Genomic DNA, 57,671 nt, shown 5'->3' with positions numbered 1-57,671 from the left:
TCTGGCTTTTGGCTTTCAGCAATTGGGATTGCCATTGGCCTGGATTATTTCACCGTTCCTCCTCAGTGCAAACCAGTGGGATGTGATTTATACCTTTGAGCTGGGTCTAGCCATTTGCTGTTTTGCCATGGTGGTATCGCTCAAATTGCCACGCAGCTTGCGTCTGGAAGTGTTTGAGAAGCAGGACTTCTTTACCTTTGCCCTGTTGGCACCCGGCTTTGCCTGTCTGTGTATCGTGCTCACCCAAGGACCAATTCTATGGTGGTTCGATAGTCCGTGGCTGGCTTATACCTTGATCGTTGGCTTCTGTCTGATTGTGTTGGGTCTCACCTACGAACATTACCGGACCAATCCTCTAATCATGACCCGTTGGCTGGCGGCGGGTGATTTACTCAGTTTTGTGGTCAGTGCTTTTGCATTACGCCTGCTGATGTCAGAGCAAAGTTATGCGGCCGTGAATTTCCTGAAGACCATGGGCATGGGGCCAGACCAGTTCGTGCCGTTATATGTGGTGATCTTTTGCGGAACCATTGCTGGTTCGGTTTTTAGTGCCCTGACCTTCCACCGTGAACGATTAATTTTAAATTTATTCCTTGCTGAAATCCTGATTCTGATTGCCTGTGCACTGGATTATCACCTGACCAGTGATGTACGCCCGGCCAATTTCTATCGTAGTCAGTTTTTAGTGAGCTTTGCCGGTGGCGTCTTTATTGGGCCACTGCTGCTGATGGGCTTTATGCGGACCTTGCAACGTGGGCCGCAATATGTGGTGACCTTTATTGTCCTGTTCTCAGCGACGCAAAACTTTGGTGGTCTGGTCGGTTCATCATTTTTTAATACCTACCAGCAACACCATACCTATGATTATAAAGTCGAGATCAACAGCAATCTTGACCCGACCGACCCATTGGTGGCCCAACGCCTACAGGCTTATCAGCGCAGTGCCATGGCGAGTACCAATGATCCGGTCATGCAAAATAATCAGGCCTTGCAAAACCTGAACAAAGTGGTAACCCGCGAAGCACAGGTTCGCGCCTATAACGATGTGATTGTCTTAAATGGCATTTTTGCTGTGGTTTTACTGCTATGGGGCTTATTTAAATATGTGCGTAACAAGTACATGACCCGAAAAAATCTGCAAGCAGCCAGTTAACCCTGATGGTATTTGATTGAGAAAACATTATGTCTGAACAAGATAAACCAGAAAACACCAATGCTCAGAACAACGGGCAAAACCAGACGGTTCCAGCTGAAAAGGCGCCAGAAGCGGTAGCTCAAATGCCACCGCCTCCTCCACCGCCAACCAGTAAGCTGATCAAGACCAAGCGTTCAACCTTATGGTGGATGCTGCTGGTGCTTATTGTCGGGATCACGATTATTTTATGGGCATGGCGAATCGGGCCATTTCACACGGCGATTGAACAGACCGACAACAGCTATGTGAAAGGTAAAACCACCATTCTTTCCTCACAGATTAATGGTTACATCAAGGATGTGCTGGTCAAGGACTTTGATCATGTCAAACAGGGTCAGGTACTCATGCATATTGATGCAACCACCTATGACCAGAAAGTGACTCAAGCTGTCTCTGGTGTAGAGCAGGCGCAAAATAGCCTGGCCAACCAGACGCAGGCCATTGCCCAGCGTCAGGCCGATGTGGTTGCGGCGCAGGCCAAAATGGATCAGGTCAAGGCACAATACGATTTATCCGTTGCGCAACTCAAACGCTACCAACAACTTGGCGATAGTGGTGCGGCATCAAAATCAGAGCAGGATAAAGCAGCAGCCGATGCACAAAATAACCTTGCCTTGCTGAAACAGGCCCAAGCCAACATTCAGGTCGCGCAAGAAGCCTTAAAAACAGCGCAAGTGGCCCAAGCCGGCTTAAAGGCTCAGGTCAATAGTGCACAGGCACAATTGGATCAGGCCAATACCACCAAGGATTACAGTACCATTGTGGCACCGCTGGATGGTCAACTCGGCGAAGTCAATCCTCGCGTGGGCCAGTACGTTGCTGCGGGTACACAATTGCTGTATTTAATTCCGCAACAAACCTGGGTGATTGCCAACTTTAAAGAAACCCAAATTGCCAATATGAAAATTGGTCAAAAAGCCTCTTTCACGGTAGACGCCCTGAATCATCAGAAGTTTACTGGGCAAGTCGAACAGATCTCGCCTGCAGCTGGCTCAGAATTCAGTGTGTTGAAGCCTGACAATGCGACAGGTAATTTCACCAAGGTGGTACAACGTATTGCGGTGCGGATCACCGTAGATCCGAATCAGCAAGGCATAGAAAATTTACGTCCCGGGATGTCGGTGATTACTTCGGTAGATACCAGTTCCTAAACGATACTGACATTCTCAATCAAATCCATTTACAATGTGGTCAAATTTATTTCTCTTGTTCGAAAATGTTTGATCACATCGCTTTCCCCACTCCCTATCAAACATTAGTGCTTCCCGGTACGGTCCAACTGACCATTAAGCGTCTGGACCAGATTCATCCCTACATTTCAGGCAATAAGTTTTTTAAGCTCAAATACAACCTGCTTGCCGCACGGCAACAAGGTTTGACACAAGTACTGACCTTTGGCGGTGCATTCTCCAACCACATTGCAGCAACCGCTTATGCTGCCCAGCACTTCGGTTTGCAAAGTATTGGCATGATTCGGGGTGAAGAGTTGGCTTCGCAAGCCTTAAACCCTACCTTACAAACCGCACAAGATTTGGGTATGCATCTGCATTTTGTGAGTCGGGCCGAATATCGGCTGCGCCATGAAGCCGCGTATTTACATCAATTACAACAGCGCTATCCGCAAGCATTGATTATTCCTGAAGGAGGCAGCAATGCACTGGCGCTACAAGGAACACAGGAAATCTTAACTGAAGATGACCGCGAAAATTATGATGTGATTTGCTGTGCAGTCGGCACCGGTGGAACCATTGCCGGGCTGATCGAAAGCAGTTCCGATCGACAGCATGTGCTGGGCTTTTCTGCCTTAAAAGGGGATTTTCTGAAACAAGACATTCAACAATGGACCAATAAACAGAACTGGTCTTTAACTGATGCCTATAGTTGTGGTGGCTATGCCAAAACCAGTCCAGCACTCCTGCACTTTATGCAACAGTTTGAACAGCAATACCGAATTCCTTTGGAACAGGTCTATACCGCCAAAATGATGATGGGTCTGTTTGACCTGATTCAAAGGCAGCATTTCCCAGAACATACCCGTATTCTGGCGATTCACACAGGGGGGTTACAAGGAAAGTTGAAAACATACTAAAAGCTGCATAAATCTTTTATAATTGCCCGCTTTTCCGCTCTTGAGTATTTCTCCCATGATTCATCAAGTTGATGTTGTTGTTTTAGGTGCAGGTGCATCAGGCTTGATGTTGGCTGCAGAAGCAGGCAAACGTGGGCGCTCGGTTGCTGTGCTGGAAAAAGCCAATAAAGTCGGTAAGAAGATTTTGATGTCTGGTGGCGGTAAATGCAACTTTACCAATCTGGAGGTCGAACCTGCGAACTATCTTTCTGAAAATCCGCATTTCGTCATTTCTGCCCTGACCCGTTATACCAACTGGGATTTTATTGGTCTGGTATGCGAATACGGGATTGAATATGAAGAACGCAAACACGGTCAGCTGTTTACCTTGAAAGGATCAAAAGAAATCCTGGAACTGTTACTGGCAGAATGTGCGAAAGCCAAGCGTGTACAGATTCAGACACATTGCGAAGTCCTGCAAGTCAAGGCTCAAGCAGTGTCTGGTTTTAGCATTGAAACCAGTCAAGGGACTTATCAGTGTGAATCGCTAGTGGTTGCCACAGGCGGCTTGTCTATCCCAACTTTAGGCGGTTCAGGCTTTGGCTATGAGCTGGCACAGCAGTTCGGGCATCATGTTTACCCGACCCGTGCAGGTCTGGTTCCGTTTACCTTTTCTGACCAGTTTAAAGAAGTAACGACACGTCTAAGTGGTAATGCGCTGGATGCAACGCTAATGAATGAACGTCATCAATTCACCGAAGCCTTACTGTTTACCCATCGCGGACTTAGCGGCCCAAGTTCCTTGCAACTTTCCAACTACTGGCATGTCGGTGAAAGCTTTAAAATTGATTTCTTCCCAAGTCAGGACTTTGCTGAATTTTTCAAGGACAAGAAAAAATCTCAACCGAAGGTGCTGCTACGGACCCTACTTAGTGAATTTACCGCCAAAAGTATCGTACTTGAATTGCAGCAATTGATCTGGGCAGAGCAAAGTGAAACTGCGATTGGCAATATCAGCGACCTGCAACTGGAACAGATTGCAGCACAACTCCATGCCTTCTCGGTTAAACCTTCTGGAACCGAAGGTTATCGCACCGCAGAGGTAACGCTTGGTGGTGTCGACACCAGCGAAGTTTCATCCAAAACCATGGAAAGTAAAAAACAAAAAGGTCTCTATTTTATTGGCGAAGTACTGGATGTGACCGGACACTTGGGCGGTTATAACTTCCAGTGGGCATGGTCATCTGCACAGGCAGCAGCCCAATTCGTTTAAATAGGGTTTTGACGCAAACCACCTGCTTTTTCAGATGAAACCATACTTAATGTTGTTCATCTGAAGAATTAGCGGCTTCTGACGAAGGCATTTTCTGTGTTTTTTGCATTGACTTGTCTTTGCTTGGGCTTGATTTCGCCACCACAAATTTGTAGGCACTCGCCAAAAAACCGACAGTAATACCTGCAATAATAACTGGTGCAAATACACGATTTGGCCTCTTCATTCTGTTCTCCTATCGACTTTTTATTGAGAGACTAGGGCGACTTGCTCTATAAATGAATTGCTTTTTAGGCCAAATTTTACTTCGACCACCTCAAATGCCCCATCCATACTTTCGACATCACTCAGGATTTAGGTCATTTCCCGTTCGGCGATATTAAGAAGCTTATGTCTTAATATTGCTGATCTGGTTATAACCAAAGGCCTTCCTACTCATAAAAAACAAAACGACCACCCTGCTTAGAGTGGTCGAATTGCTAAAAAAAATCAAAGATTATTTTTTACGACTCATCCGAATATGGTGGAGTCGGTGGAGTTGAGTTATCTGGAGTATTTGGTGACACTGGTGTTGGGCTCACTGGATTCGTTGGTGAGGTAGGTGTCGGACTCACAGGATTCGTTGATGAAGCAGGTGTTGGACTCACAGGATTAACTGGAGACACTGGCGTTGGAGTCATAACATTGTTTGATCCAGCATCATCTTTGTGCAATGGGTTCGGTTGCTTCCCTTCTGTTTTTGCCTTGTCTAATAAATCACTTAACAGACGCTCTGCTGGCTGGCGACCACCTAAACCGAACGCCAGAGCAAATGCGACAGCAACTGCACCCAGGGTTAAACCAAATGCAAGATTGACGATAGAATCGGCAATACCCATTGCTCTTAAGCCCATCGCAATCACAAGGCCCATAATTAAGACACGGACCAGATTACCTAACCAGCGTGAACTATTATATTCGCCGCGCTGAACCACATTGGCAACCACATTCGCCAGCCAGAAGCCAATCACCAGAATTACCGCACCCAGCAGGATACTTGCACCGAACTGGATGAACATGGCAATCAGCACACTCACCTGTTCCAGACCCAAACGGTCCGCCGCTTCTGACACCGCAAACAGCATGGTGAAGAAAACGATCAGATAACCGACAATGTCAGAAACACGTGTTTGACCTAGAAAACGCTGTAGATCGAGTTTCGCCGGGATTTCATCAACGCCTGCACCTGAAATCAGTTCAGCCACCAAGCGTCCAACAAAACGTGAAACGATATAAGCCACGATTAGAATCAGGCCTGCTGCAATAATTTGTGGAATTGCATGCATGATTTCATTCAGCATCGAGGTTGCCGGTTGCGAAATCGCCTCAATACCCAATGCTTCAAATGCCACAATTAAAGTGGTAATAATAATGACCGCAAAAACAAACGATCCTAAAAATTTCGAGACATTTGAATTTTTAAATAGACCGACTTTTTCAGCCTGAGCCTGTAAACCGAAGCTATTACTGAGACCTTCCACAATGCCACGGACAATCTTCGCAAGAATATATCCGACAAAGATAATCACACCTGTAATAAACAGATTCGGTAAATAAGCCACTGCTTCATTGACCATGTTCTGTACAGGAATCAGTAGACCTGTTAAACCCAGAATTGACAGTACAATCGGCAAGAACAGTAATAAAACCAACCAGTAGAAAATTTCGGCAATATTGCTGCTCAGTGAACTGACACCCACCTCGCCACTAAGTTTCTCATCCAGCTGGGTTCTTGCCAGAACATTGGTCAAGCCTGCACGTACCAGACGGGCAACGATCCAGCCGATAAAGCCGACTGCAACTGCAGCAAACAGATTCGGGATAAAGGCCAGAATACGCCCGACCATATTGCTGAATGGATCACTTACACCACTAATATTTAAAACATTTAATGCACCCACGACCGCCAGAATCATGATAAACCAGAACACCAGCTTGGAAATAAGATTCTCAATATTTGGGGTACGGCCAGTTGCAGACGACAATTTATGATTGGTATCAAGTTTTTGCAGTAATTTTTTCACGCCGGCAGCAATCAGCAAGGCGATAATCCAGCCCACCAGCAGAATCACGATTGCAGCTAAAATAGGGTGAAATTGATCCCAATAATACATTGCGTCAAATCCTCCACGGTTGGAGGGGTCATTAAAAAAATCATTCATGTTGTTATCCTTATGTTGTGTTTTTCAGTTTTGGTCTAAACCACCCATGCTTGCTCTATGAACTAAGAACATGATTTATGGATGCTTCCACCTTAATTTTTGTCTATTTTCCAATCAATAAATGGCAGCACTAATACAACAAAAAGTGCGCAAAATATTGCAAAAAAGCTCATTGATTCACACCAATGAGCTTTTTGAAGAATTAATTCTCGGTCTTAAAATATGCTTGTCTAAGCATTCAGAACTGCCGACTGCATTTGTGACAAGATCACTTGCGCAGTTGGATTGGCCGAATGGTCAGCAACCATATAAACAAGTAATGCAACCAGAAAGATTCCCACTAGAATCAAAATATAAACGGGTAATCTTCTCTTTTTGGTAACTTCTTCTTTGCTCGCCACATGGGGTTGTGGCTTACTAAAATCATGCATGATAGCAGCCCTCTTCCTTATTACTTTTCAATATTTATATTAGCAATCCCCTATGTAGCATTGTGTGAAGAAGCTTCGGACTATCGTTGCGCCAGTTGCAGAACTCTACTTTTTTTATTTTATTTTTTGTTTAAAATATAGTCGGCTTTAGCGGGCAACAAAAATAAGCTATACTATCCAGTCCCGTTTTTTAAATGTTTTGCTTTATGTTCTATAGCCAACAAAGCGTTTCTCTTGATTTGGACACTGATGTTACGCATCAATGTTTTTTACATCACACGCGCGATGAACATTTGATTGGCATTATTGAATTTAATAAGCCAAGCTATATCCTGAAATGGGGAGATCTGGAATATTTTCGTCGCCGTACAGAAGAGTTTTCGGTGATGCCCCTGCCTGACTGTATCAATGCCATGATCATTGATATTCGTAATGTACAGCCTTTCCTCGACAATGAAGTACCCATTTTACCCTGGCGCCTGCTTGAAGAAGATTGTCCAGTCCGTCTGGTCGTTCCCCAAGAACGCCTGGAGCACTATATCGGGTTATTTGAACCGACTTGGCTAACCACCGATGTAGACACCGCAATTCAGGAAATTCGTGAATTTATGGATATGTTTGTCCATTAATTTGGTATTTAATTTATGCTCTTATGGCTTTAGCTGCCTGCAAAAAACAATAATATCAACCCCACTGCCAAGCCATGTAGTCCCATAGCCCAATTTGTGAGAGATAAATCCAAGTTGGGCTGTTTCTGATAAACAACCCAAAGATACAGTGAACAAATAAAAAAGAATAAGCAATAAACAGCAAAAGCCAATAAAGTTAGCCCTAGCATGATATTCCGGCTTAAATCGCCCCAGCCTCCTGCATAAACCGTCGTGTAGCTATAAATGAGCAGCACAAGCATCAACAGCAGACCCACAAAAAAGCCATATAAGGTACTTTGCCTATTCTCTTTTTTTTATCTTGTTCTTCCATGCCATTGTTTTTCCTTATTATTGAGTAAGCTGGAATCACTCAATCCTTACTTTACCAATAATTCTCCACGGCAATATTGCCTTCACCACGGCGGTTCATAATCAGACCACGTTGCTTCAAGGCTTCCTTGGTATCTTCCACCATCTGCGGATTACCACATAACATCACATGACTACTTTCCCGGTTAAAAGAGAGTCCTGCTGCTTTTTCCAGTTCACCATTGCCAATCAAAACTGGTAAGCGATCATGTAAGGCTGCATTTGGATCACGGGTAATAATCGGAATAAACTTAAAGCCGGTATGCCCTTCACCAAAGAGTGCTGCAATCTCCTGAATACGCTCAACATAAGCCAACTCAGATTCAGTACGAACGCTGTAAACCAGATTGATCTGCTGATATTTATTCCATGTTTCAAAGTCTTGTAACATCGATAAGAACGGCGCTAGCCCCGTCCCGGTCCCCAACAACCATAAATCCTGTGGCAAAGGTTGCTGATAACGAGCCAGGGTTAAATAACCATAGGAGATCTTTTCCAGATACAGCTCATCACCCACTTTCAGATGTTGCAGATTTGAGGTAAATGCCCCATCAGGGACCACAATCGAAAAGAATTCTAGCGTTTCATCAAAGGGGGAAGACACCACAGAATAAGCACGGACCACCAATTCTTCATTCACCATTAAGCCAATCCGGGCAAACTGCCCTGCGGTGAACTTAAAATGAGCTGGACGGGTCATGGTAAAACTAAACAGATTGTCAGTCCAACGCTGTACAGATAAAACCTTTTCTACGCTAAATTTTTCAATTGACATGATTTGAACGTGGCACGAAACAGTAGGCTCATGTTAGCATGATCGAATAAATGATGGATACTCAAAACATTAAGGCTATTTAACATGCGCATGACTTTACGCCAGTTGGCTGTTTTCGTGGCGGTCGCTCAAGAGGGAACTGTAACCAAAGCGAGTGATGCTGTTCGTCTCACACAAAGTGCGGCAAGTATGGCCTTAGCAGATTTAGAAGATGGTCTGGGTGCACCACTGTTTGACCGTCTCGGGAAACGCCTACAACTCAATGATTTAGGCCGCTTTCTACTTCCTCAAGCCCTTGAAATTTTAGGTCGTTGCGATGCTTTTGAGCAGGCAGCCAAAGGTGAGTTGCAAAGCATTGATTTACGTCTCGGGGCGACACTCACCATCAGTGACTATTTAATGCCTGATTTGATGGCCGATTTCCTGCAACGTCATCCACAAGCACATCTGCAATTGCAAGTGGGTAATACCCGTCAAATGATCGAAGCGGTGAATCAGTTCCAGCTTGATCTGGCCTTAATTGAAGGTTCCTGTCATTTACCGCAACTGCAATGTATTCATTGGCGTAATGATGAACTGGCCGTGTGCTGTGCGCCGGAGCATCCGTTGGCACAACTCAACCGCCCGATTACACCGGCAGATTTTCATGAAGTGGAATGGATCTTGCGTGAAGAAGGTTCAGGCACACGTGAAGTATTTGATAATGCCATTTTACAAGATTTACCCGATGCCAATATCCGTTTAACCCTGGGCCATAACGAAGCAATTTTAAAAATCGTCGCCGGTGGTTTAGGCATGTCCTGTATCTCCAAACTGGCAATTGAACCGCTTCAGGAAAAAGGCCAGTTGGTGATTCTGGATACCCCTTATTGGGAATTAACCCGTCCGCTGTATATGCTGGTACATCGTCAGAAATATCAAGGTCCTGGCTTAAAAGCCTTTTTGCAATTCTGTGAAGCTCAGGTTTAGCTTTTTAAAAGAAAAAATGCTTCCAGTTGGAAGCATTTTTTATACAGTTCAATTTAGAAATCGAAGCTCACACCGAGTTTATAAGTACGGCCTGCGCCAACTGTAGTAAAGCCACTGGTAAACACACCATCCCAATATTTCTTATCAGCGACATTATCTACATTGGCACGGAAAGTTGTATTTACTCCACCCAGTTTAGTTGCGTACTTCGCACCTAAATCAACCAAGGTATAATCAGGTAATTTTAAATTATTGTTCGCAGTTAAATATTGGTCATCCACATAAGTCACAAATGCATTCACGCTTAAACCTTCCACATAGGGCAAGGTGTAATCTACACCAACGCCTGCGGTAATCTCTGGTGTACCCTCAATGGTATTGCCAGATATATCGACTCCGCCCGTTAAAAGTCCTTTCTTATATTCAGTATCAATATAGGCCAGATTACCGTAAACGATTAAGTCTTCCGTCACTTTACCAGAGAAACCGTACTCAACACCTTTTGATTCAGTCTTTGCACCATCCGTTGTGATTTGCTTAATATTGGCATTGTTCAGATCACGATAGCTTGTATCCGTCATCGTGCTCGGTTTTTTAATTTGATACAGCGCTAAAGTATGTAACCAATGGTCCCCTTGATATTTCGCACCAATTTCATATTGCTTACTTTCAAATGGAGCAAATGTTTTATTGTAATTTGCATCTGCCTCATTAGATACCGTTGCACCTCGAACCAGACCTTCCACATAACTCGCATAGAATGAAGTTTCTTCACCAAAAGGTTTGATAACAATGGCAGCACTTGGAGATAACTTATCATCTTTCAATTTGGTATTGGTGGTGAGCGCTTTTAAATTCATATCTTGATAACGCACACCTAAAATAAACTGTAATTTGTCATCTAGCATGGAAATCTGGTCACTCAGACTATAGCTGACATAAACATCATCTGCTGTCGGAACAATTTCTGGCCATGTATCAGGCATATGCCCTTCGCTACTTGGATTATAGATATTGGTCGGGAAATAAACTTCTTTTGCGCCACGACCTTTATGCTGGCTATATTTACGTTTCAGGTAATCAGTGCGAAATGCCAGCGTATGAGAAATATCACCGGTAAAAATCTGACCTTCCAAACCTGCATTAAAGGTGGTGTTATGTTCTTTTGAGCCTACACGATAATATTGTGCCAGTGCATCACCATTCGCGCCAACCAATGGACTGGTATTGCCCATACCCTGATGATTCATAGGATAGTCACCCACAATCATACGGGTACCAAATAAATGCCCACGGTATTCACGCTCATTGAATCCAGCGCCAGCAAATACTTTTAAATTCGGTAGTAGCTTATATTCTCCTGATAAGCCCAAATAATTAGCACTTTGCATACCTTCTAAATGTGGGAAATAATTCAGTTTTCCATCTGGTGCGGGTAAAACACGCCCTAAAGTCGCAAAAGAGATCATTGCTGGTGAACCACCATCACGCTTATCTCTTACCGAATAAGCATCAAAGTTAATTTTGGCCTGATCGGTCGTATAGTCGAGTGCCAGTACCGCAGCCGTATTTTCATCTTCTAGCCCGTCAACAATATGTTCACCTTGTCCATAAGTCGCACTGACACGCGCACCAAATTTGTTGTCTTCACCAAAACGGCGAGATACATCAAAACCTGATTTGTAATAACCACCATCTTCGTACATCGCAGAGACTTGGGTCAGATCCCGATCCGCACGTTTGGTTGTTGCCATCACGACTCCACCAATACTCCCGCCTGGTGCCATGCCTGCGATTAACGCATTGGGACCTTTCAATACACTGGCAGAACTTAAAATATCAGTCGGTGTACGACCACTTGGTGACATACCATAAGCACCATTAATGTTGGCATCTTCCCATGTCACCGCAAAGCCGCGAATCATAAAGTTTTCGTTTAAATGCCCACTGTTAGTCGTGGTACGAATACTTGGATCATTTTTAAGAATACCTGCGATCGAATCCGCCTGCTTATCCTTGATTGCCTGCTCGGTATAGGACTGGATACTGAATGGTGTATCCAATACAGCTTTCTCACCAAGGATGCCTAAACTGGCATCTTTTTTAAGCTTACCTGTTGCATCTGTTGCTTGTGAATCAGCCTTCACGACAATGGTGGGTAAAACCGTATTGTCTTCAGCAACGGCAAACATCGGTAATGCAATGAGAGATAAAAATAATAAATTCTTTTTCATGTAATCAGTCCCCGATAAAAATTTGATCACATTATATAAGAATAATTAACAAATGATAATAAAAACCATTAATAAAGTAATAACTATTTATCACTTTAACATTAAGAACCAATCTCTGAAATTTATCTCAGAGTCTAAAGAGCTACCTTAACAACTCTATGTTTATTATCATAATTTTAGTCTATTCAACAACATATGTTATTTAAACAGTACTCTCCATCACTGCCTATGCTCCGTATTTAACGTCCGAATTGACGTTCACAAGGAATACCGTCCCCATCACCATCCATTTTTGTATTAGGACAATTTCTTAAAAAGAACAGTGCTTCCTCATAAGAACCCATTTGGGAACAGTGCTCTCGTCCATCACACTGGAATTGGTTATTTGCTTTAGTGAATGATTCGTTCTGAACAGATTGGACATGACTAGGTTCGAGTGCCCTCGTGGTTTTTTCCGACAGCTTTACTTGCGGTAACTCACCAATTGCTTTGCGCTGTTGTTCTATAATTCTGCTTTGTTCCTCTGCCAATCGTGCGGCTTTAAGTTGTTTTGATTGCTGGTAGGACTGATATTTTTGAAAAACCAAAGCACTTAAGATTGCAATTATAATCAAGCCTGCAATGGTAAAGGTTAGCCCTTTGTTCGGCTGAGATCGACTACGGCCAGATAATGCGGATACGGACAATTTTTCATTTGCCGTGACTTCAGAAATAGAACGTGCTTCTTTTAAGTCCAGCCTGACAATATTGACTGCTTTAAATTTTCCACGTTCTTCAACCACTAGAAATTTAAGTCTTTCCCCAAGTTTCGGCTCACCCGTCTTCTTCGGAAAATCAGAAATATGAAAGAAAATATCGGATGTTCTTCCTTCTACCTGTATAAAACCGAAACCACGCTCAGCATTATATTTTTTAATTTTCCCCTCAAGGATCATGCTCTATACTCTATTTTTATATAAGCTCTATTTTAATAAAAAAGAGGCGCTAAAGCCTCTTTTCTCATCATATTTAAATGGATAACTGAACAAAGAAATAATAAATAAAGCGCAGTTAACGGCGGAAGTTTGACAATAATGCCGATGTAATCGAATTATTATGCTCTGCAATTTTTGTCTTCTTGGTTTTGGCAGGATTCGGATCAAGACGTTCAATCTTGGTCGCTTTGTACTTCCCGTCATTTTCAACCACGATAAATTTTACTTTTTCATTTCTTTTCGGCTCAGCATCCGCTGGATATTCGGAAATATGAAAAAATACATCCCCTTCAGAAGTCCCAATAAAACCAAAGCCTTTGTCTGGATTATATTGTTTAATTTTGCCTTGATAGAATTCTTGCTTCATGACATTTATCCTATTTTCTCAATGCGATGATGACAGTATATAAAAATAAAAAAGAGACTTTCAATCGATCCCCAAAACAGCTTCAGGTTGAGATCAAGTCTCTTTTTATGAATGTGTCAAAAATTAGTCTTTTTGAACACTACCAAAGATTTTATCGCCTGCATCACCCAGACCAGGAACGATATAACCTTCTTCATTTAAACCTTGGTCAATCGAGGCGGTATAAATGCGAACATCCGGATGTGCCGCTTCAACTTTAGCTACACCCTCTGGCGCAGCCACCAGCACCATAACACGAATATCTTTACAGCCACTGGCTTTCAATACATCAATCGCAGCGATGAGTGAATTACCCGTCGCCAGCATTGGATCAATAATCATGGCCAGGCGATTGGCAACATCTGGTACTAACTTTTTATAGTAAGTACGAACTTCTAAAGTTGCTTCATCACGCTCTAAACCCAAAACACTCACTTTGGCACTTGGGATCAGGCTCAGTACGCCTTCCAGCATCCCAATACCCGCACGCAAGATCGGTACAATAGTGATTTTCTTCCCTGCGATACGCTGAGTTGAGACTTTCCCTGCCCACCCATCAATTTCATGCTCAACAACAGGAAGATCCTTTGTTGCTTCATAAGTCAGTAACATCGTGACTTCTTGCGCTAATTCACGAAAGTTCTTGGTACTGATGTCAGAACGACGTAGTAAACCAAGTTTATGGCGAATTAGCGGATGACGAATTTCTTGAATCGACACGAGTGAGTACCTAGGTAATGTTAATCTTTGTCTATTATAAAGCGTTTTTTTACTCGGCAATAAAAAAGCCCCCAATTTTGGAGGCTTTTTTGTACAAATCAGACGATTACTGTTGTTGAGACAACATAAAGTGCAATGGAGACAAGATCTCAGCCTTCAAAGCCAGATTAATCATCGGATCTGGGTAGACACCCATCACGAACACCAGTAATGCAGCAGCAAGCACCATCAAACCACCCACTTTAGTTCCCCAGTGTGCATCGGCATCAATACGTGGTACATCTGGTGGTGTCATATACATCACCACCATCACACGCAAGTAGTAATACAAACCGATACCACTACCTACCACGATCATGGCAGCCAGGAACCAGTGCTGAGTGGTGACCGCAGCCATCACTACAAGGAACTTACCAATAAAGCCCGCAGTTAATGGAATACCCGCTAAAGACAGCATCATTACCGTTAATGTTGCAGTCAAGATCGGACGGCGCCAGAACAAACCACGGTAGTCGGCAAGACTTTGTGCTTCATCCACGTTGTTGTACGGGCTCGACATCAATGCAACTGCACCGAACGCACCGATGGTAGTAAGTACATAGGTAATCACGTAAACCGTTACGCTACCTAGGCTTGCATAAGTCATGCTGATCAAAGCAATCAGCAAATAACCAAAGTGTGCAATTGATGAATAACCGAGGATACGCTTCAAGTTGACTTGACGTACTGCAAGTAAGTTACCCACCACAATCGACAAGACTGCAATGATGGTAATCACTGTCACAATTGACTCAATCAGGATCGCGCCCGAAGTGAGTAAGTAACGCACAAATAAACCGATCGTTGCCACTTTCGCAGCCGTAGCCAAAAAGGTAGCCATTGGCGCTGGTGCACCGGCATACACATCTGGCGTCCATTTATGGAATGGCGCAAGTGAAAGTTTGAATGCCACAGCAAAGATAATTAAGCCTAAGCCCAATAACACCATTGGTTGTTTGATAGCAGTAAACAATGCCTGAACAGAGTCATAGAATGACAATGAACCGGTATAAGCATAGATATAAGCCATACCCATCAACAACATTGCAGACGCAGTCGCTGAAAGTACCAGGTATTTAATCCCCGCTTCCAAAGACTGGCTACGTTGATAGGTATATGCCAACATGCCGTACACAGGAATCGACATCAACTCCAGGCTGATGAAGAATGCTGCATAGTGCGAACTTGCCACCAATAACATTGCACCGGCCACTGAAGATAGCAGCAAGATGTAAAGTTCTTCGCGGTTTTCCTTATAGGTCTCGATATACGCATGAGACAAAGTACAGCACGCCAAGGCAGCAATCAGAATCAGGAATTGATAGAGCATGGTAAATGGATCAACCATAAACATGCCCATCACGTTGACTGGGGCAAAGTGCCCAGTAAACATGGTGTATGCAATAAAGATTGCAGCAAGGTTTAAACCGACAACCGAAGTGGTCGCAATGAGGTTGTGATTACGTTTAATCGCAGTCAACAACATCACGACGATTGCGGTCAGTGCCACAATCATCACGGGAGCTAAAGGCATCAGCTCAGAAAAAGAAATTGTGAAGTTCATGGTTTATTGCATCTCCACATGTTCAAGTTGAGTTGCAGCCTGTTGAACAGTTTCAACAACTTCTTGTACTGGCATATAACTATTTACTAACCACTGCATACTTGAATGTGACATATCCAGGAATGTTTGTGGGTAAATACCTAACCAAACCAGACCGATCACACAGATCATCAAAATGCTAACTTCACGCACTGATAAATCTTTCAGAGGAGTTTTGTAATGTTGCTTTTGCTCTGGGTTTGGCTCACCAAACAATGCTTTGTGAATCAGGATCAGACCGTAAAGACCAGCAAATACCAAACTCACTGCTGCAATGATGGTGAAAGCTGGATAAGCTTTGAATGAACCCATCAAGATCAGGAACTCACCAATAAAGTTACCTAGACCTGGTACACCAACCAATGCTGCTACAAAGAACATCAGGAAGAATGGCAAGTATTGCAGCTGACCACGCAGACCGCCCATTAAGCGTAAATCACGTGTGTGTAAACGCTCATACACCTGACCAGACATAATGAACAACGCAGCAGATGACAAGCCATGTGCCAACATCATGATCATGAGGCCCTGGAATGTCAGGATATTACCTGCGTAGATTGCAAGTAAGATGAAACCCATGTGCGAAATAGACGTATACGCAAGTAAGCGCTTCATATCGGTTTGCTGGTAAGCAAGGAATGCACCGTAGAAAATACCAATCAAGCCCAGAATAATGGCGATATCAGCGAATTGTGCTGACGCTGCCGGGAAGAATGGAATAACGAAACGAAGCAAACCGTAGGCAGCTGTCTTAATCAAGATACCCGCTAAATCCACAGAACCTGCTGTTGGTGCTTGCGCATGCGCATCAGGCAACCAGCCGTGTAATGGGAATACCGGTAATTTTACCGCAAAGCCGATGAAGAAACACAGCATGAATGCATAAGCAACTTCAGGTGGTAAGTGGTTCGCAACCGCCAAGAGGTAGTTGTAATCGAAACCGATCATGCCTGTCATCATATAGCCATAGACCACGAGGCCCAAGATACCGATCAACATGATCAAACCAGCGATTTGGGTATAGAGGAAGAATTTGGTTGCAGCGTAAACACGTGAACGACCATTCGAACCTTTATGACCCCATAACGCGATCAGGAAGTAGATTGGTACCAGCATCATCTCCCAGAAGAAGAAGAACAGGAACAAGTCAATCGCCAGGAATACACCGATGACCCCACCTAAACTCCAAAGCAAGTTTAAATGGAAGAAACCAACATTCTTCTGAATCTCACCCCATGAACAGCCAACTGCAAGTACACCGAGTAATGCGGTTAACAACACCATAAGAAGAGATAAACCATCCACCGCCAAGTGAATGCTAATACCTAAAGTCTGAATCCATGGAAGATGGAATTCAGCTGCCCAAGTCGGGACTTTACCGCCCAACTCGTAGCTATATGTACCACTTTGCCAAAGTGCAATGCCCAAACCAAAAGTAATGAGCATACCAATTAAGGCAATCCAGCGCGGTAAGTGCTGGTCGAATTTATCAACCAACCAGCAAATAAAACCAGCAATGAAAGGAACTAAAATCAGTGCGGGTAAAATTAAATTGTTTTCCATTTTATTTCCCCACAACCTGAATCACGATCAAGATCATCAATAACACCACTACACCGAGTGACATGCTTGATGCGTATTCACGTAATGAACCTGTTTGACGCGAACTTGTAAAGCTATTACCGCCCTTCACAATAGCAGGGAGCACTAACCATAAACCGTCAACCGGATCACGACCTAAAATTTTCGCAATCAATAAATAAGGTTTTACAAAGACGATGTCATACAAGGCATCGAAACCGAATGCAGTACGGCAGATATGTGCTAAACCTGAACCTAAAGAACTTTGAGCAAATGATTTAACTGCACCATACGCAAAGGCAAACAAGAAGATACCCACAGCCAGACCCACAAGTGCAACACCACTTGCTAAGTGTTCGGCATGAGAAACAGCAGCTTCTAAGCTTTCAGGAATCACAAAACTTGGAATATTTGCAGTCGTTAATAACTTGGCAACTGGTGCTTGTAGAAAGTAACCAATCCCTGTTGACAATGCAGCAAGAATCGCAAGCGGACCCCAGTAAGTGACACCATGAATGGCATGTGCATGGGTTTTCTCTTCGCCGAAGAACACCACCCAGATTAAGCGGAAGGTATAGATCGACGTTAAGAATGCGCCCGCAACACCTACCCAGTACAAGGTATTGTAAAGCGGAAGGTTGGCAATGGTCGATTGAGCATATACCGCGCCCAAGATCGCATCTTTAGAGAAGAAGCCCACGGTTACGATTGGAAGTGCTGCCAATGCGCCACCACCGATCACGAAACACCAGAATACGAATGGGATCTTGTGACGCAAGCCACCCATTTTGAAAATGTTCTGTTCGTGATGACATGCAAGAATCACTGCACCTGAAGAAAGGAACAATAATGCTTTAAAGAAGGCGTGAGCCAGCATGTGGAATAAACCTGCCTGGTACGCTTCAGCACCCACCGCCATAAACATATAACCGAGCTGACTCATGGTTGAGTAAGCCAGAATACGTTTGATATCGGTTTGAACCAATGCGGCAAAACCAGCCACAAGCAAAGTCACTGCACCCGTAATCGAGATGAACTGCATTACTTCTGGTGCCATTTCCATCACAGAGAACATACGGCAGCATAAGTACACACCCGCTGTTACCATGGTCGCAGCGTGGATCAATGCAGATACGGGTGTAGGACCCGCCATCGCATCGGCTAACCAGGTTTGTAATGGGATTTGCGCAGATTTACCTGCTGCACCCAAGAACAACATCAATGCGGTCCAGATCGACAATGATGAGCTTTGCGTCATCACGGTCGCTGCATTTTCAACAATGTACTGTGTATTCAAAGTACCAAACTGTTGATAAAGCAAGAACAATGCAATCAGTAAGAAAACGTCACCCACACGTGTTACGGTGAATGCCTTGATTGCTGCCCAGCCATTTGCAGGATTTGAGTAGTAGAAACCAATCAACAGGTATGAACACAGACCTACGCCTTCCCAACCCAGGAATAATAACGCCAGGTTATCACCGAGTACCAACAACAACATGCTGGCAACGAACAGGTTGAAATAAGAGAAGAAACGCGCATAACCTTCTTCACCACGCATATACCATGATGCGAAGATGTGAATCAGGAAACCAACACCTGTGATCATGCCGGTCATCAATAATGACAAGCCGTCTAAATGTAAGCTAATGCCTGGCTCAAAACCGCCAACACTGAACCAGGTCCATAAATGCTGAACAAAAACGGTTTGATCGCTGCTGGTAAATGCAAGACCGGCAATTAAAGCAAATAACGCAGATAAACCAACTGAACCGACACCAATAATAGCAGCGACATTTTCAGAAAGTTTGTCACGCCCTGCCGCTAAAAGGATAAAACCAATGAGCGGGAATAAAACGGTTAAATATAATGTACTCATCCGCGCATCTCACTAGCAGCATCCACATCCAGATGATGGAAGCGATGATAAAACTGAAGGACGATCGCAAGACCGATACATGCCTCTGCTGCAGCAAGGGTCAGAATCAGGATGAACATGACTTGTCCATCTGGCTGTGCCCAAACACTACCTGCCAAAACGAATGCCAACGCAGCAGCATTCATCATGATTTCAAGGCTCATTAGCATAAATAATAGGTTGCGTCGCACCATCACACCGTAAAAACCCAGTGCAAAAAGGATGGTTGCAACGATCAAACCATGTTCTAAAGGGATGTGTCCCATTATTCTTTATCCTCTTCTGCACCTGGTTCACGTTTGCCTAAGTGGAATGCTGCAACCAGTGCTGCAAGCAATAACATCGCGGCAACTTCTACCAATAATAGATAGTGAGTAAATAGGGCTTGACCGACTGCTTTCGGGCCAACAACTTCTGTACCCATTGGCGCAGAAATTGTGGTGTATTCACCGCCTAACATCCATACCAGAATCAAACCTAACAAGAAGCTCATCAGTGCAGGATAGGCCCAGGCATCTGAGGTCAACCATTTGCTTTCCTGTTCAATCGTATCCTGGCCAAGATTCAGCATCATGACAACGAAGACGAACAAGACCATGATGGCACCTGCATACACGATGATCTCAAGCGCACCAGCAAACGGCGCGCCTACGATCATGAAAATGCCTGCAACAGCAAGAAGAGAAACGATCAAACTTAATAATGCATGCACAGGATTGGTGTTGGTCACAACACGTACTGTCGAAACAATGGCCACGAGTGCCATCAAATAAAATGGCCACATCATGGTAATAAGCTCCGTACATCAACTGGTGCACTTTCTTTTTGTGCCTGACCTTTGTCTTTACCGCTCACAGCCATACCGGTAACACGGTAGAAGTTGTAGTCAGGATATTTACCCGGTCCAGAGATGAGTAAGTTTTCTTTCTCATAGACCAAGTCTTGACGTACATATTCACCGAGTTCGAAATCTGGTGTCATCTGAATGGCAGTCGTTGGGCATGCTTCTTCACACATACCGCAGAAAATGCAGCGTGAGAAGTTAATACGGAAAAATTCCGGATACCAACGTCCATCTTCTTTTTCCGCTTTCTGCAATGAAATACAGCCAACTGGGCAAGCAACCGCACAAAGGTTACATGCCACACAACGCTCTTCACCATCCGGGTCACGTGTTAACACGATACGACCACGATAGCGTGGAGGTGCAATTTGTTCACCTGGTACTTCTGGATACAAGATCGTGTCACGTTTACGCGTTACATGGCTGAACACCATCCATAACGAACGTACAATCGATCCGAAGCCAGCTAGAATTTTATACATTTTGTACTCCCTGCTGTCCTAGGCCTGATTCATCAGAATCACAGCACCAGTCACTAACAAGTTGACCAACGCCAATGGCAAACAAACTTTCCAACCAAAGTTCATCACTTGGTCATAACGCGGACGCATTAACGAACCACGTGCCAAGACAAACATCATTACAAAGAATGCTGTTTTGATAATGAACCAGAATAATGGTGGAACAAATGGAATTTCCAGGTTAAATGGTGCAAGCCATCCGCCGAAGAATAAAGTTACGATCAAGGCAGAGATCAAGACCACGTTGACATATTCTGCAACGAAGAACATCCCCCACTTCATCCCACCGTATTCTACGTGGTAACCTTCGGCCAATTCTTGCTCAGCTTCCGGTTGGTCAAATGGATGACGGTGCGTAACCGCAACACCCGCAACCACAAAGATCAGGAAGCCTAAGAATTGCGGAATGATGAACCACATATCACGTTGTGCTTCAACAATCTCACGCATGTTGAATGAGCCTGCAATCGCAACCACACCCATCAACGAGATACCCAAGAACACTTCATAAGAAATGGTTTGAGCAGCAGAACGCAGACCACCGAGTAATGAGTATTTGTTGTTAGACGCCCAACCACCAAATAGCACTGCATAAACTGCGATACCCGCCATTGCCATAAAGAACAATAGGCCGATACTCATATCCGCAACGCCCAGTGTAGGACTTACTGGAATCACCATGAACGAAAGTACCGCAGTTGCCATTGCAACTGCTGGTGCTAAACGGAAAGTCAGCTTATCAGCAAACTTTGGTGTCCAGTCTTCTTTGAACATGATCTTGAGCATGTCGGCAACGATCTGGAACATACCACCCGGACCAACACGGTTTGGACCGTAACGGTCTTGCCATAATGCCAAAAGACGACGCTCAATAAATGACATTAACGCAGCAACCAAAACCACCACCAGCAAGATCACAATGGCTTGAATCACTGAATAAGCGATTGGCCAGTTCTCAGCCCAAAGTGGCGTTTGACGTATAATTTCTTGATTCATGAATTACACTCCTACCGCCACAGACACTGGCTCTGCCAATGAAACTGTTGGTGCCAGACCAATTGGATAACCGATATAACCTGTTGGTAAATATTCAATCACTTGTACAGGTAAGCTGATGCTGGTCTCGCCCGCTTGCACGGTAATACGTTGACCATCCTGAACATTTAAACGGGTCGCATCTTGCTCACCCACCGCAAACATCGCTTCAGGAATACGAGATTCCATCGCAGGTGTTTTAATGGTGAATTCGCCAGAACCAAAAATATGGTGCATTGGTAGAAGACGGAAGCTTTCAGGATTCACAACAACTGCTGACGGCGCCACATAGCTACGTGCAGGACGTTTTGCCAAACGATCGAATAAACGAACACCTGAATCACCACCTTTTAAGTGACCGCCCACTTCATCCTGGTATTTGTTCCAGGCTTGTGGTGAGTTCCAGCCCGCAGACCATGCGAATGGGACCAGTGACGATGCGGTCTGATTCCCCACATAACCTTCCATCGAGAAAGTTAATGCCGAATCAGGATCAGTCGGTTGTTTCGGTTCGTGAACCGATAACGGCGCACGCATTGCAGTACGGCCAGAGTAACGACGTGGTTCACGCGCAATCTTCAAACCGTGAATACGATAGCCTGCATCCGGTGCAACATCTTGAATTGCTTCAAGCACAGGAACATTTTTCACAATGTCATCAATCACATCATCAAGGAGTGTCCAGTCTACCGCTTTGCCTTTAAGACCCGTCTCAATGGCATGTAACCAGCGCCAAGATTCTTTGATCGCATATTCAGGCTTGTAGTAGCTTGGGTCATACACTTGATAGAAACGTTGTGCACGGCCTTCTTGACTCACGACAGTACCATCACCCTCTGCAAAGCTTGCTGCTGAAAGTACGATATCTGCAAGTTTCAAAGTTTCAGTTTCGCTATGATCGAGTACGATCACAGTTTCAGCCTTGTCAAATGCAGCTTTCACTTGCGCTACAGGTAAACGACGAGTCAAGTCATTTTCAATGACAACGACAGCATCATAATCTTGTGCAAATGCTTGCTCCAAGCTTAATCCGCCAAATAGTGCCAAGCCCATTGAGTTCACTTCAGGAACGGTCAATGACAAGCCTGCATGTTCACCAAGGTTTTGTGCAACTTGAGCTGCAGCCTCCATGATGGCAGGATCTTGTAAGCTGGTACCCGAGATAATCAATGGCTTTTTCGCTGCTTTCAAGGTATCCGCAATGGTTTGCGCAAATGCTTTGGCATCATCCGCCAAACCAGAAAGCGTTTCACCTTTAACCGCCGCAGCTACCGCGAAACCTAAACGTGCGATATCATTTGGAGACGCAACCACTTCACCTGTTGCCACATCCGCTAAACGGGTTTGCGTTGCAGCAAGGATATAGATTGGTGATTTTGCATCTTGACCGATACGTTGAACAGGTTCAGCTAACCAGTCTGGGGTACGTGTTGCAGCAGCCATTTCTTTGGCTTTGTTTTTCGCAGCTTGACGAACCGATAAAGCCATACGTGGCGCAGTTTGAGTTAAGTCTTCACCCAGGATCAACACGGCATCATAGCTTTCAATTTCACGCATGTTCGGGTTATAGATGCCCTGTGTTTGCATGATTGATGCTGCTAACTCCACCAGATTCTGGTCTTTTTGCGACATACCGGTTGAATAGTTGTCTTGGCCAACCAGTTCGCGAAGTGCGTAGTTTGATTCCAGGCTTGCGCGTGGTGAACCAATACCTAACACTTTCTTGCCTTGCAATTGGGCAATCACCTGATCCAGTGCCTGATCCACACTCACAGTTGCAACCGTTTCAGCATTGCGGAATTGCGGTTGACGTGGACGGTCTGCACGGTTCACATAGCCTGTACCAAAACGGCCTTTGTCACAAAGGAAGTATTGGTTGACTGAACCGTTGAAACGGTTTTCAACACGACGGATTTCGCCATAACGCTCACCCGGAGAGATGTTACAACCTGAAGAACAGCCATGACATACGCTTGGCGCATACTGCATATCCCATTTACGGTTGTAGCGTGCTGAATGCGTCTTATCCGTGAATACACCTGTTGGACATACTTCAGTCAGGTTACCCGAGAATTCGGATTCTAAAGTGCCTGATTCTGGACGACCGAAATACACACGTGAAGCATTGGCATAAACACCAAAGTCAGTACCGCCAGCATAATCTTTGTAGTAACGCACACAACGGTAGCAAGCGATACAACGGTTCATCTCATGCGCAATAAACGAACCTAACTCTTGGTTATAGTGAGTACGTTTGGTAAAGCGATAGCGACGACGATCGTGCTGAGTCATCACCGTCATATCTTGTAAATGACAATGACCACCTTCTTCACAGACTGGGCAGTCGTGTGGGTGGTTCGTCATCAAGAATTCAACGATCGACGCACGGAAATCCGTTGCTTCTTTGTCTTCAATCGAGATATAGGTATTGTCGGCAGCAGGTGTCATACATGACATCACCAAGCGTCCACGTGTGTCCTCAGGATTTGCATACTGAGTCACCGCACATTGACGACATGAACCAACAGAACCTAAGGATGGGTGCCAACAAAAATACGGGATGTCGATGCCAAGGCTGAGACATGCTTGTAGCAAGTTTTCTGAGCCGTTAACTTCATACGATTTTCCATCGACATGAATTGTAGCCATAGTCGAATTCCTTAAGCTTGTTCTACGTCTAGAGCTGGAGCATGGGTTTTAACCTTTGCTTCAAACTCGCTACGGAAATATTTAAGTGCGCCCATAAGCGGCTCCATCGCACCTGGTGCGTGAGCACAGAAAGTTTTACCGATCCACAATTTACGCGTCAGTTCTTGTAAATGGTCGATATCTTCTTTCTTACCTTCGCCTGTTTCCAGTGCTTTAAGCGCTTTCACTGCCCAAGGTAAACCATCACGGCATGGTGTACAGAAACCACATGATTCACGCGCAAAGAATTCTTCTAAATTACGTGTCGCAGAAACCATACATTGAGTTTCATCAACCACCATCAACAGACAGGTACCTAAACGTGAACCTGCTTTCATGATGCTTTCAGAATCCATTGGTAGATCAATGTGTTCAGCGGCCAGGAAGTCCGTTGATGCACCACCCGGCAACCAGGCTTTCAAGGTCAAACCGTCACGCATACCGCCCGCATGTTCTTCAATCACTTCACGCGCAGTGGTACCGAATGGCAGTTCCCAGAGACCCGGGAATTTGACTTTACCTGATGCACCATAAATCTTGGTGCCTGGATCTTTCGACTTACCTGCTGAAAGGTTGATATACCACTCAGGACCACGCAACATGATGGCTGGCAAGTTATTGTAGGTTTCAACGTTGTTGACAATCGTTGGACGGCCCCATGCACCTGCAACTTGCGGGAATGGTGGCTTGGTACGCGGATTGGCACGACGGCCTTCAAGCGAGTTAATCAATGCAGTTTCTTCACCGCAAATATAACGGCCTGCACCGGTATGAACGTGTAGATCAAAGTTCCAGCCCGTTCCGAGGATGTTTTCGCCTAGGTAACCTTTAGCACGGATTTGCTCTAATGCTTCATTTAAGTATTGAGCTGCTTCGATATATTCGCCACGGATGAAGATATAACCTTGAGTTGCCTCTAGGGTATAACCTGCAATCAGCATCCCTTCGATCAATTGATGTGGAAGTTTTTCCATCAACAAACGGTCTTTAAAGGTACCCGGCTCCATTTCATCGGCATTACAGATCAAATAGCGAGGACCACCATCATTTGGCGCCATCAATGACCATTTGATCCCTGCCGGGAAACCTGCACCACCACGACCTTTTACTGTCGCAGCTTTAATCACTTCAAGTACATCTTTTGGTGGCATGCCGAGTGCTTTTTTAAAGCCGGCATAGCCTTCTAGTGTTTCGTACTCGTCAGCATTACGTACTGCATCCTGTTTGCTCAAACGCCAGGTCAGCGGATGAGTTTCTGGATTACCGTCGCCATAAATTGGTTTTGGTTCAGTATTCATACATACTTCTCCAATAACTGTTTAACTGATGACACTTCCACTAAACCGTGAGTATCTTCATCAATCATTAAGGTTGGCCCTTTGTCGCAGTTGCCTAGACAGCAAATCGGGAGCAAGGTAAAACGACCATCTGCTGTGGTCTGTCCATACTGGATACCCAACTCGCGCTGGAACGCTTCTGCCAAAGTTTCCGCACCCATCAAGAAGCATGCAATCGAGTCACACAATAAAATCACGTGACGACCCACAGGTTGACGGTAGATACGGTTATAGAACGTTGCTACGCCTTCCAGATCCGCCACACTCATGCTGAGCAATTGTGCAATCGCATTCATTTGTGCGTCATCTACCCAGCCATTACGGCGCTGTACACACTTCAACGCATCCAGAGAGGCTGCACGTGGGTATGGATAGTGACCAATGTGATGTTCAATCTCATGGATTTCGTCCGCAGTCAAAATCCCTTCAACATTCACACGTGGTTTTTTATCAGTCAAAATCATCATAATCGTTTACCCCTAGCGATCCACGTCAGCCATAACCACGTCAATGGTCGCCAAATAAATGATCAAGTCAGACACCAGACTGCCGTTAATCACCGATGGCATTTGCTGTAAATGCGTGAACGTTGGCGTACGAATACGCGTACGATAACTCATGGTTGACTTGTCAGAAGTGAGGTAATAGGTACTCGCACCCTTCACCACTTCAGTCATGAATGAAGACTCGCCTGCTGGCATTACAGGACCCCAAGATACGCTTAGGAAGTGCGTAATCAAGGTTTCAATATCTTGTAATGTCTTGTCTTTTGGTGGTGGAACAGCCAATGGGTGATCCGCTTTATATGGACCAGATGGCATGTTATCCAAGCACTGTTGAATAATTTTCAATGATTCAGTGATTTCACGGAAGTGAACCAGGACACGTGCGTATGCATCGCCTTCATATTCCACTGGAATATCAAAGTCGAAGTTTTCATAACCACTGTATGGACGATATTTACGAACGTCAAAATCAATACCTGTCGCACGTAAACCTGTACCGGTCACACCCCAAGCCAACGCAGATTTAGCATCGTATTGCGCAACGTTACGCGTACGACCAATAAATACCGAGTTTTTAAGTGCAGCCGTGTAGTACTCGTTCAAACGCTTCGGCATCCAATCCAGCAAATCTTTCACCAGTTTTTGCCAGTTGTTTGGAAGGTCGTGTGCTGTACCACCGATACGGAACCATGCTGGATGCATACGGTAACCGGTAATCGCTTCAACGATGTCATAGACTTTTTGACGGTCTGCGAACATATAGAATACTGGTGTCATACCACCGGCATCCTGAATCGCGGTACCACAGAACAACAAGTGGTTATTGATACGGAATAATTCGTTCAACAACACACGAATGACTTGTGCACGTTCAGGGACTTTAATTCCTGCCATTTGCTCAACTGCCATCACGTATGGCATGTTTTGCGCACAACCACCGAGGTAGTCAACACGATCGGTATACGGAATGAATGAATGCCAGGTTTGACGTTCAGCCATCTTTTCCACCCCACGGTGGTGATAACCGATATCCGGCACACAGTCTTTGACTTCTTCACCGTCTAGCTGTAACACCACACGGAACGCACCATGCGCAGATGGATGGTTAGGACCCAAGTTCAGGAACATGAAGTCTTCGTCATCATTACCGCGTTTTAGACCCCAGTCTTCAGGGACAAAGCGTAAGTGTTCTTGTTCGAAATCCTGCTTTGCCTGGTCTTGCATATACGGCGTATATTCTGTCGCACGGGCAGAATATTCTTTACGTAACGGATGACCTTCCCAATAGGTTGGCAACAAGATACGACGAAGCATTGGATGCCCGGCGAAATCGATACCAAACATATCGTAAGCTTCACGCTCGTACCAGTTGGCGTTTGGCCAGATATTGGTTGCGGTTGGAATGCTTAAATCATTTTCATTCAACGCAACTTTGATACGGATGTCACTGTTACGCTCAAGCGATAACAAATGATAGAACACAGTAAAGTCAGATGCTGGCAAACCATCACGGTGAACACGTAAACGCTCATCTACCGCAGACAAGTCAAACAGCATGACATAAGGACGTTCCACTTTACGGAGGAACATGAGGACTTCTTGCACGCGTGCGCGCTCAACCCAGACTGTTGGAAACTCTTCAAAAGTCGCCTGCACGTAAAAGTTCTCACCAAATTTGGTTTTGAGCTCTTCTACGATTGCAAATGCTGGGCGTGAATCAACTGGCGTTGATTCTGGCATAGCAATGTCAGTTTCAGCCATTGGCTTGGCTTCCTATTTAATACAAATTCTGGAAATTTTTCCGATGACCATACCCATCACGGGACATGTCAAAAACTCATCGTTAAAATTATTTAATTTCATCCATAGAGCGTAAGTTTTTCACCGCAATACGTTCAGCATTTTTACGGTCACGTTCTGGCATCATCTTTGGCTTATACACAGGCTGAAGATCATCACCAATAACCGCTGAAAGTGGACGGCGCTCTAGTTGAATTTGGTCTTGAAGTAACATCAATGCTTGGATCAATGCTTCTGGACGAGGCGGACAACCTGGGATGTACACATCAACAGGAATAATTTTGTCTACACCCTGAACCACGGAATAGATGTCGTACATACCACCTGAGTTAGCACAAGCACCCATTGAAATGACCCATTTAGGCTCAAGCATCTGTTCATACAAACGTTGAATGACAGGTGCCATTTTGACAAAGCAGGTTCCTGCAACAATCATCAAGTCTGCCTGACGCGGTGAAGCACGAATTACTTCGGCACCAAAGCGTGACAAGTCATGAACGCCTGTTAATGTAGTTGCATATTCAACGTAGCAGCATGAAGTACCAAAGTTAAATGGCCACAAAGAGTTTTTACGCCCCCAGTTCACTGCGGTATGCAACACATCTTCTAGACGCGTCATCATCACACTTTTATTCACTTCTTCCTCAAGTGGATCAGTGACGATTTGACGATCTTGTAATGGATATTGATCGGCATCCGGATTCGCACGGGTTAAAGTATATTTCATCCCGACTTACTCCTGTTCAGATGTTGAGGTAGTCGGTGTTTTAGATTTAACACGACCAGAAGACTGTGCTGGAATATGACCAGTAGGATCGACAACCAACTCTTCAATGTTATTGAATCGGGTAATGTCAGCAATGTTCATATTTGGCGAACCGATATGGGTTTTGACACCAGCAGCTTTACGGCGATCAGAAGGTGCCCAGTTCAGTGCACCGGTTGAAAGTTCGTAAATCAAACCAATTAATAAAACCAGAATAAATACGGCAGCCGTTGCAAAACCCACCCAACCCACTTCACGAACTGAAGTTGACCAAGCGTAAAGATAGAGGGCTTCCAGATCGAAGACCACAAAGAAAATTGCAACTAAATAGAACTTGGCAGACAAGCGGATACGAGCACCGCCCGCACCAACTACACCTGACTCAAACTGCTCTTGCTTCGCACGTCCCCATGCTTTACCCCCTAGGAGTAAGGGAACAGTGAGCATAAAAACGCAAAGAAATGTAACGCCGATCACGAAGGCAATAATTGCCCAATCGTATGGAGTAATGGCACTCATGCGGGGATAACTCCTGGCAGGCCTATTTTTAACAAAGAATGTATGTATTGGCCTTCAAATACACCAAACACAAAATTAATCCCGCCAATTGTACCTGATTTCTAATTTCTCATGCTAGTTGAAGCGCTTTAGTCTTTCGGATGATTTTGTCCATAAAGTTACGGATATAGACGGGATCATGCTTAATTCACCCCTAGAAATCGAATTATCTAATCAAACACCCTATATTGATCATTTTTTTCTTTATCAACGCATCAAAGACATTCTGCATTTCTGCTCAATGCACAAAAATATGGCAACATGAACCCTATGATTGCATTGCTACAAATCTGTGTTGAAAATTTAACCGCAGGTTGTATATATCCTGCGACGGATTATTTTTATCTGGTCAGAAAGCAGTATTTTAATGAATCATAATTCCAACCGGCAGATCAGACGATTGATCCAGCCAGATAACAATATCGAAACCGGGTTGCCATTTCGACATAATATGTTGCAATTCAGCTAAATACTTTAATTATCTTTATACACAGCTCTAGCAATAGATCGTTATTCTAATAGAAGCAAAGAAGGAGAAAAACATGCATCTAGAATACACACACGACTCGGATTATTTCTTTTTTTCACAACTACTAATGCGTCATATAGAAAGTTATGTTCGAAAACATCCAGATGCTGATAACGCGATTTTTGATTTAAGAGACATCTACCAGGTTTTTAGAGAGGACTTTGCCGCCACCACCACCAATTTAGACAGTATTCTCAATATTGCCGACAGCTATAAAGTCGAAACCTTAAATGGAGATCAGGCACTGATTCAGGGCTATAAAATCGACATCAAGAATAATTCACTCCTGATTGATTTCAATGCCGACGCATTACAGGCGCTTCGCTCAGGCAAATCCTTGATCGAACCCGACCCTTCGGTACATGAATAAATACAGGTAGATGGATCAGTACTGTTCTGATCAATTGAGCCAAGGCAGTTAACGCCTTGGCTTTTTTATCGGGCTAAAACAAAAAAGGAATGGTACTTGCCATTCCTTTTTTAATTATTTCTTCAAGCCTTGCTTATAACGTTTTGCCGGCCAGGTCATGATAAACCGTGCACCGCCCAGATTTGGACTCTGATCCACCTGAATCGTGCCACCAAACCAGTACGCAATACGACTGACAATCGACAAGCCTAGGCCATAACCACCCGAAGCACGGGTACGGCTATCATCCAGACGCGCAAAGGCTTCAAAGATACGTGCACGTTCTTGCTCAGGAATCCCCGGCCCATCATCTTCAACACAGACATAGGCATTACCATCGGCACGGATACCGCCACTAATGCGCACCTTATGATCACAGTAGCGTACCGCATTTCCAACCAGATTCTGCACCACACGGTGTAGATAACGACGCTCTGCATCAACCTGCAACGCCAATGGCGGTGCAATCAGCTCGATTTCCTTTTGCGTCTTCAACGCTTCGGTTTCCATTGCCACCTGATCCAAAACTTCAACCAGTACAATTTCTTCGAAATCCAGAGAAGGAGTGCCCTGCTCCAGTTTGGCATAAGTCATGATTTCATCGATCAGGGTATTGAGTGCTTCAATATCCTTATCAATCATGTCGACTTGCTGGATACGGTAATTATAGTCATCTTCCTCTGCCAGCATTTCCATACCAAAACGAATCCGCGCGACAGGGGTTCTGAGCTCATGTGATACCGCACGCATCAACTCACGCTGCGCCTCAATCAGACGTTGAATATGGTCTGACATGTTGTTATAACTGGAAGCCAGATTGGCCATTTCATCGCTTCCCTCAATCGGGACACGCAATGACAAATCACCTGACTTCATCTTGTTCAAGGCATGGCGCACCTGACGGATTTTACGTTCCAGCGGCAGAATCAGACCATAAACGCCCAGACTCAGTAAGAACAGGCTGAACAAGGTAATACCTGCGGAAAGCTGGAATGGCATCCAGTTAAACATCGGTACCGGACCTAGAATCAATACTTGCGCAGGGTGATTAGGCATTGGAGACACAATTGAAATGGTGGTGCCACGAACGGTTGCACTGTCTTTATACAGCAGGATGCTTTGATCCTGACGTAAACGACCAATTTGCTCCGAATCCAGATTGATATCTTTAATATCGGCAATTTCAATCGGGTAATAGAAATGTTTTTTGATCCGCTCTAGATATTCGCGTTCCTGCCCCGGATAGAAAATCAGATAATCCAGCACAAAGATCGGCAGCGCTTTCATCTGGCGTTCGCCAATTTTATCGACTTTGATATACAGGAAGTGTTTAGGATCGTCTTTCAGACCGATAATGATATAGCCAATGCCGTTATTGGCATCGTAACGAACTACTGACTTCTGCTCGGCAATGCGTTTTTTCTCGGTACGCGATAACTCGACCCGCTCCGCATCCACATAGTAGATCGGCAATTCCAGCAAATCAGAAGCATCGGAAATCCAGTCGAGTTTCTGCTGTTTTTCTGGCTGGCGAGATACCCCCTCACTAATGACATAGGAAATGCCATCGGTCAGAGATTCACGATATTCCTGTGCCCGTTGGTAGTTGATAATCTGGACCAGCAAATAACAAAATGCGGCAACCACAACCACCAAAACCACCAAGCCAGCATAAATACGCAAGAATATGCTGTTTTTCAGTACTCGACTTACCATAAGCTAAATAATTCCAAGCTCATTAAAACCCCGCTTGAGCAGCCTGCTACGCAAGTCCTTAGCAGAAACAAGTCCTTAGCAGAAAGGAAAGAATCCCCCTTAAAGAAGGAGGATTCCAGGGATTTAGATCCCGTTGGTTTCTTTAACGAATAAATAACCTTTACTACGTACTGTTTTAATACGTTTTGGATTTTCTGGGTCATCACCGATTTTTGGACGGATACGCGAGATACGCACATCGATCGAACGGTCTTGACCGTCATACTCAATACCGCGTAAACGCTCGAAGATATCTTCACGAGACAAGATACGGCCTGCATTTGAAGCAAGTAACCATAACAAGTCATATTCAGCGCTGGTGAAATCAACCAGATCACCATTTAAAGTCACTGAACGACCACCGTTATCAATCACAAGATCATCAAACTCGATACGTTGTGCGACTTCATCTTCAACCGTTTTATCGGTACGACGTAATAAGGCACGAATACGCGCTAACAGGACGCGTGGCTGAACAGGCTTGGCAACATAGTCATCTGCACCCATTTCCAGACCCAGTACCTGATCCATATCTTCGGTACGTGCAGTTAACATCAAGATCGGTTGATGATAATGCGGACGTACTTCACGACAAACGGTTAAGCCATCTGCACCAGGTAACATCACATCGAGAACCACTAAATCTGGCTGCTCGCTGATAATACGACGAATGGCACGATTACCATCAGTTTCAACACCAACTTCTAAACCGTTACGAATCAAATACTCTTGTGTTAAACGTGCTAAACGCTCGTCATCTTCAACAATCAAAATCTTCGGTAACTTTTCTTCTTGGCTCATTTGTTGCCCCTAAAATCTGAGTGAATCTGTCTATGAAATCTGACAGATACATTGGTTTATGAATTGCAATATACACACGTTTACATTGTAAACAAGTAGCCGTTCACCAAACTGATACACGCTTACCCTGTTTTGTTATCTTTTTATTAAAATTATGAATTTTAATATATTTTTCAGAATTGTAAGCGTTTTTTCTTCAGGATGGATGTTTAGTATAGATTTTGTGCCAATCTTAAACAATTTGTTTCTTTCTTCGCCTATAACAATTTAAGTGTCTGTTTTTTGACTTATCCACAGAGTTATCTATAAGCCTTTTTTAATGGCTTTGTTATGCTATGTCCCTGTGAATTCAGCAGTTAAGACATGAAAAAAAAATTAGTAAAATGTCAAGGATTGATCTAGTACTAAAAATCCCGTATCTTGTGTTGAAAATAAACTTTAACCACTAAGTATTGTGTTTATCCCTCAAACATCGTGGCATGCTTTTTGCTCGATTCAAACGGTCAATGAACATAAAAATAGATGATAATGGAGCTATGCTGACATGAGCATCATCACTTCTACTCCTGGCCAACTTCAGGTCATTAAGCGCACCGGTGAGATTGCGCCATTTAATGCCGAGAAAATTTCTGTTGCGATTGGGAAAGCATTTCTGGCTGTTGAAGGTCAACAAGGTACCGACTCTAGTCGTATCCATGACCGCATCACCCAATTGACAGAAATGGTTATGAACACATTTAACCGTCGTTTACCTTCGGGTGGCACGATTCATATCGAAGAAATTCAGGATCAGGTTGAACTGGCCCTGATGCGTACTGGCGAGCAAAAAGTTGCCCGTGCCTATGTGATCTATCGTGACCAACGCGCAAGTGCCCGTCAGCAAACTGGTGCGAACCATCACCCTACCCTTCAGATTACTGATAACAATGGCCAGCTCCAGCCATTGGATCTTGATGCGTTGACTGCAACCATCCAGACGGCAAGTGAAGGCCTAGAAGGGATCGATGTTCAGGCGATCGTGGATGAGACCGTAAAGAATCTCTATAACGGCGTAAAAGAAAGCGACATCGCCACCACGATGATGATGGCGACTCGTACCCGTATCGAACAAGAGCCAAACTATACTTATGTGACTGCACGTTTATTATCAAATGAATTGGTAAGCACAGGTCTTGAATTCTTAGGTCTACCTTCAGATACACCAGAAGGCAATGCTTTAGAAACCTTCCTCAAGAAAGGTATTGAGCTTGATCTGCTTTCTGCTGACCTGCTTGACTTTGACCTTGAAAAATTGGCCGCAGCGATCAAGCCTGAGCGCTCAAACCAGTTTACCTATTTAGGTCTGCAAACCTTATTTGACCGTTACTTCATTCACTCGAATGGCGTACGTTTCGAATTACCACAATTATTCTTTATGCGTGTATCAATGGGTCTTGCACTCAACGAAGAACATAAAGAAGACCGCGCAATCGAATTCTATGACTTGCTGTCTAGCTTCGATTACATGGCGTCTACACCGACCCTGTTTAACTCAGGGACATTACGTCCACAGTTATCAAGCTGTTACTTAACCACCATCGGCGATGACCTATATGACATTTATGGTGCAATGCGTGACAACGCCATGCTATCAAAATGGGCAGGCGGTTTAGGTAATGACTGGACTCCTGTACGTGCCTTGAACTCTTATATCAAAGGCACCAACGGTAAATCTCAAGGTGTTGTGCCATTCCTTAAAGTTGCGAATGATACAGCGGTTGCGGTTAATCAGGGTGGTAAGCGTAAAGGTGCAGTCTGTGCGTACCTCGAAACCTGGCACTTGGATGTTGAAGAATTCCTGGAGCTACGTAAAAACACCGGTGATGACCGTCGTCGTACCCATGACATGAACACTGCAAACTGGGTTCCTGACCTGTTCATGCAACGTGTATTTGAAGATGCGGAATGGACCCTGTTCACCCCTTCTGAAACACCAGACCTGCATGACTTGACCGGTGCTGAATTTGCTGAGCGTTATGCACACTACGAAGCAGTCGCAAAAGAACAAAACATGCTACACAAGAAAGTACGTGCCAAAGATTTATGGCGCAAAATGCTTTCGATGTTGTTCGAAACAGGTCATCCGTGGATCACGTTCAAAGATGTATGTAACTTGCGTTCACCACAGCAACACGTGGGCGTGGTGCATTCATCGAACTTGTGTACAGAAATCACCTTAAACACCAACCAAGATGAAATCGCGGTATGTAACCTCGGTTCGATCAACCTTGTACAACACGTTCAAGGTGGTGTGTTAGACCGTGAGAAGCTTGCACGTACCATCAAAACAGCAGTACGTATGCTCGATAACGTCATCGACATTAACTACTACGCGGTACCACAAGCGAAAAACTCAAACATGAAACACCGCCCAGTGGGTATGGGGATCATGGGCTTCCAAGATGCATTGTATGAAATGAATCTTGCTTACGGTTCTGACGCAGCAGTTGATTTTGCTGACGAATCAATGGAAGTAATCAGCTACTACGCAATTCAAACGTCAAGCGATCTTGCAATCGAACGTGGTGCTTACTCAACATTCAAAGGTTCATTGTGGGATCAAGGCATCCTGCCAATCGACTCTTTAGAAATCGTTGCCAAATCACGTCCAGAACGCATGTTCGAAGTGGATCGTACCCAACGTTTAGACTGGGACACATTACGTGCCAAAGTTCAAAAAGACGGTATGCGTAACTCGAATGTGATGGCGATTGCACCGACTGCAACCATTTCAAACATTTGTGGCGTATCTCAATCAATTGAGCCGACTTTCCAGAACTTGTATGTGAAGTCGAACCTGTCTGGTGAATTCACCGTGATCAACCCTTACCTGGTTCGTGCATTAAAAGAGCGCGGTCTTTGGGATAGCGTGATGGTGAATGACCTGAAACACTTTGAAGGTTCGGTGCAGAAGATTGCGCGTATTCCTGAGGAATTAAAAGCCATCTTCGCAACTGCATTCGAAGTGGATACCCGCTGGATCGTTGATGCTGCTTCACGTCGTCAAAAATGGATCGACCAAGCACAGTCATTGAACTTGTACATTGCTGGCGCGAACGGTAAGAAACTTGACATCACCTATAAGATGGCATGGTTACGTGGTCTTAAAACCACTTATTACCTCCGAGCTTTAGGTGCAACCTCTGCCGAGAAATCAACCATCAATACCGGTGCACTCAATGCAGTAAAACCGGCATCGGTTGAAGCTCCGGTTGTTGCAGCAGCACCTGCGGCGGTTGCAGAGAAAAAACCAGAAACTCCAGTTGAAGAAGATGGTTTTACGACAGCAGCACCAGTGCCAATGGCTTGTTCGATCGACAACCCAGACTGTGAAGCTTGTCAGTAATTAAATCCGCATACGCCCTTCTCACTTTGGAAGGGCCTTGCAAGATTTAAATCTATAGAGGCATAGATCATGTTCCATCTCAGTCATAATTATCAATTTGGTGTGATAGTGCTGATTTGTGCCTTTCTAGTGTTTTATATCCCCCTCGTTTACGCGTTTTTTAAAATACGTAGACAACAGCGTAATCAAAATAAGTCTTAGGGATTGCGAGTGCCGACTGGTCACTTTTAAAAAATCAATCAATAAAACTTAATTTTGCTTACACAAATTGAGTGTATAGTAAGGACATCTTCTTGATTGAGATGTCTTCATAAAAGATATAAAGCAACGAAGAGAGAATTGATATGTCTATCCTTAGTTGGGACGATTTTGAAGATGATTCGCAAAAACCGACTGCACCTGAACACAAGTCTGCGCCCATCGACACGCAAAAAACGGTTAATACGCAAGTGGTATCTGATTCAGAGCAATCATCGCCGCGCGTGGCAGCTGCACAACCCGCTGGAACCAGTACCGTGCGATCAACAGATTCAGCCGATTCGCTGGCTCGAGCATCTGCAGCCCTAGAACACCTAGACGTTGCCCCTGGCCTGGAAGAACTTGAAATGGGCGCTCAGCGCGTTCAGGTTGATGATAAAGCCATGATCAACTGTCGTGCAGACTTGAACCAGCTTGTTCCATTCAAATACGAGTGGGCTTGGCAGAAATACCTTGACGGGTGTGCAAACCACTGGATGCCGCAAGAAGTCAACATGAACCATGACATCGCGCTCTGGAAGTCTGAAAATGGCTTAACCGAAGATGAGCGTACCATCATCATGCGTTCTTTAGGTTTCTTCTCGACTGCAGACTCATTGGTTGCAAACAACCTGGTATTGGCGATTTACCGTCACATTACCAACCCTGAATGCCGCCAGTACATCTTGCGTCAGGCATTTGAAGAAGCGATTCATACTCATGCTTACCAGTACTGTATCGAATCTTTGGGCATGGACGAAGGCGAAGTCTTCAACATGTACCGCGAGATTCCAAGTGTTGCGCGTAAAGCATCTTGGGGCTTGAAGTATACGCAATCTTTAAGTGATCCGACGTTCAACACTGGTACACCTGAAAACGATCAACGTTTACTTCGTAACCTGATCGCATTTTACTGTGTACTTGAAGGGATCTTCTTCTACTGTGGCTTTACTCAAATCTTGAGTATGGGTCGTCGTAACAAGATGAATGGTGTTGCCGAGCAATTCCAGTACATCTTGCGTGATGAGTCTATGCACCTGAACTTCGGTATCGACATGATCAACCAGATCAAGATCGAGAACCCGCACTTGTGGACGGCCGAGTTCCAGGAAGAAGTGATTCAAATGATTCTTGAAGGCACCATGCTTGAGATCGAATATGCGCGTGACACCATGCCACGTGGTGTATTGGGTATGAACGCAAGCATGATGGAAGAGTACTTGAAGTTCATCTGTAACCGTCGTTTAGCGCAGCTTGGTTTACCAGAGCAGTTTGCCGGTGTAACCAACCCGTTTGGCTGGATGTCTGAGATGATGGACTTGCGTAAAGAGAAGAACTTCTTTGAAACGCGTGTAACGGATTACCAAACTGGTGGTGCGTTAAGCTGGTAAGTTGAATTAACGTTGAACGACACATCAGTTGTCATAAACGACACAACACCTGTCATGGAACGACATGACAGGTGTCATAAAAAATAAAAATTAACATTTATTACAAAACTCGGAAAAACATGGAAAAAACATCAGATCAGAATATTTTGCAAAAAACATTTATTGCAATGATTTTTGCTTTTGTAATTTCTTTTCATGCACAAACTATTTCTGAGTTCTTAACCGTAATAACAGATAATTGGACTGTTTTTCCAATTTCATCAGCTGTCACAATCGATTTCTTAGCTGTTGCTATGCAAATACTACTTGCATTACTAATGATCTCAATTAGTTGGATAATGTGGTCAAAATCACAAGCTAAAGCTCATATTAATGATATAGAACAGATCTTTACTATTAAATTCATTACATTTATTTTAGAGATTGTATTAGTTACTCTTTATTACAGCCTTGCCAAGTCGCTTGAAGTCGACTTTTCTGAATATAATAAGACAAAAAATGTATCTGACTACATCACTAAAGTCTCAGCTTTACCAGAAACTTCTCTCATGATTATGATCTTCGGGATCTTTTTAACATGGGATTTAATTACAGATATCTTTAAAAGTCCAAGTAATTTTGTTTCTTCAGATACCTTTGATAAGTTTTCAGACTTTGTTTGTGGCTTTATTGTCTATTGCTCTGTATCAGCAATATGTTTAATAGCCTCTATCATAATCTTTTTTGTTATCCCACCAAACCCAACAACCTTAACAACAATATATGCCGATTTGGCCTTAATCTTTATTTTATTCTTCTTTTATCAAGCAAAAGCGTACGAATATTATGGTCTTAATACATTTCATTGGCAAGCGACTAGAAAAAATACAAAAAGAAAACATCCACCCACCACATGGGAAAGACGTAGAGTTATACTCTTAATTATCCTATACCTAGCTTTTGCAGTAATGATAAAATGTACCCATTAATAATTGGCTTAGTTGGCCATATACGTTCTGGAAAATCTTCTGTAGCTCAATATATACATGAAAAATATAAATATTCTATTGCTTCAAATTCAGACCTACTTCGAGAAATAGCTAAAAATCTTGATATGGAGCCCAATCGAGATAACCTTAAAAAGTTAGGTGATTCCATATTCTCCGTACTGGGAAATGATACCCTAGCCAGGTTCCGATTAAGTCAGCCTCAGAACTACCCAATAATTGTTGATGGTATTCGTTACAAAGAGGAGATTCAACTATACAGACGTGAACCAACTTTCAAGTTAATTGGTGTAAAAGCACCAGAATATACAAGATATGAAAGATTAAATACGTTAGCAAACCAAGGGAAAGACTCTTTTCTATCAGAAGATGAGTTCCATACCCTTAAAAATGCACGAAGCGAAGTACAAGTAGATGAATTATTAAAACTTACAGATACAATAATAAATAATAATAAAACTAGAGATGATCTCTTTTTTACAATCGACCAATTAATGGAAGAATGGAGAAACTCTTCAAGTTGACTCTAACTTAATTAAAGAAAAGAGTATTTCTTTATTCGTAATAATAATTGCGGGGTTCTTCGATGCCAGCAAATAATAATGATCTCTGCAAGTATTATTAGGATCTTCAAAAAACTCTATGTAGAATCCTGCTTTCATGAAGTCTGTTTCTAAAATCTTTCTGGCATCATTTGTACGATTATAAACATTAGCCAAGAATATTCCATCTTCTTTAATATGCTTAAAAATCTGACTAATTTGATGCTCATAAAATCGAAAGTGAAGTACAAATAAAGCTATAACGACATCAAAAAAAGAAGTAGAAGGAAGATCCGTTTTTGCATCAAAATGAAATGAAATATCTTCATAAGTATCAGCATCAGATGTCATATAAATAATTTCATTTTCTTTCGCTTCATTTTCTGTAAGAATTGGGTTTGTTCCCGCGCCTACCTCCAAAATACTTTTCGATTTATGCATTAATAAAAATTTATTAAATAAGTTTTTAATATCTTTATTAGCGCCCTCAAAACATCTTTTTTCACTCACACGAGCCTGGCAAAGTTTTGACACCTGCTCTAATTCAAGTTCATCGGCTGGCACTTCAATATAGAAAAAATCCATGAGGCGGATATATTTTTTACCCTCTATCTCAATGGATGGATCTCCCTTTTCCTTAACTTGAAATACTCCCTCACAAATTTTTTGATGTGCCATTTTAAATAATTACCCCAACTCTCAAGGTTATTCTTTTGAAAAGAATAAAATATCTTCCGTTCTAACTTTTGCCATTAATCTACGTCTATTCGATTTAATGTTTCTGTTAGTACGTGTGTTTAAACTAAATCCATTTAGGATAGCTAATTCAATTAATTTATCAATTGTACTTTCACGTGATGAAGATTCACCTATCACTAAACACATGTATCCATTAGGTTTAAGTAATCTAAAGCTTTCAACAAAGAACTTTTCCATAAACTCTATATACTTTGAATGACTAGTGGTTTTATATCTATTTGCTCTAGCACCCATTTCTGTTGAGCGTAATGCATTGAAATCCCTGAACCCTAATTTATCCTCAACTAATTCATCTATATCAAACCATAAATATGAGAGACGCTGTGATTTTACATAATCGGCTACACCATAATATGGTGGTGAAGTTACTATAGCACCAATACTCTCTGAGGCCATTTCTGATAGAGAATCAATACAGCTCTTATTCCATAATTGAGACTTACACCTAATATTCTCTCGATTAACGTTATGATCATGATATTTACATTCATTAAATGTAAAATTAGAAGCATCTATGAATGCTTTCATTGAGTTAATAAAAATTAAATTTGCATCTTTATATACAATTTCATCTACTTTGGGCTTTACATTATCACAAACCCATCCCCAGTGCTTTCCTTGTGATGAGCAATTTTTTAAAATAGACGAAAATACGGCTAAAAAAGATCTTTGAATTAATCTATCCTCAATATTTAAGATTAACATGAGTATATAATTTAACTCATCCATTGTTTTTGGATGATACCATGCCAGAAGCTCATCCTTATTGGGATGATCCTTAATAACATCAACCAGAACATTTAATGGATTTGTTTTATTGATAATATTATCTAATTCTGTCAATAAATCCTTAATTTCAGGATACTTGATCTTAGCTTCGGTAATTAAAATTGCTATAGGATTGGTATCAATACCTATGAATTGGCGATTCAAACGAATTGCCTCAACACCTGTAGTCCCAGAACCACAGAATGGATCAAGAACAACATCTCCACACTCTGTGACTTTAGAGATTATTGTTCCAGGTATAGCTGCTACATATGTTGCTGGATACCAGTGAAAAGAATGAAGCCCTGAATTTGAGAGATTAGGAAATGACCAATCAATATTTTCAAGCTCTTTAGTTAAAGAAAAATCAATCAAAGTCAAACTCATTATTTCTATTGGTTAAAAAAACTCCCGAATAAGTCTCAGGAAAGTCTATTGTAAAATAAGTAACATCGAATAATTTACAAAAGTGGTCAACAACTTGTTTACGCCATTTATTCTTTCCTTCTCCTTTTGGCCATTGAGCGTTACCTTTTGTTTTTTTCACATAGGCAATCATACAACTAGTTGAGTTATATCCTAAATTATCTTCTTCCCAATTTAAGCCATGAATAGATACTTCACGAGATATAAGCCCTTTCTCATTCCAAATAAAATATCCATATCCTTGCTGATTAAAGACAGATAGGTTATCTCCAATGCTCTTAACAATTTCAGAATTATGGAGCTTCTTACTAGTCCTAAAATCTTTTATCCAAACATAATCTACAAGACTATATTCACATCCTGTAATAAGCTGCATGGCCAACGATTTTGTTTCGATAGTGTTTCTAAGCTTCTCTTCAAATTGCTGCTCATCAATCAACCAATCTTTAGGTGTTATAATCCCATTAACAACAGCTAGATGAACTAAGTCTGCTTGTAATGCATTGTATGGAACACACTCAGGATGAGCAATAATCATTGTATAAATACGTTCCCGAAATTCGAGCCACTTTTTTATATAGGGTAAAGCCTCTTTCGAGAAACTCATTTCTTGCAATTCATTTAGCCTAATCAGGCTAATCAAACTTTTAAAATTTTCCCTAGCATTATCCCACCCCAACATTGCTGCCATTCTATGCACATTATCAATGTTATCTATATCTATATCTGCAGAGATTGGTGTCTTTGTACCATCAGCAGGACGGATCAATGACATGACGGCTTCGATATCTGTCTGATGCTTTCGCAGAATATCTCCCACCTCAGAAGTTTTACCTTCAAAAATTTCTGTATTTACATAGCCTCCTTGAGGACCACGTACCAATTCTTCTACTCTTCGCTCATGGCTGAAATCAGAGGCTGCTTTTAGTTCAGACTCAACTAAATGACCATAAGGAGGAATTGCTGCATCATGCATAATTGCAGCAGCTAATAATATTTTAGAGTCATGTTTACTTAAGAAACTTTTCTTAGATAATTGATATGCTAGATTCGCCACACCAATTGAATGAGGTAATCTTCTTGATCTCCCAAGTTCTTGAATTAACGGAACATCAAAATTCATTTGTCTCATATTTCGGAGGCGGTTGATTTCTGCACTATTAAGAAGGTCCTGTAATAATTTCGTCAGCTCATCCCCATCAGGAAACTTAATATGGCCATGCAGAATGTCATGAAATTCCATGTATCTTAATTATCTCAAGAAATTTTACATTTTCTATAATCTCATATCCCATCAAACTTTCCAATCTATGGTTCAAATTAGAGGATAATTTACTTAACAATTTACAGTCGTGAAGACGATCTAATTTACTGATTCTACATATTTTTTCCGGAAACAGGATGTTTTCTAATTTTTCATATAATACCCATTATATGAAAACCTTTATAAAACATAGTGTTAAACAAAAAAAACCTTGAATTTCACATAGGTTACTTATATTTTTAAACTATTAAAGTTCATAAAGTAAGACTCAATGATGAGAACATCTCAAGAAGTAAGAAGTGAACTTCAGAAACGAGGTCTATCTATTGCGGATTGGGCTCGTCAGAATGGATTCACCCCTGAATTAGTTCATCAAGTATTAAACTCAAATAGAGTACCTGTTCGTGGCAAAAGCCATGAAATAGCAGTAAAGCTTGGTTTAAAGGATGGAATTATTGAACCAGATTTTAGCTTTGAAAAAATAGAGGAAACCAAATGATGGGAAATTAACTATTTACAAATAAAAACGGATCCCAAAGGGATCCTTGTGTTCAGTACAGAAGTACCGATCTAGACAATCTTAGTATCTTCTGTGTCGAACCATACGTCAAGCCCTTTCACATCAACTTTTTTAGATGTGAGGAGTTTACTTATCCTTAGAAAATAACATTTTAGGGATACATATGCTTCAAAAACATGGAGATATAATATGTCTTATCCTATAAGTCACATACAACAACATATACAGCAACTCATTTTTGAACAGATCCATTCAGCATTTAATCAAAAACCCAATATTGCTGGAACACTACATGGCCAGCGTCGTATTTATCAAGGCTGCTTAGAACGTCGAACTTCTCTTTTTCCCAGCCGTAAGGCTGGTGGTTCAGTTGCTTTAGAAAGCTTTCTGGAATTAGCTTATGCTGTACAACTAGAAAGTCATCCTGCGGTAGAATCTTATCGAACACAGGCCTTAAAAATTCCGATTGGGCAAAATTTGGAACTTTATCCTGACTTTCTGATTCGTACTCACAAAGGTGATTTTGAAGTCCACGAAGTTAAGCCATCCATTCAACATCTGTCCCTAGAAAGCCTGCAACGCTTTGAGAGACTAGCTTCCATTTTGGCGTCTATAAATATCCCTTTTAAGTTAGTTGATGCAAATACATTACCCCAACGCCAATCCCTAACACAATTATTGCATCTTTATTCTCGTGGCCATCTTCAAGACTGGACATCACTTGAAATTGAATTGGCACAAGACCTCTTGATTCGCTATGAATTGGATGATCTAGAACAAGCGTATAGCATTTTAGAAAAAAACCAATTGTCTCCACAACTTGCAGACTTTTTGCTTTTCCATCAAATCATTCAAATCAAAAACGCCAAAAATAATCATCTCACATTAGGAGTAGATCTATGAATACTTCCATTCCTATTCCCAATATTGGCACACGATTTTCTTTTCACGGTTCACATTTTGAGATTAGCTTTATTGGTCATGGCATATGCCGATACTCTGCAATCGCTGGCGGTCGTATATTTCAAATTCCGTATGATCAATTTGAAAAATGGTGTCAGTCAGGGCTTGTCGAATATGAATTTAACACATCCAATTTATTGACCAACCCTGAAATTACTGTAAGTATTATGCGAAAATTCAGGTACGTACAAGCTGCATTAACCAAACTGCCATCCCCTACCGCAATTCGGCCATTAACCACCTTAATTCAGCAAGTTGCAAAAGAACTTCAAGATCAGTTACCACCCCACCCAAGAACTGTTGCTCGATGGATTCAGACCTACAGGTTAAATAATCAACGTACTGAAGTCCTTGAAAAGAAAAAATCAGGTAATCATTATGTCCGATTTTCTTTAGAAATCGAACGTCTAATCCATCAAGCCATCCAAGAAATTTACCTCCGTTCAGAGCGACGAGATGGTAAAGATGTACTGGCGTTTATTGTTGGAAAAGCTATGGAACATGGCTGGACATCACATAAAATCCCTTGTTTAAGAACGATTGAACGTCGTATCAATCGTTTAGATCCTTATGTGGTCATCAACGCCAAAAAAGGATCTCGTACTGCAAGAAAATTACTCAAAGCTGCTGGTCAATCCATCATCAGCCCAACCGTAATGGCTTTGGTGGAAATTGATACCCATTATCTGGATATCATTATTATTGATGATATAACAGGAGCCATTTTAGGTCGTCCATTTTTATCATGTGCGATTGATATTTACACTCGAGTTATCGTTGGGATTTACGTCAATTTATACCCACCAAGTGCATTGACCACAATGTGTGTGATTCGGGACATGATTACCCGACCCCAAAGAGGTTTACCTGGTGGTGTGCCGAGCCAAATTATTCCAGACAATGGCGTGGAGTTCAAAAATAATTCTTTTGCTCGACTATGTGAAACTTTAAAAATTACCATTACGCCATCGCAGATCGGCACGCCAAATAATAAACCGCATATTGAAAGTTTCTTCAGAACATTAACTGAAGGTTTAATCCAAAAACTACCTGGTACAACTTTGTCGAACCCCACAGCGAGAGGAGATTATAACGCCAGTAAAAATGCCAAAATGACACTTGCAGATGTTCAAAAATATGCAGAGCAATGGATCAATGAGATTTATCACACAGATACTCATTCTGAAACCAATCGTATACCAACACTTGCTTGGGAAGATGCCACAAAAATCGTCAAGCCAACTTCTCTTTCAGAAGATGAGGCATCTGTACTATGCCGAAAACCTTACGAGCGTAGCATTAACAAGGGACGTGTCTTAATCGACTACTTGTATTATTTTTCCCCTGTTCTAGCAACCTTTGAACAACAAAAGCTCACCAAAGTGGTTGTACTTGTTGATGAAATAGATTTAGGGCATGTATTTATCGTTGATCCGAATGATCCAACTAATCTCATCAAAGCTGAATGCACTAATCCTAGTTATGCACAGGGTTTGACCATGTATGCCCATCAAGAAGCACAAAAAATCAAAAAACAGATGGCTCAGGCAGATCTTAGACGTTTAGGTGAAAAGGCTAACCTACTTGCCCGTTGGCATTTACTGAAAAAGATCCAAGAAGATTTACAGAGGAAAAAGCCTAAATTACGCCAACTAGTAATAGATTTTCCTGAAGAAATTAAAAATCTTTCAATGCCAATCAAGCCATCCCCAATCGTAGCGGAAGAACAGCAAGCCACCGATGGCTATACAGCATTCTCTTCAATGGAGATCTAAGATGAATCATTCAATATCTATTCTTGAACGAGTTGCTCACATTAATCGCTTTATTGTACGCCATCCAGAATTTAATCACGCATTTCATGGCATCACTGAATGTATGCAAAAAAGTCAGACCTACCAAGAGCCGATTGGTAGTATTTTACACGCTGACGGTGGTCATGGTAAGACTTTGCTTTGTAGAGCCATTATCAAACAAATGCCATCTTATACAACTATCGTTGAGGGTTATGAAAAAACTATTATTCCAGCATTTTATGCTCAGGTTCCATCTCCAGCATCAGTCAAATCAGTGGCCAGTATGCTACTCAAGGAACTAGGAGATCCTAACCCAGCATCTGGAAATACGACTCAAATCTCATTGCGACTGTGTCATTTACTGCGCCAATGTGAAACCAAACTGGTTTTTCTAGATGAATTTCATCACCTATTCCGTTTTCAAAAAACTACTACTAAATTAAATATTGTGGTGTGCGATTGGATTAAATCAATCGTTAATGAAACACAAATTAGCTTCTGCTTGGTTGGTCTATCACAGTTTGTTCCCTTATTAGAAATGGATTCACAGCTAACTCGACGATTTCAATATCACTATCCCTTGCATGCTCTGACACTAGGTTCATCTACATCATACGGCTCGATGTTTCCATTTCTTGCTGAAGTGGAAAATCAAATCAAAACTAGATGTAAAGTCACGTTTGATCAAAGTCTAAACTCGCCCTTAATAACTACACAACTTTATGCTGCCACTGCTGGCAATCCAGCCTTTATCATGACACTTATCAAAGATAGTGTGCTATTTGCCCTTAAAGATAATCGAGAAATCACTACAACTCATGATTTCAGCAGCGCATGGTTACAGGGAACGACAGCTAAAGTCAGTTTGACCAAAAGTGATCCTTTCAAGATGTCACGTAATATTTTGGCGAGTCAGATGAGGATTGCTCTATGAATTCTTATTCTTTATTAATTAAACCTATCCCCTATCCAGATGAAAGTGCGGCCAGTCTTTTAATTAGAGCTGCCGAAGCCAATGGATTTTCTAGTGTTTATTCTCTTTGTAAAATTCAGTCAAGCAGTCCTGCCACAACACTCAGTAGTCATGTAACTCATCAAAAGCGATTTAGAAAACTACTTCAGTTACTAGGCTTATCTGATGAATATACATCACTAGCATTTGCACTAAGTGGCTCTACTCAAGCTATGCCAAGAAAATATTCTAAAATTATTTTAAAGCACAGCTTCTTTCGAAAAGATGTTCTTGCTTTCTGCCCTAAATGTTTAAGTGAACAATCTTATTGGAGACGTCATTGGTTACTGCGCCCTTACACTGTGTGTTTGAAACATGGCACACAGTTATATGATTGCTGTCCAAAATGTAAAAAAGCTCTCAATATCAGTCGAAATAGAATTAATTTTTGTCTCGATTGTGAACAAGACTTAAGAATATTACCAACTTATTCAAAGAATTATGAGGCAGTACAGTGGTTCATGGATACCATATACCATGGTGATCAAAAAATTATTAATCAACTATCAGATTATTGGTTAGCTTTAGAAAAGTTTGATTGGAAATCTAATAATATCGATGCCGATCATCAACGCATTCAAATGGCATATGAATACTTAACAAACCCTGAACAATCGAAGAAAACACTAATCCATATCATTAATTCAAGAGTATCTAAAGCCCATCCTCAAATTCAGGCAGTGTATTTGAAAAAACAAAGTTCAATACTACGTGAATATGCAAATTCTATATTGGCCGATTGCAATCATGTTGATCAACCAGCAACAAATCATCTAAAACAGCTTTTTTCTTTGGATCAAACAAGGACCATTCTAGATATTTCCTATACTAGATTGAAAACCTTAATTCAAAAAGAAAAATTAGCCCCCATAAAAAATGCTAGAGGGTTTATAAATATTAGTAGTATTGATATTGAACGGCTCCTGTTAGACGAATCACATAAAGTACCTTTACTATCTTCACGTGTACAAGATGTCCCAAAAGGCGATCTTCTCACACTTCCAGAAATTGCAGGCCAATTACAAATTCATAAGGAAATAGTTCGAGACCTTGGTGTCAAAGGTTGGTTAAAACTTGATAAAAAGAAAGTGGATGGACACGTAAAAAATGTAGCACCACCAGAAATCATAGAAGAATTTAGCAAAAAATATATTTCTGTTGGAACCTTAGCTCGCCAGCTGAATGTTAATTCTACAAATCTAGCCGATAAGCTAAAGCATTTTGGCATTGAGCCTGTAGGAGGTCCTCACATTGATGGATTGAGAACAAACCTTTATCAACAAACTGATATTGAATACATTACCACCGAAATGATCAATGACCTCAAAATTTATGAAACATATACAGGTCGTCCCTCAAAAAAAAGATTAAAAATGGTTCATTATGAATCAGATCCGACTTTATATTTTTCATTAAGACATACAAGTTCGAAATTACATATCAGCCCATCAAAAGTAACTGTACTTGTTCAAAAGGGTATCTTAAAAAAAGATGAACACTGCCACTCAGTTATTAGAGTAGAAAAAGCTTCTGTATCTATTTTGATAGAAAAGCTCAATCGTCAAGACTTTATTGCTCTAGAGGATGCAGCAAAAGAATTAGGATGTGCAATCAATTGGTTACATATTAATTGGATTAAAACAGGCTACCTAAAACTGCATGATTTTGTGTACTGGAAGTTTGTAAAGACGGAGGATATAGACCAAGTAAAAGCTCTTCAAAAAGAATATATGACAGCTATCGAAGCTAGTAAGCTTTTGGGTATGCACCGCACTCACATCATTAATCTCAAAGCTCAAGGAAAAATTGATTCCATATCTTTTGGCGAATCAAATTCCTTAAATTTATATCGAAGAGAAGATGTATTAAAATTACTTAAACAGCAAAATAATGACGATAATGTGATCTGATATATTATAAAAATCAGATATTTTTGTTCAATGTTCAGAGTTAACCTCTCGTTCCTCACGACGTTTTTTTAGTCGTGCGACTACTTCATCATGTGGAATTGTAGGGCGTGGATCTGCTTGTGATGCTTCAACTTTAGCTTTGAACCATGCGTTGTATTCAGCTTCATGGTCGGAACTATCAAATTCAGACACAATAGGGTCAAAAACAGTACTCATATGCTTATCTCTTTGAATTTTTAGACAATACTTTAAGAGGCCTTTTGGGAATATCCATCAATTGCATATCCCATTTTTTGAAACTCACCTACAACTCTCTTATAGTCTAACCACAATATGCTTTAAATTTAATTTTTATTAAAACATTTTAAGTTGTTTTAACAAATAAATATAAATTAACAAAACGACATGTTTTGTCGTAAACCAGCATTTTTCTATTTCATTGCTAATAATCTTTTTTTAACCTTAACTCACCTTAGCCATCAACTGACACTACTGTAATCACTCATGAAAGACATTTTACCTATTGGAACCCCAACACTGCCATTCTCGGAACTTGAATCACAAAAATTCGAGATATTATGTACCGAAATACTAAAGAGAGATCCAACCTTTATAGATGTCCATCATATTTTAGGGAAAGGACGGCAACAAGAAGGAATTGATATTTGTGCAAAATATAGAGATGAATCTTTTGGACTTATTGCAATAGAATGTAAATGCTGGAAAAATTACAATTCTACAGAATTGAAAGAAACTCTTAACAAATTCATAAAAGAAAATGAAATTAAAAGGAATATAAAAACTTATCTATTGATATTTTCTCAAGATTCAATACCTATGAATATTGAGAAAAAAATTCGAGATTACCAAGATATATTTAAAAAAAATTATGATATTGAATTAGAAACATGGACAGGAATAGATCTTACTCGCAAATGCCAATCGCATCCAGATCTTATAAAAAAGTACTTTCCTACCGCTATTTCTGACATGTTCGAATGTAAATGGATGGCTAAAGTAAACTTTATAGAAAATCTACATAAAGCCTTGTTAAATCAAGATCCTAAGATCAGAGATCTTGGAGAAAGTTTATTAGATCATTCATTTGTTAATCCAGAAAGTTTGGAAAGCAAATATATTCATGGAAATCATTTTACATATAAGAATAAATGGGTAGAAATTTCTGCAATTTTACCTACTACAAACTATTTTGGGTCGGCAGCAATTACAATCACTGCGCATGATACTCATGGAACTATAATAACACTGGATAATAAATGGCTTCTTAAAAACTTCTTAGGTAACGATGGTCAACCCATCAATTCCAAGTACCGCCCTTTTTATCAAGGTGGAGTTTATCAAAAAGAGGATCAACATATTATTGACTTTAAAAATTGTAGATTTCACTTACCATTAGAAGCTGTAGAGGAAATTTCAAAAGCAGCTGATATATTGACCCATTACTATATAACTGCTTTTGAAAATATTGAAAAACTATGGAGTGCCAAATATTTTCCATTTATATCTAAATATAAGAATGAAATACAGATAGGTCTCTGTGCTATTGATACAGAGATGTGGGACCAAATCCAAGAATTTATACATGCACATGATATTGATAAAGGTGATTCAGACTGGCATATTTTTTATGCCCATCATGCCTATTTACAGGTACATAGCCCTAGAAACACAAAAGAATTAAATACTGGATTTCATGGAACTTTTTTTGCTCACAATATAGATGGTATCAACTTTTCAAATGAAATAACTCTAGTTTGGCAAAAACCCTACAACCATAATGACACTATCTCTGATAAGGATTGGTGGTCATGTGAAAAGGCATACACTTGGATCACAGAAAAGCTAATCCCAAAAGTCATTGACTGGCAAATTGAGAAGCAACTAACAGGTCCTTTGGTAAAAATTATTAGAAGTAAGTCCGTTACAAATAAAACAAAATCATATTGGGACAGATATAAACCTTTTAGAGATATCAGAAAAAAAGCTCTTCTTGACTTTAATCATTTTAGAGAATTGGAATTAATCGATGTCATTTCTAGATTACAGTATTTTTATATCTGTTCAGAAAGTAATCGTGCATATTTTGATAAAAAAGAAATATCGCAATTATATCGTGCACTAATTTCTTTAATTCGTCATGGCCGAGGATATTTCCCTTACCTTAATTCCAAATTGAGTTTCGGGAGCAGGGATTGCAGTAACATCAATGAATTAATTGATTATCTTAATAAAAAAATAGAAGTAGAGAGTTTCCTAATGAATAACAATGAAATTGAACTAATATTTCGAGCTATGCTTGAAGCAATCCGTGATACAGATGATTGGTTGACTCATCAACAGAAAGAAGAAATCTATTCAGCCTTACAACCTTTCATGAGCTTCTATGATTATACTAATTCTATTGAAAGGTATTCTGAATTCTAATAGTTTTAAAAGAGTGGCTCTTTTATGGGCCTATATTAACTAGGCTTTTTTAAACTGTGTGATGTATTTAAGAATTGGCAATTATCTGGCTGTATCTCGCGCACATCACACACAGGCGTCGCACCAAATTATCATCGATAATCTCGGTTAAATTGTGATGCACTTTCATAACCTACGACAAAGGCTACATCCGATGCAGGATGTTCACCAGAGAATAAAAACTAGCGTGCTTCCTGTAATCTAAGTTGCTTTTGATATTGGATATAGAAGAGAGAGTTCATGAGTATCTAACCTTTAACTTATTAAAATACTATTTCTAAAAATAGACGACACAATTAGTCGTTCAATATTCTTTTGATGTTTACCCTGATTTGAACAAATCATATTCTATATAAAAAATTTATGCTTTAAAAACACGATACTTTCCAATCATCCAATCACTGAAAAAATTTTGAGGCTAATAAGATGAGTTATTCATTTCCTAAATATACGCTTATTTATCATTCTAGAAATGGATCATTAAATTTTGAAGAACTAGTTGAGGAGCTATCATCTAAAGGATATATGCTTGAAACTGAATTAAGCTTTCTGCGACCCACATACAATGCCGCTTCAAATGAAGATTTCAAAAAGCTCTTTGAATTTTATTACCCACAAAAAATCAATAGCATAGAACTACGAACTATTGGTACTTCAGCAGGTGGAGCACCTGGCGATAATACATATGCCTTCTATAATGCAAATATCGTTTCACATAAAGAGATTCTTGAGATTCTCACTGAGTTCAATCAACAGTCATTAGATGAGTGATCTTGGCATCTATCCTTAAAATGACAGCTGTTATGTCGTTTTAAGTGAAAAATGACAGCTATTGTGTCGCTGAGAGATGTCATCCAATGTCGTTAAACATACTAAAGTATTGATTAGTTGTATTGGAAAATGACAACTGATGTGTCGTTCAACGATTAACAGCGAATAAAAAACCGCCTAAATGGCGGTTTTTTATTATATAGCCTTAAAAATACATTCAATCAATAAAATCAATAGATGAAATGATTTTTATGTTCCAATATTTCCCAGAACTGAATAAAAACAGTTAAGACTCTTGCCACCAGTTTTGTTTAAGATGAAATCTATCGTGAAGCTCTTTTTGGCCCTTAGATGTAATGCTGAGTGCTCGGCTGTCAGGCATTCGTACCAACCATTTCATCTCAATCAAACATTCTAAAAGTCTTACTCCCAATTGGCCTGCAATATGCGGACGTCGCTCACTCCAATCTAGGCAAGTACGGCATATGAACTGTTTTGTTGAACAGTCTGTTATTAAGTTAATACCAAAGTCTGCAAAAAACTCTATACCAGCTGGAGTAACTGAAAAAGCATCATCTTGAAGTAAAATATAACCCTGAATACTAAAAGCATCTACTAAAGCCACGCCAAGCTTTCCAGCAATATGATCATAACAAGTACGCGCTATACGTAGACTTTCATCCTTGGGGCCAACCTTAAATTTTAATTTCACCTCAGGGGCTGCAACGCACATCAATGCTTGCAACATTTGCGCTACTTGAGGATTTGCCAGTTTGTAGTAGCGATGCCTACCTTGTTTAACAAGTGAAATTAGCATTGCCTCAGTTAGCTTAGCTAAATGCCCACTTGCCGTTTGTGCAGTAATATCAGCATGATCTGCTAACTCTCCCGCTGTAAGTGCCATTCCACTCATTAACGCTGTCAGAATCTTTGCCCTAGATGTATCACCAACCAAGCTGGCAATCTCTGCAATAGTATTTCCTGCATCAGCATTTGACATCATGAACCTCTTCATGGAAACCGTAACGGCTGAATAGTTCGGTCTACACCGAAGCATGCTTTTTGGACGGTTAGTAATATACAAAAAAGATCAACCATCACGAGTATACTTTTATGTCAGACCACGAAACAATATCACCATCCGTTCTTTACTTCGGCACTCCTGTAGTCCTGATTACTAGCCTTAATCCAGATGGGACTACAAACATTTCTCCCATGTCTTCTGCATGGGCATTAGGCGATCGTGTTGTACTTGGGCTAACCTCAACCAGCCAAGGAAGTGAAAATATTTTACGTGAGCGCCAATTGGTACTGAATTTTCCATCAGCCAATCTATGGTCTAAGGTTGAGAGTCTTGCAAAATTAACTGGAAGAAAACCCGTTCCACCTCATAAACAAAAAATGGGCTATCGGTTTGAGGCTGACAAATTTAATTCGTCAGGTTTAACTTCTCAGCCATCAGAATTGGTACGTCCCGCTAGAATTGCTGAATGCCCAATACAGTTTGAAGCAGAAGTAGTCGCTTGGCATGCTCCGGGTGAATGGCCTTCTGAGCGTCCAGAAACGTTTTATATTATAGAAACCAAGGTATTACGAGTACATGCATACAAAGACATTTTAATTCCAGCAACCAATCATATTGATACTGATCAATGGCATCCTTTACTTTATGTTTTTAGGCATTATTTTGCTAAAGGTCTCAAACTAGGACAGACATTTAAAGCTGAAGCATAAATAAATAGCTCTACATTGAGCTTCTACTCCACTGCTTGCTTGACTAAAATGAGATTTTATCCCGTGACTAGAGTGCCGTAATTTTGGCACTTACCCCCTTCTGAAGATAAATCATAAACAGAGTTAATATTAAACTAGTGTATTTAATCCCATTTAGCTTATAGATCGGCTTACACTACAAAAAGTTTCTTAAGCACTGCTTTATTTATTATTTGGCTTAATCCTACCTCCCCAACCCTACCAAAAACCCCTCAATTAACCGCTCTGGATCATCCACCCCATTCCTGCCGCCCAAAAGCAAAATCATTGCCCCATCGACCACAAATAAAAACATATGCGCATCCTTTTTAGAGGCATGTACTACATTGGCTGAAAGCAGCTTAAAAATTTCATTAATCAGCCATTTCCGATAATTCACCACAACCTGATAAGCCGCAGGATAACGCTTTTCAATCTCAAAAATCGCTTTAAACGGTAAATGATAAGGTCCGTCCAGATGCGCATGTAAAAAGAATATCCGTTTCAGTTTTTCATGTAGCGTAAGCTGTTTTTGCCGATAAATCAGCGCAAATACGTCTTCTTTAAGCGCTTCGGTTTGAAAACCCAGACTCATTTCAATCAGCTGTTCTTTCGATTGAAAATATTTATAAAAGGTTGCTTTGGCGATTTGAGATGACTCAATAATCAGATCAACCCCGACGCAATGAAAACCATGAGCATTAAACAACTTTCGGGAAGTCTCCAGCACCTTTAAAGCGCGAAATGAAATTTCTAAATGCGACATATAGTGTCCCTATAATTTTTTTGTTCGCACTGTACCTGCCAACGTGTTAGCGGCAAAAAAGGCATACAAAAGCCCGAAAAGACGGCTCAAGCACATCTCTGATTTTATTGTTGATTTGGATTTTTAAGTCATGACGACCTAATGCCTAAAAGCATTTAAACGCAATCAAGCATTATTAGGATAAATAAGAATACGATACATGGCCAACTCCTACAAAATTCGGAACGCTGCCAAGACATAAAGATTATGGTGGCAGGGTGAAAGAGGGTTGACAGACTGAACCTAAGAATCAGCACGCCCGGAGGCGTCCCCCTTTCGCCCTACCGCTACAAAAGGGGGACGAACGAGTCTACATCAAAAAAACAAGTTTTTTCAATGTACTTAGGATACGGTCTGTCAAAACCGGCTGGCATGTAGGCCAGCGTTTAAAGAATAATCGGAGTATTGATTAGTGTCAATGTGCGAATTGATCGTAAAAAATAGGTTTATTATTAATATTCAACAACTTAAATATTTTTATTATTTAATATTTTTAATTTATGATGTAAGCATATTTTATCAATCCTATTTGAGTTTATGATCCCTTTATAATGAAAGCCTGCCTTGTGATTCTCAACCTTCTTTTCAAAGGAGGTGGCCCGCAGATCAAAGCACTATCGATGACCATTACTTGATTAGAAGGGCTTTAACCCTACTCATGTATACAAACAGATCAACAGATAAGCTGACAAAATCGCGATAGCACTAATCAATGAACTCAAACGTTTAACATTCATTAATCCATAGAGTAAATTAGAGACCAGCCCGATCAGCACAAATAACGTGGCGCACATACTTTGTAAAATGATTCGGTGTTCTGTGCCGTTATAATGCTGCCAGAGCTTTAAGTTTTGATAATTCTTTGAGCCAGTAACAAATTGTTCTGCAAATACCAGAATCGATAGAGGCATGGCATCTACAATACTGCTTACCAACCATCCCAGCACAGCTGAAAGCATCAATCCCAATAAGGGATCAATTGAATCGCGATAATGATAAGTATTATCTACAATATCAAAAATTTGGTAGACCAGTTTTAAAAAGTGTAGCAGTGCACCGATAATTGCAATCATCAAAAGAAAAAAATGAAATTGATCAAAATAGACCAGATAGTTCATCACAACGATGAGCGTCACCATGAAACTACCTAAACAGACAGCCATCGTATTCGAAAATTGAGTATTGACATAACCTCTCACACTCCCGAGGGAGCACAAATGAGGATACCAAACAGCATGCTCATTACTTTTCGCAGTGTTTGTCTTTGTTCTATCTTTCAAAACGCCCTCCTTCTCTTTATTGAATAAAAATTCAACCCTTTAAAAAGCCTTAGAAAATAAATGGAATAAGCGCTTCAATAACATCTATATGCAGTAGCAAGGGCAAACTTGCAGCGAAATCACAACGCTGAATCACTATAGTAGGTAATTTTTTCGGCCTAATTTTAAATTTTCGGTATAAACACTTATCAGCTAAATTTTAAAAATAACTTGGCAGCTAGCTCTATCAGTTTGATATTTTTCATTAAGCAAGAGCCAGTACACTATATGCAGCCAGACTCATCACCACGACCCATATCGGGCTGTGCGGCTTAAATAGGTTAAAGCCATACAACAAATTGAAGAAAATCCCGATAATTAAACTCAGAGTAGCGCCTATATTACAAAGAATGATTTTATGACCCAACGGTTTAAACTGCGTCCACAATAGCCAGGCCTGATTCCAGACATTCCCTGAATCCATGCTAAGCTCTTCAGCAAAGATCAGTATTTGCTGTGGCATCGCTTTATCAGTTATATGAATCATGAGGGCCAACAGACCGGCAAGAACCAACCCGATAATGGAGTCTGTCAGATCCCGAAAATCCTCCAGCTTATTAATAAGTGGATAAATAATTTTAAATAGGAATAGGACAACACTTAGCCCCACAAAAAACTTGAGAAAAAAGATAATCTGATCAAAATAAATCAGGTAAAACATCATGATGAACAGCATAAACACAAATATTCCACCAAAGTACACAATACCATTTAATGTGGAATCTTCTGATGAATGGTCCCGCCCACTTCCCTGATTGTTCGTTTGCTTAATATTATTATTATTGCCATTCACCACACCAATATTGATATTATTTTTCATTCTTCACCTCCAAACAACTTGATCTTTAATTTACTTTTACTAAGCACTAGAGCAAATAAATATCATAATTATTTTTTTAGGCATGATTTTCACAATCATATTAAAACATCTACAACGTGTAATTGAAAATTTTGAATCCTGTTAGACCTGGAATATATAAATCGGATATTTATCTTCAATCTGAAATTGCATATCCACTCATTACGCCCTGAGCATTAAAATAGATGGCAATTGAAGCCCGTGTTTCACTAGAAGCATTTGCGCTCTGCGGACCAAACTTTGCCGGGCTATTCTGGGGAGCTTGAGTCATGATCACTTTTTTTGGACGATCTTGTTCCGCATAATAGCTCCAGATCTCAGTGTTATCGGGATATAAAGTTTTATCTCGCGTAGTGCCATACAACGCAATAACATCGGTCTTTGTGGTTTTGCTCTTGATCAGGTGCGTTTCGGTAAACACTTTTTCAAATCTTTCCACCGGCTTGGCACCGACCGGATTTAAACTGGATGCACAGCCACAGCACCACATCATGATAAAGATAAACAGGATTTGATTTTTGTACATACCGAATAACTTTTACTCATATAAAAGTTTCTATTATATTTTTTTAGACTTTATTCATTTTATATATGCTTTTGAAATTCTTTAAAATACAGTTTTAAAATAAACAAGGTAATAGACAACATTTTAAGTTTTTCGTATTACTGATTTAATTCAAGAGCATTCTCATTCTAGAAGATATTTATCTATATTGATCACAGCAGTTGAGCTACCGATATATACAACAGGCAGAATTGAAGAACTG

Annotated in this window: 53 protein-coding genes (1 of these 53 only partly in view); 20 read left to right on the top strand and 33 right to left on the bottom strand. The window is 41.3% G+C overall.

The genetic code is table 11. The features are described 5' to 3' along the window. The 4 genes from IEV39_RS14495 to IEV39_RS14480 all read left to right on the top strand — a co-directional run. Positions 1-1,153, top strand: partial view of an MFS transporter gene (locus tag IEV39_RS14495; protein ID WP_005283693.1) — the 3' portion only. Its footprint begins 494 nt before the window's first position; only the last 1,153 of its 1,647 coding nucleotides appear in the window; its start codon lies off the left edge, out of view; its stop codon occupies positions 1,151-1,153. Positions 1,154-1,278: 125 nt separating this feature from the next. After that, positions 1,279-2,346 (top strand): HlyD family secretion protein, encoded by a 1,068-nt coding sequence (locus IEV39_RS14490; RefSeq protein WP_228131918.1) that lies wholly within the window; start codon positions 1,279-1,281, stop codon positions 2,344-2,346. Between the two features lie 65 nt (positions 2,347-2,411). Next, positions 2,412-3,284 (top strand): 1-aminocyclopropane-1-carboxylate deaminase/D-cysteine desulfhydrase, encoded by an 873-nt coding sequence (locus IEV39_RS14485; protein WP_005283687.1) that lies wholly within the window; start codon positions 2,412-2,414, stop codon positions 3,282-3,284. Between the two features lie 55 nt (positions 3,285-3,339). Then, the gene (locus tag IEV39_RS14480) at positions 3,340-4,536 is read left to right on the top strand and encodes a BaiN/RdsA family NAD(P)/FAD-dependent oxidoreductase (protein ID WP_005283685.1); all 1,197 of its coding nucleotides are present in this window, start codon (positions 3,340-3,342) and stop codon (positions 4,534-4,536) included. Positions 4,537-4,582: 46 nt separating this feature from the next. Here the strand turns inward: IEV39_RS14480 and IEV39_RS14475 are convergent, their stop codons facing one another. The 3 genes from IEV39_RS14475 to IEV39_RS14465 form a co-directional block, all read right to left on the bottom strand. Continuing rightward, positions 4,583-4,762, bottom strand: coding sequence for a hypothetical protein (locus IEV39_RS14475; RefSeq protein WP_005228938.1), 180 nt, complete (start codon positions 4,760-4,762; stop codon positions 4,583-4,585). A gap of 277 nt (positions 4,763-5,039) precedes the next feature. Then, positions 5,040-6,737: a mechanosensitive ion channel gene (locus IEV39_RS14470; protein WP_005283682.1), complete on the bottom strand. Its 1,698-nt coding sequence runs from the start codon at positions 6,735-6,737 to the stop codon at positions 5,040-5,042. Positions 6,738-6,967: 230 nt separating this feature from the next. Next, the gene (locus IEV39_RS14465) at positions 6,968-7,168 is read right to left on the bottom strand and encodes a hypothetical protein (protein WP_005228936.1); all 201 of its coding nucleotides are present in this window, start codon (positions 7,166-7,168) and stop codon (positions 6,968-6,970) included. A gap of 206 nt (positions 7,169-7,374) precedes the next feature. On the opposite strand from IEV39_RS14465, the gene IEV39_RS14460 reads away from it, so the two are divergent. Then, complete coding sequence (locus IEV39_RS14460) at positions 7,375-7,797, top strand: hypothetical protein (RefSeq protein WP_005283679.1); 423 nt, start codon at positions 7,375-7,377, stop codon at positions 7,795-7,797. A 29-nt stretch (positions 7,798-7,826) separates the two neighbouring features. On the opposite strand, the gene IEV39_RS14455 is transcribed toward IEV39_RS14460, so the two are convergent. Further along, positions 7,827-8,093 (bottom strand): hypothetical protein, encoded by a 267-nt coding sequence (locus IEV39_RS14455; protein ID WP_227554526.1) that lies wholly within the window; start codon positions 8,091-8,093, stop codon positions 7,827-7,829. Between the two features lie 107 nt (positions 8,094-8,200). After that, positions 8,201-8,962 (bottom strand): ferredoxin--NADP reductase, encoded by a 762-nt coding sequence (locus tag IEV39_RS14450; protein ID WP_005283676.1) that lies wholly within the window; start codon positions 8,960-8,962, stop codon positions 8,201-8,203. Positions 8,963-9,046: 84 nt separating this feature from the next. On the opposite strand from IEV39_RS14450, the gene gigC reads away from it, so the two are divergent. After that, positions 9,047-9,931 carry a LysR family transcriptional regulator GigC gene (gigC, locus tag IEV39_RS14445; RefSeq protein WP_005228933.1) on the top strand — a complete coding sequence of 295 codons (885 nt, stop codon included), beginning with the start codon at positions 9,047-9,049 and terminating at the stop codon, positions 9,929-9,931. Positions 9,932-9,984: 53 nt separating this feature from the next. Here gigC and IEV39_RS14440 read toward each other — a convergent pair whose 3' ends face one another. The 17 genes from IEV39_RS14440 to IEV39_RS14360 form a co-directional block, all read right to left on the bottom strand. After that, positions 9,985-12,165: a TonB-dependent receptor gene (locus tag IEV39_RS14440; protein ID WP_005283673.1), complete on the bottom strand. Its 2,181-nt coding sequence runs from the start codon at positions 12,163-12,165 to the stop codon at positions 9,985-9,987. Positions 12,166-12,404: 239 nt separating this feature from the next. Next, on the bottom strand, positions 12,405-13,100 hold the full coding sequence (locus IEV39_RS14435) for a cold shock domain-containing protein (RefSeq protein WP_005283670.1): 696 nt from the start codon (positions 13,098-13,100) through the stop codon (positions 12,405-12,407). Positions 13,101-13,215: 115 nt separating this feature from the next. After that, on the bottom strand, positions 13,216-13,506 hold the full coding sequence (locus IEV39_RS14430; RefSeq protein WP_005283667.1) for a cold shock domain-containing protein: 291 nt from the start codon (positions 13,504-13,506) through the stop codon (positions 13,216-13,218). A 123-nt stretch (positions 13,507-13,629) separates the two neighbouring features. Further along, on the bottom strand, positions 13,630-14,265 hold the full coding sequence (gene upp, locus IEV39_RS14425; RefSeq protein ID WP_004770784.1) for a uracil phosphoribosyltransferase: 636 nt from the start codon (positions 14,263-14,265) through the stop codon (positions 13,630-13,632). A gap of 106 nt (positions 14,266-14,371) precedes the next feature. After that, positions 14,372-15,868 carry an NADH-quinone oxidoreductase subunit NuoN gene (gene nuoN, locus IEV39_RS14420; protein WP_005228929.1) on the bottom strand — a complete coding sequence of 499 codons (1,497 nt, stop codon included), beginning with the start codon at positions 15,866-15,868 and terminating at the stop codon, positions 14,372-14,374. Between the two features lie 3 nt (positions 15,869-15,871). Further along, positions 15,872-17,470: an NADH-quinone oxidoreductase subunit M gene (gene nuoM, locus IEV39_RS14415; RefSeq protein WP_005228928.1), complete on the bottom strand. Its 1,599-nt coding sequence runs from the start codon at positions 17,468-17,470 to the stop codon at positions 15,872-15,874. A gap of 1 nt (position 17,471) precedes the next feature. Continuing rightward, complete coding sequence (nuoL, locus tag IEV39_RS14410) at positions 17,472-19,367, bottom strand: NADH-quinone oxidoreductase subunit L (RefSeq protein WP_005283664.1); 1,896 nt, start codon at positions 19,365-19,367, stop codon at positions 17,472-17,474. Then, a complete protein-coding gene (gene nuoK / locus IEV39_RS14405; protein ID WP_004770776.1) occupies positions 19,364-19,672 on the bottom strand; it encodes an NADH-quinone oxidoreductase subunit NuoK in 309 nt (102 codons plus the stop codon). Before nuoK ends, nuoL begins: the two co-directional genes overlap by 4 nt. Next, positions 19,672-20,190 (bottom strand): NADH-quinone oxidoreductase subunit J, encoded by a 519-nt coding sequence (nuoJ, locus tag IEV39_RS14400; RefSeq protein WP_171062196.1) that lies wholly within the window; start codon positions 20,188-20,190, stop codon positions 19,672-19,674. Before nuoJ ends, nuoK begins: the two co-directional genes overlap by 1 nt. Continuing rightward, a complete protein-coding gene (nuoI, locus tag IEV39_RS14395; RefSeq protein ID WP_005228926.1) occupies positions 20,190-20,732 on the bottom strand; it encodes an NADH-quinone oxidoreductase subunit NuoI in 543 nt (180 codons plus the stop codon). Before nuoI ends, nuoJ begins: the two co-directional genes overlap by 1 nt. An 18-nt stretch (positions 20,733-20,750) precedes the next feature. Further along, the gene (nuoH, locus tag IEV39_RS14390) at positions 20,751-21,767 is read right to left on the bottom strand and encodes an NADH-quinone oxidoreductase subunit NuoH (RefSeq protein WP_004770773.1); all 1,017 of its coding nucleotides are present in this window, start codon (positions 21,765-21,767) and stop codon (positions 20,751-20,753) included. Positions 21,768-21,770: 3 nt separating this feature from the next. Beyond that, positions 21,771-24,455 (bottom strand): NADH-quinone oxidoreductase subunit NuoG, encoded by a 2,685-nt coding sequence (gene nuoG, locus IEV39_RS14385; RefSeq protein WP_005283660.1) that lies wholly within the window; start codon positions 24,453-24,455, stop codon positions 21,771-21,773. A gap of 11 nt (positions 24,456-24,466) precedes the next feature. After that, a complete protein-coding gene (nuoF, locus tag IEV39_RS14380) occupies positions 24,467-25,792 on the bottom strand; it encodes an NADH-quinone oxidoreductase subunit NuoF (RefSeq protein WP_005283655.1) in 1,326 nt (441 codons plus the stop codon). Beyond that, positions 25,789-26,298 carry an NADH-quinone oxidoreductase subunit NuoE gene (nuoE, locus tag IEV39_RS14375; protein WP_005283652.1) on the bottom strand — a complete coding sequence of 170 codons (510 nt, stop codon included), beginning with the start codon at positions 26,296-26,298 and terminating at the stop codon, positions 25,789-25,791. Before nuoE ends, nuoF begins: the two co-directional genes overlap by 4 nt. A gap of 12 nt (positions 26,299-26,310) precedes the next feature. Then, positions 26,311-28,098: an NADH-quinone oxidoreductase subunit C/D gene (gene nuoC, locus IEV39_RS14370; RefSeq protein ID WP_005228923.1), complete on the bottom strand. Its 1,788-nt coding sequence runs from the start codon at positions 28,096-28,098 to the stop codon at positions 26,311-26,313. Positions 28,099-28,186: 88 nt separating this feature from the next. Then, positions 28,187-28,864: a NuoB/complex I 20 kDa subunit family protein gene (locus tag IEV39_RS14365; RefSeq protein WP_004638049.1), complete on the bottom strand. Its 678-nt coding sequence runs from the start codon at positions 28,862-28,864 to the stop codon at positions 28,187-28,189. A gap of 6 nt (positions 28,865-28,870) precedes the next feature. Next, entirely contained in the window at positions 28,871-29,422 is a 552-nt protein-coding gene (locus IEV39_RS14360; RefSeq protein WP_005228915.1) for an NADH-quinone oxidoreductase subunit A, read from the bottom strand. A gap of 581 nt (positions 29,423-30,003) precedes the next feature. On the opposite strand from IEV39_RS14360, the gene IEV39_RS14355 reads away from it, so the two are divergent. Further along, positions 30,004-30,360 (top strand): hypothetical protein, encoded by a 357-nt coding sequence (locus IEV39_RS14355; protein WP_005228913.1) that lies wholly within the window; start codon positions 30,004-30,006, stop codon positions 30,358-30,360. 114 nt (positions 30,361-30,474) lie between these two features. Here the strand turns inward: IEV39_RS14355 and bfmS are convergent, their stop codons facing one another. Both bfmS and bfmR read right to left on the bottom strand, forming a co-directional pair. Continuing rightward, positions 30,475-32,115, bottom strand: coding sequence for a sensor histidine kinase BfmS (gene bfmS, locus IEV39_RS14350; protein WP_005228911.1), 1,641 nt, complete (start codon positions 32,113-32,115; stop codon positions 30,475-30,477). A gap of 123 nt (positions 32,116-32,238) precedes the next feature. Next, the gene (gene bfmR / locus IEV39_RS14345; protein WP_004770762.1) at positions 32,239-32,955 is read right to left on the bottom strand and encodes a response regulator transcription factor BfmR; all 717 of its coding nucleotides are present in this window, start codon (positions 32,953-32,955) and stop codon (positions 32,239-32,241) included. A 544-nt stretch (positions 32,956-33,499) separates the two neighbouring features. On the opposite strand from bfmR, the gene IEV39_RS14340 reads away from it, so the two are divergent. From IEV39_RS14340 to IEV39_RS14320, 5 genes are all read left to right on the top strand, one after another. Then, positions 33,500-36,340, top strand: a complete 2,841-nt coding sequence (locus tag IEV39_RS14340; protein ID WP_005283648.1) for a ribonucleoside-diphosphate reductase subunit alpha — start codon at positions 33,500-33,502, stop codon at positions 36,338-36,340. Positions 36,341-36,409: 69 nt separating this feature from the next. Continuing rightward, positions 36,410-36,541 (top strand): hypothetical protein, encoded by a 132-nt coding sequence (locus IEV39_RS14335; protein ID WP_004655460.1) that lies wholly within the window; start codon positions 36,410-36,412, stop codon positions 36,539-36,541. A 143-nt stretch (positions 36,542-36,684) separates the two neighbouring features. Beyond that, positions 36,685-37,968, top strand: coding sequence for a ribonucleotide-diphosphate reductase subunit beta (locus IEV39_RS14330; RefSeq protein ID WP_005283645.1), 1,284 nt, complete (start codon positions 36,685-36,687; stop codon positions 37,966-37,968). Between the two features lie 119 nt (positions 37,969-38,087). After that, entirely contained in the window at positions 38,088-38,936 is an 849-nt protein-coding gene (locus IEV39_RS14325; RefSeq protein ID WP_005283642.1) for a hypothetical protein, read from the top strand. Next, positions 38,924-39,478, top strand: a complete 555-nt coding sequence (locus IEV39_RS14320; protein ID WP_005283639.1) for an AAA family ATPase — start codon at positions 38,924-38,926, stop codon at positions 39,476-39,478. Before IEV39_RS14325 ends, IEV39_RS14320 begins: the two co-directional genes overlap by 13 nt. Here IEV39_RS14320 and IEV39_RS14315 read toward each other — a convergent pair. From IEV39_RS14315 to IEV39_RS14305, 3 genes are read right to left on the bottom strand one after another with little or no spacing between them, the layout of a single operon-like run. After that, the gene (locus IEV39_RS14315) at positions 39,470-40,174 is read right to left on the bottom strand and encodes a class I SAM-dependent methyltransferase (protein ID WP_005283638.1); all 705 of its coding nucleotides are present in this window, start codon (positions 40,172-40,174) and stop codon (positions 39,470-39,472) included. The two genes, IEV39_RS14320 and IEV39_RS14315, sit on opposite strands and share 9 nt — an antisense overlap. Before the next feature lie 27 nt (positions 40,175-40,201). Next, on the bottom strand, positions 40,202-41,398 hold the full coding sequence (locus IEV39_RS18630; protein WP_050560207.1) for a DNA methyltransferase: 1,197 nt from the start codon (positions 41,396-41,398) through the stop codon (positions 40,202-40,204). Further along, the gene (locus IEV39_RS14305) at positions 41,391-42,692 is read right to left on the bottom strand and encodes an HD domain-containing protein (protein ID WP_005283633.1); all 1,302 of its coding nucleotides are present in this window, start codon (positions 42,690-42,692) and stop codon (positions 41,391-41,393) included. Before IEV39_RS14305 ends, IEV39_RS18630 begins: the two co-directional genes overlap by 8 nt. A gap of 292 nt (positions 42,693-42,984) precedes the next feature. On the opposite strand from IEV39_RS14305, the gene IEV39_RS14300 reads away from it, so the two are divergent. The 5 genes from IEV39_RS14300 to IEV39_RS14280 all read left to right on the top strand — a co-directional run bounded on the left by IEV39_RS14300 (position 42,985) and on the right by IEV39_RS14280 (position 48,914). Further along, positions 42,985-43,212 (top strand): DNA-binding protein, encoded by a 228-nt coding sequence (locus IEV39_RS14300; RefSeq protein WP_005283624.1) that lies wholly within the window; start codon positions 42,985-42,987, stop codon positions 43,210-43,212. A 210-nt stretch (positions 43,213-43,422) separates the two neighbouring features. Then, positions 43,423-44,136, top strand: a complete 714-nt coding sequence (locus IEV39_RS14295) for a TnsA endonuclease N-terminal domain-containing protein (protein ID WP_005283622.1) — start codon at positions 43,423-43,425, stop codon at positions 44,134-44,136. After that, the gene (locus tag IEV39_RS14290) at positions 44,133-45,971 is read left to right on the top strand and encodes a TnsB C-terminal domain-containing protein (protein WP_005283620.1); all 1,839 of its coding nucleotides are present in this window, start codon (positions 44,133-44,135) and stop codon (positions 45,969-45,971) included. Before IEV39_RS14295 ends, IEV39_RS14290 begins: the two co-directional genes overlap by 4 nt. A 1-nt stretch (position 45,972) precedes the next feature. Beyond that, positions 45,973-46,926: a TniB family NTP-binding protein gene (locus tag IEV39_RS14285; RefSeq protein WP_005283617.1), complete on the top strand. Its 954-nt coding sequence runs from the start codon at positions 45,973-45,975 to the stop codon at positions 46,924-46,926. Further along, the gene (locus tag IEV39_RS14280; RefSeq protein WP_005283614.1) at positions 46,923-48,914 is read left to right on the top strand and encodes a TniQ family protein; all 1,992 of its coding nucleotides are present in this window, start codon (positions 46,923-46,925) and stop codon (positions 48,912-48,914) included. The genes IEV39_RS14285 and IEV39_RS14280 overlap by 4 nt, the downstream gene beginning before the upstream one ends. Before the next feature lie 27 nt (positions 48,915-48,941). Here IEV39_RS14280 and relB read toward each other — a convergent pair whose 3' ends face one another. Beyond that, the gene (gene relB, locus IEV39_RS14275; RefSeq protein WP_005283612.1) at positions 48,942-49,130 is read right to left on the bottom strand and encodes a type II toxin-antitoxin system RelB family antitoxin; all 189 of its coding nucleotides are present in this window, start codon (positions 49,128-49,130) and stop codon (positions 48,942-48,944) included. Positions 49,131-49,418: 288 nt separating this feature from the next. Here relB and IEV39_RS14270 point away from each other — a divergent pair, with 288 nt between their 5' ends. Together IEV39_RS14270 and IEV39_RS14260 are read left to right on the top strand one after the other, a co-directional pair. After that, complete coding sequence (locus IEV39_RS14270) at positions 49,419-51,359, top strand: restriction endonuclease (protein WP_005283609.1); 1,941 nt, start codon at positions 49,419-49,421, stop codon at positions 51,357-51,359. A gap of 465 nt (positions 51,360-51,824) precedes the next feature. Continuing rightward, a complete protein-coding gene (locus IEV39_RS14260) occupies positions 51,825-52,169 on the top strand; it encodes a hypothetical protein (protein WP_005283603.1) in 345 nt (114 codons plus the stop codon). A 286-nt stretch (positions 52,170-52,455) separates the two neighbouring features. Here the strand turns inward: IEV39_RS14260 and IEV39_RS14255 are convergent, their stop codons facing one another. Beyond that, positions 52,456-53,172: an ArsR/SmtB family transcription factor gene (locus IEV39_RS14255; RefSeq protein WP_212749902.1), complete on the bottom strand. Its 717-nt coding sequence runs from the start codon at positions 53,170-53,172 to the stop codon at positions 52,456-52,458. A 110-nt stretch (positions 53,173-53,282) separates the two neighbouring features. On the opposite strand from IEV39_RS14255, the gene IEV39_RS14250 reads away from it, so the two are divergent. Next, positions 53,283-53,903: a flavin reductase family protein gene (locus IEV39_RS14250; RefSeq protein WP_005283599.1), complete on the top strand. Its 621-nt coding sequence runs from the start codon at positions 53,283-53,285 to the stop codon at positions 53,901-53,903. 223 nt (positions 53,904-54,126) lie between these two features. On the opposite strand, the gene IEV39_RS14245 is transcribed toward IEV39_RS14250, so the two are convergent. From IEV39_RS14245 to IEV39_RS14230, 4 genes are all read right to left on the bottom strand, one after another. Further along, on the bottom strand, positions 54,127-54,687 hold the full coding sequence (locus IEV39_RS14245; RefSeq protein WP_005283597.1) for a TetR/AcrR family transcriptional regulator: 561 nt from the start codon (positions 54,685-54,687) through the stop codon (positions 54,127-54,129). A gap of 695 nt (positions 54,688-55,382) precedes the next feature. Beyond that, positions 55,383-55,865, bottom strand: a complete 483-nt coding sequence (locus IEV39_RS14240; protein WP_227554523.1) for a hypothetical protein — start codon at positions 55,863-55,865, stop codon at positions 55,383-55,385. Positions 55,866-56,250: 385 nt separating this feature from the next. Further along, the gene (locus IEV39_RS14235; protein ID WP_005283595.1) at positions 56,251-56,865 is read right to left on the bottom strand and encodes a hypothetical protein; all 615 of its coding nucleotides are present in this window, start codon (positions 56,863-56,865) and stop codon (positions 56,251-56,253) included. Between the two features lie 175 nt (positions 56,866-57,040). After that, positions 57,041-57,430 carry a hypothetical protein gene (locus tag IEV39_RS14230; RefSeq protein ID WP_005283593.1) on the bottom strand — a complete coding sequence of 130 codons (390 nt, stop codon included), beginning with the start codon at positions 57,428-57,430 and terminating at the stop codon, positions 57,041-57,043. Positions 57,431-57,671 lie beyond the last annotated feature (241 nt).

The sequence above is a fragment of the Acinetobacter courvalinii genome, from assembly GCF_014635545.1.
Lineage (GTDB): Bacteria > Pseudomonadota > Gammaproteobacteria > Pseudomonadales > Moraxellaceae > Acinetobacter > Acinetobacter courvalinii.
This window is presented reverse-complemented; position numbering and strand designations above follow the sequence as displayed.

What these genes read in the sequence shown, in the direction of transcription:
- gigC (WP_005228933.1), top strand. Translation starts at nt 9,047, where the DNA reads ATGCGCATGACTTTACGCCAGTTGGCTGTTTTCGTGGCGGTCGCTCAA.
- IEV39_RS14260 (WP_005283603.1), top strand. Translation starts at nt 51,825, where the DNA reads ATGAGTTATTCATTTCCTAAATATACGCTTATTTATCATTCTAGAAAT.
- IEV39_RS14475 (WP_005228938.1), bottom strand. Translation starts at nt 4,762, where the DNA reads ATGAAGAGGCCAAATCGTGTATTTGCACCAGTTATTATTGCAGGTATT.
- IEV39_RS14360 (WP_005228915.1), bottom strand. Translation starts at nt 29,422, where the DNA reads ATGAGTGCCATTACTCCATACGATTGGGCAATTATTGCCTTCGTGATC.
- IEV39_RS14285 (WP_005283617.1), top strand. Translation starts at nt 45,973, where the DNA reads ATGAATCATTCAATATCTATTCTTGAACGAGTTGCTCACATTAATCGC.
- IEV39_RS14460 (WP_005283679.1), top strand. Translation starts at nt 7,375, where the DNA reads ATGTTCTATAGCCAACAAAGCGTTTCTCTTGATTTGGACACTGATGTT.
- IEV39_RS14355 (WP_005228913.1), top strand. Translation starts at nt 30,004, where the DNA reads ATGCATCTAGAATACACACACGACTCGGATTATTTCTTTTTTTCACAA.
- IEV39_RS14280 (WP_005283614.1), top strand. Translation starts at nt 46,923, where the DNA reads ATGAATTCTTATTCTTTATTAATTAAACCTATCCCCTATCCAGATGAA.
- IEV39_RS14340 (WP_005283648.1), top strand. Translation starts at nt 33,500, where the DNA reads ATGAGCATCATCACTTCTACTCCTGGCCAACTTCAGGTCATTAAGCGC.
- IEV39_RS14235 (WP_005283595.1), bottom strand. Translation starts at nt 56,865, where the DNA reads ATGAAAAATAATATCAATATTGGTGTGGTGAATGGCAATAATAATAAT.
- IEV39_RS14295 (WP_005283622.1), top strand. Translation starts at nt 43,423, where the DNA reads ATGTCTTATCCTATAAGTCACATACAACAACATATACAGCAACTCATT.
- nuoN (WP_005228929.1), bottom strand. Translation starts at nt 15,868, where the DNA reads ATGAACTTCACAATTTCTTTTTCTGAGCTGATGCCTTTAGCTCCCGTG.
- IEV39_RS14315 (WP_005283638.1), bottom strand. Translation starts at nt 40,174, where the DNA reads ATGGCACATCAAAAAATTTGTGAGGGAGTATTTCAAGTTAAGGAAAAG.
- IEV39_RS14290 (WP_005283620.1), top strand. Translation starts at nt 44,133, where the DNA reads ATGAATACTTCCATTCCTATTCCCAATATTGGCACACGATTTTCTTTT.
- nuoI (WP_005228926.1), bottom strand. Translation starts at nt 20,732, where the DNA reads ATGTATAAAATTCTAGCTGGCTTCGGATCGATTGTACGTTCGTTATGG.
- IEV39_RS14335 (WP_004655460.1), top strand. Translation starts at nt 36,410, where the DNA reads ATGTTCCATCTCAGTCATAATTATCAATTTGGTGTGATAGTGCTGATT.
- IEV39_RS14270 (WP_005283609.1), top strand. Translation starts at nt 49,419, where the DNA reads ATGAAAGACATTTTACCTATTGGAACCCCAACACTGCCATTCTCGGAA.
- IEV39_RS14480 (WP_005283685.1), top strand. Translation starts at nt 3,340, where the DNA reads ATGATTCATCAAGTTGATGTTGTTGTTTTAGGTGCAGGTGCATCAGGC.
- IEV39_RS14430 (WP_005283667.1), bottom strand. Translation starts at nt 13,506, where the DNA reads ATGAAGCAAGAATTCTATCAAGGCAAAATTAAACAATATAATCCAGAC.
- nuoE (WP_005283652.1), bottom strand. Translation starts at nt 26,298, where the DNA reads ATGATGATTTTGACTGATAAAAAACCACGTGTGAATGTTGAAGGGATT.
- nuoM (WP_005228928.1), bottom strand. Translation starts at nt 17,470, where the DNA reads ATGGAAAACAATTTAATTTTACCCGCACTGATTTTAGTTCCTTTCATT.
- relB (WP_005283612.1), bottom strand. Translation starts at nt 49,130, where the DNA reads ATGAGTACTGTTTTTGACCCTATTGTGTCTGAATTTGATAGTTCCGAC.
- IEV39_RS14470 (WP_005283682.1), bottom strand. Translation starts at nt 6,737, where the DNA reads ATGAATGATTTTTTTAATGACCCCTCCAACCGTGGAGGATTTGACGCA.
- IEV39_RS14320 (WP_005283639.1), top strand. Translation starts at nt 38,924, where the DNA reads ATGTACCCATTAATAATTGGCTTAGTTGGCCATATACGTTCTGGAAAA.
- IEV39_RS14230 (WP_005283593.1), bottom strand. Translation starts at nt 57,430, where the DNA reads ATGTACAAAAATCAAATCCTGTTTATCTTTATCATGATGTGGTGCTGT.
- nuoL (WP_005283664.1), bottom strand. Translation starts at nt 19,367, where the DNA reads ATGAGTACATTATATTTAACCGTTTTATTCCCGCTCATTGGTTTTATC.
- IEV39_RS14490 (WP_228131918.1), top strand. Translation starts at nt 1,279, where the DNA reads ATGCCACCGCCTCCTCCACCGCCAACCAGTAAGCTGATCAAGACCAAG.
- IEV39_RS14300 (WP_005283624.1), top strand. Translation starts at nt 42,985, where the DNA reads ATGATGAGAACATCTCAAGAAGTAAGAAGTGAACTTCAGAAACGAGGT.
- IEV39_RS14440 (WP_005283673.1), bottom strand. Translation starts at nt 12,165, where the DNA reads ATGAAAAAGAATTTATTATTTTTATCTCTCATTGCATTACCGATGTTT.
- IEV39_RS14365 (WP_004638049.1), bottom strand. Translation starts at nt 28,864, where the DNA reads ATGAAATATACTTTAACCCGTGCGAATCCGGATGCCGATCAATATCCA.
- nuoF (WP_005283655.1), bottom strand. Translation starts at nt 25,792, where the DNA reads ATGAATACTGAACCAAAACCAATTTATGGCGACGGTAATCCAGAAACT.
- IEV39_RS14435 (WP_005283670.1), bottom strand. Translation starts at nt 13,100, where the DNA reads ATGATCCTTGAGGGGAAAATTAAAAAATATAATGCTGAGCGTGGTTTC.
- nuoH (WP_004770773.1), bottom strand. Translation starts at nt 21,767, where the DNA reads ATGAATCAAGAAATTATACGTCAAACGCCACTTTGGGCTGAGAACTGG.
- nuoK (WP_004770776.1), bottom strand. Translation starts at nt 19,672, where the DNA reads ATGGGACACATCCCTTTAGAACATGGTTTGATCGTTGCAACCATCCTT.
- IEV39_RS14485 (WP_005283687.1), top strand. Translation starts at nt 2,412, where the DNA reads ATGTTTGATCACATCGCTTTCCCCACTCCCTATCAAACATTAGTGCTT.
- IEV39_RS14450 (WP_005283676.1), bottom strand. Translation starts at nt 8,962, where the DNA reads ATGTCAATTGAAAAATTTAGCGTAGAAAAGGTTTTATCTGTACAGCGT.
- bfmS (WP_005228911.1), bottom strand. Translation starts at nt 32,115, where the DNA reads ATGGTAAGTCGAGTACTGAAAAACAGCATATTCTTGCGTATTTATGCT.
- IEV39_RS14465 (WP_005228936.1), bottom strand. Translation starts at nt 7,168, where the DNA reads ATGCATGATTTTAGTAAGCCACAACCCCATGTGGCGAGCAAAGAAGAA.
- nuoC (WP_005228923.1), bottom strand. Translation starts at nt 28,098, where the DNA reads ATGGCTGAAACTGACATTGCTATGCCAGAATCAACGCCAGTTGATTCA.
- IEV39_RS14330 (WP_005283645.1), top strand. Translation starts at nt 36,685, where the DNA reads ATGTCTATCCTTAGTTGGGACGATTTTGAAGATGATTCGCAAAAACCG.
- IEV39_RS14250 (WP_005283599.1), top strand. Translation starts at nt 53,283, where the DNA reads ATGTCAGACCACGAAACAATATCACCATCCGTTCTTTACTTCGGCACT.
- bfmR (WP_004770762.1), bottom strand. Translation starts at nt 32,955, where the DNA reads ATGAGCCAAGAAGAAAAGTTACCGAAGATTTTGATTGTTGAAGATGAC.
- nuoJ (WP_171062196.1), bottom strand. Translation starts at nt 20,190, where the DNA reads ATGTGGCCATTTTATTTGATGGCACTCGTGGCCATTGTTTCGACAGTA.
- IEV39_RS14245 (WP_005283597.1), bottom strand. Translation starts at nt 54,687, where the DNA reads ATGTCGCATTTAGAAATTTCATTTCGCGCTTTAAAGGTGCTGGAGACT.
- nuoG (WP_005283660.1), bottom strand. Translation starts at nt 24,455, where the DNA reads ATGGCTACAATTCATGTCGATGGAAAATCGTATGAAGTTAACGGCTCA.
- IEV39_RS14325 (WP_005283642.1), top strand. Translation starts at nt 38,088, where the DNA reads ATGGAAAAAACATCAGATCAGAATATTTTGCAAAAAACATTTATTGCA.
- IEV39_RS14255 (WP_212749902.1), bottom strand. Translation starts at nt 53,172, where the DNA reads ATGATGTCAAATGCTGATGCAGGAAATACTATTGCAGAGATTGCCAGC.
- IEV39_RS14305 (WP_005283633.1), bottom strand. Translation starts at nt 42,692, where the DNA reads ATGGAATTTCATGACATTCTGCATGGCCATATTAAGTTTCCTGATGGG.
- IEV39_RS14240 (WP_227554523.1), bottom strand. Translation starts at nt 55,865, where the DNA reads ATGGTGACGCTCATCGTTGTGATGAACTATCTGGTCTATTTTGATCAA.